Below are 57,671 nucleotides of genomic sequence, written 5' to 3'. Positions count from 1 at the left end.
GGTGACGCCGGAGCACATCAAGCCGGTCTGGTACTACACCCCGTACTACGCGATGTTGCGGGTGGTGCCGAACAAGCTCGGCGGCGTGCTGGTGATGTTCTCGGCGATCGCGATCCTGTTCCTGGTGCCGTGGCTGGACCGCGCCAAGGTCAAGTCGATCCGCTACCGCGGCTGGATCTCGCGGGTGATGCTGGGGGTGCTGGCGGTGTGCTTCGTCTGGCTCGGCGTGATCGGCTCCGGCCCCGGCACCGAGATCATCGAGACCTACATCGGCCGCGCGCTGACCGTGCTGTATTTCGCCTTCTTCCTGACGATGCCCATATGGACCTCGCTGGATCGAACCAAACCGGTGCCGGAGCGGGTGAGCAGCCATGACTAAGCGCCTGATCGCTGTGCTCGCCGGCGTCGCCTCGGCGCTGCTGCTGTCCGCCTCGGCCATGGCGGCCGAGGGCGGCGCCACCCTGCAGGCCGGCAACGACCTGGGCGACCGCGCCTCGCTGCAACGCGGCGCCAAGCTGTTCATGAACTACTGTTCCGGCTGCCATTCGCTCAAGTACCTGCGCTACCAGCGCATGGCCGAGGATCTGGGCCTGAGCGAGGACGAGGTGATGCACAACCTCAACTTCACCGGCGCCAAGATCGGCGAACACATCGAGACGGCGATGCCGCACGATGCGGCGGCCAAGTGGTTCGGCAAGGCGCCGCCGGACCTGAGTCTGATCGCCCGCGTGCGCGGCACCGACTGGGTCTACACCTACCTCAAGTCGTTCTATCTCGACCAGTCGCGGCCGCTGGGCTGGAACAACAAGCTGTTCGCCAACGCCTCCATGCCCAATCCGCTGTGGGACCTGCAGGGCCTGCAGCAGCCGGTCTACGGCAAGGCCGAGCAGCCGGGCGTGGACAAGCCGGTGGAGCGGCTGCAGCTGGCCACACCGGGCAAGCAGAGCCCGGTCGAGTTCGACCAGACGGTGCGCGACATCAGCAATTTCCTCGAGTACGCCAGCGAGCCGGCGGCGCTCAAGCGGCAGAGCCTGGGCGTGTGGGTGGTGCTGTTCCTGGCGCTGCTGACCTTCCTGGCCTATCTGCTGAAGAAGGAATACTGGAAGGACGTGCATTGAGCGGCGGCCGTTTCGGCCGCGCCCCGGCTGCACCGTTGCTGAGCCGATCCCCTGTTCATCCTATTGGCTTTTGTGAGCGAGGGTTGCACACTCAGGGGCCGTGACGACCGTCCGCAATGTGCGGGCGGCGTCGATGCGGCCGGCGGATTCCGGCCGTCGGAGAGCCTTGAATGGCGGCGAGTTTGCGCATGCGAAATACCTTGACGTTGTTTTCCTCCACGGATGATGTCCTGTGCCACCGCGTCCGCCTGGTGCTCGCGGCCAAGGGCGTGACCTACGATTTCGTGGCGGTGGATCCGCAGAATCCGCCGGAAGACCTGATCGACCTGAATCCCTACCACTCGGTGCCGACGCTGGTGGAGCGCGAGCTGGTGCTGTACGCCGCCTCGGTGGTCAGCGAGTACCTGGACGAGCGCTACCCGCATCCGCCGCTGATGCCGGTGGACCCGCTCTCGCGCGCGCGCCTGCGCCTGGCGATGCTGCGCATCGAGCACGACTGGGTGCCGCAGGTGCAGGCGATCCAGCTCGGCAACAAGGCCCAGGCCGAAGCCGGACGCAAGCGCCTGAAGGAACTGCTGACCGCCTCGGTGCCGCTGTTCAAGGCCAGCAAGTTCTTCCTCAATCCAGAGATGAGCCTGGCCGATTGCGCGATGGCGCCGATCATCTGGCGCCTGCAGGCACTGGACATCCCGCTGCCGAAGGACGGCAAGGCGATCGAGGATTACGGCAACCGCATCTTCCGCAATCCGGGGTTCATCCGCAGCCTGACCGACCAGGAAAAGAAACTGCGCGACCTGCCGGCATGATGCTATCCGCCGCACGGTCCCCGCTGTCTTTGGAACTGTACCGGCGTTGCGCGCCGGCACGTAGAATGGGCGCATGAGCGACGACACTTCCCGCATGACCAGCCATCGCCCGTACCTGCTGCGGGCGCTGGTGGAATGGATCAACGACAACGGCATGACCCCGCACATCCTGGTGGATGCGGGCCTGCCCGGCGTGCAGGTGCCGCCGAGCGCGGTCAAGGACGGGCGGGTGGTGCTGAACATCGCCGAGCGCGCGGTGGTGCGTCTGCAGATCGACAACGACGGGGTCAGCTTCACCGCCCGCTTCGGCGGCGTCAGCTACCCGGTGCAGGTGCCGATGGCCGCGGTGCTGGCGGTCTATGCACGCGAGACCGGGCAGGGCATGGCGCTGCCGGACGACATCCACGGCGCCAGCGAGCCGCCGGGCGACGACACCCCGCCACCGCCGCGGCCGGGCGGTTCCGACGACGCCGGCAAGCGTCCGCGCCTGCGCGTGGTCAAGTAAGCAGGCAATGCGCGGCCTCGGTGGCCGCGCGCAGTACCCGCGTGTTGGTGTTTCCACTGTGCGCGCATCGCGCACGGCGTTCTGGCGTAGGAGCGGCTTCAGCCGCGACAGCCGTGACCGGTAACGCCCGCCGCGGCTGAAGCCGCTGCTACGAAAGGCGGATAGATCCCAGCAGTCGCCGTCCATTTCGAGGTGGCATGGCGAAACGGTCGCGCGCCGCCTTTGCCGCTGCATGAGAGGCCGCACGTCATCGCTGCGCAGCCGTGGTGCATGGCTCTCAGTCGCGCTGCGCGCGGACGTCCTGCAGGCTGCTCACGCTGGCCACCGACGGCCCGGTGAACGCGATCAGCTGATCGCCGAGCAGCACCAGGCGCCCGCTGTGGCGGTCGGTGCCGTCGTAGGAATAGTCGAAGCGGAAGCTGCGCTCGAAGCCGAGCCAGCCGCTGGGCAGGCGCCGCAGGCGCAGGCCGGTGCCATGCACGCTCTGGTCCAGCCATTGCACGTCGGCGGCCTTGCAGGCATTGCGGCCAAGGATTTCGGCGCGTTCGGCGGCGGCACGCGAGGCGTTCCAGAACGCGAACACCGCCGCGCCGGCGATCATCAACAGGATCAGGCTGGGCATGGCGCCACTGTAGCGAGGCGCCGGTAGGTGGGCAATCTGGTGTGGGGCTGGGATTGGGGATTCGGGATTGGGGATTGGCAGGTGGGTCGGCGGCTGCCGGGGCGATGCACTGCCGGACGGTGCCGCGTGGTTGCGCACCTGCAGGGGCTTCGGGGCACCGAGCCGAAGGGCTTTGGCAACCACCATCCTGCCGAGCAACGCTTGCACAGCGCGTCGAGCGCGCAGGTGCGCATCCGCGCGACTCCTGTTCTGGAGGCGGCGACGTCGCGGTTGGACGCTGCGTCGCAGCTCTAGGACTGCGGCTCGGTCTTGGGCGCGTCTTTGCTGGCGGGCGCGGCGGGTTGTGGCGGAGCAGGCACTGCGGCGGGCAACGGTGGCGGGGGCGGCGTGTTCGGGGCGGTGGGCGGTGCTGCAGGCGTGCCGGGTGCCGCGCTTGCTGGAGTCGCGGTCGGCGGCGTGATCGGCGCTGCAGCAGGAGTGGTGGGCAGGGTCGGCGGCAGTAGCTGCGCCTGCGGTTGCAGCTTCAGCAGGGCCGACCAGTCCTGGCGGTTGAAGTCGCACAGTTCCTCATGGCCAGGCGTGCATTCGAGCGCGGCGCCTTCGTCGTTCTGGTCCTGCGCCAGCGGCGCATCCAGTTGCAGGCGCCCGCTGCGGTCCAGCTTGAGCTTGCGCATGGTCACCGCGTTGAACACGTTGCCGCCGATCAGGTACAGGGTCTGGTCGCCGCCGACGTTGGCCGCAACCACGATGTCGCAATGCGATTCCCAGGGCAGCGGGCGGCCGCGCGCCAGCGCCTCGCGCAGGCCGGTGGTGCCGACCGGCTGCCGGCGTCCGCGCAGGAAGCACAGCAGGTCGCCGGGGGCAGGCTTTTCCTGTTGCGGGTCGGCGAAGCGATAGGGCAGGCCGTCGGCGCCGGCCTGATAGGCGGCGCGGATGTAGTCGATATGGCGGATCGAGGTGTGGAAGCCGGCCACGCCGGCGCGCACCATCACGTAGGACACGAAGGCCGCCGACCACGGGTTGTCGACGAGGAAGGCGCGGCAGTCGTTCTCGCGGTAGCGCGAACCGTCCAGCTGCTGGCAGCTTTCGGCGCCGTCGAACCGTCCCATCGCGCCCAACGTGCCGCTGTCGCGCCAGTACGCGGCCACGCGCTGCCAGGCTTCGATGCCGTCATCGGCGAGGTCGGCACGTTCGGCCTCGGTGACGCGCAGGCCGGCAAGGCGGCCGTTGCGATCGATGAACGGGCGCCACCACAGCCGGTGTTCGTTGCAGGCGGTGCGCACGATCGCCACCGCCGCCGGGGTCAGGCCGAAGCGCGGCGGCAGATCGCAGACTTCCGCGGCCGCGGCGCGGCCGGCAGGAAACAGGGCGGCGACACACAGCAGCGCGAACCAGGGGCGGAACATCGGCGAACTCGGCGGGCAGGAGGAGCGCGCAGCGTCGCAGAGCGGCGTTGGCGAGGCCGTGAAGTGTAGGGCGCGGCGTGCGGCGGAGGCGGGTGGTGTCCCGGTGGTTGTCGGCGTAGGGGGCTAAGCGTCCAGCACCTGTGTCTTGGCCTGCGCTCAGCGATGGGCCCCATCCGGGCAGGCTGGAAGCATCGATCAGCGACGGGCCTCATCCAGCCAGGCTGGAAGCATCGACGTCGGCGCCGTGGGTACGCCTGGATGCGTCCACCTCCGCTACCAGCATGGGATGCGCCACAGCGGCCGCTGCGGCGCGGCGCTGTCGCTATTGCGGCGGCGGTGGCGGCGGCGGCGGGCCGAGTTTCAGCGACAGATCCACGGCCTGCACGTGCTTGGTCAGCGCGCCGATGGAGATGCAGTCGACGCCATCGGCAGCGATCGCGCGCACCGCGTCCAGTTCGACGCCGCCGGAGACTTCCAGCGGGATCGCGCGGTGGAACGGGGCGCTCGCGGCGATCGCCACCGCGGCGCGGCGCTGTTCCGCGGTGAAGTCGTCGATCAGGATGCGGTCGCAGCCGGCCTGCAGCGCCTCGCGCAGTTGCTCCAGGGTTTCCACCTCGACCACCAGCGGCAGCGCCGGCCACTGCGCGCGCGCGGCGGCCACCGCCGCGGACAGCGAGCCGGCGGCGTGGATGTGGTTTTCCTTCAGCATCACCGTGTCGTACAGGCCGATGCGGTGGTTGCTGCCGCCGCCGCAGCGCACTGCGTACTTCTGCGCCAGGCGCAGGCCGGGCAGGGTCTTGCGCGTATCCAGGATGCGCGCGCCGGTGCCGGCGACCGCGGCCACGTAGGCGGCGGTGGCGGTGGCGGTGGCCGACAGGGTCTGCAGGAAGTTCAGCGAGGCGCGCTCGGCGCTGACCAGGGCGCGGCTGCGCCCGTGCAGCAGGGCCAGCACCGTGCCGGCGGCCACGCGCTGGCCTTCGGCCACCTGCCAGTCGATCCGCACCTGCGGGTCCAGCGCGCGGTGGCAGGCATCGAACCAGGGCCGGCCGGCGATCACCGCGTCCTGCTTGCACAGCAGGTAGGCGCTGTCGGCGCGGTCGGGCAACAGCGCGGCGGTGACGTCGCCGCTGCCGAGGTCTTCGGCCAGCGCGCGCGCGACGTCGGCGGCGATCAGGTCCGCGGCGGGCGCCTGCGGCGGCGCCGTGTCGCGGCTCATTTGGCCGGGAAGTCGGCGAGCTGGGCGGTGCCGATGGCTTCTTCGGCCAGCAGCACCGGAATGCCGTCGTCGACGCGGAACACCTGCTTGCGGTCGCGGGTGATCAGGGCTTCGCGCAGCGGTTGCGCCTGCGCGCTGCCATCGGCGCGCTGCACGCCGCCGGCGGCGATGGCGCGGTTCAACGCCTCCAGGCCGCGCGCCTCCAGCAGCGCCAGCGGTTGGCGGGTGTCGGGCGAGCACAGCAGGTCGAGCAGTTTGCGGTCCATCCGGTCTTCGTCTTGCGTGGAAGACGGCTAGAATACGTCTTTAAGGCAGGGGACGGCCATGACCTCCAAGCAAACCGCGCCGCTCGTCGGCATCGTGATGGGTTCCCGCTCCGACTGGGAGACCATGCAGCATGCGGCGCAGAAACTCGATGCGCTGGGCGTGCCCTATGAAGTGAAGGTGGTGTCGGCGCACCGCACCCCCGACGTGTTGTTCTCCTATGCCGAGCAAGCGGCCGGGCGCGGTCTGCGCGCGATCGTGGCCGGCGCCGGCGGCGCCGCGCACCTGCCGGGCATGCTGGCGGCCAAGACCGCGGTGCCGGTGCTGGGCGTGCCCGTGCAGTCCAAGGCGCTCAACGGCATGGACTCGCTGTTGTCGATCGTGCAGATGCCGGCCGGCATCCCCGTGGCCACCTTCGCGATCGGCAACGCCGGCGCGGCCAATGCCGCGCTGTTCGCCGCGGCCATGCTGGCGCACGACCATGCCGAGATCGGCACCGCGCTGGGCGAGTTCCGCCAGCGCCAGACCGACGAGGTGATGGCCAAGGACGATCCGCGCCAATGACCACCGTCGGCATTCTGGGCGCGGGGCAGTTGGCGCGCATGATGGCGGTGGCCGGTGTGCCGCTGGGCCTGCGCTTCGCGCTGCTGGATCCGGCGGCCGATGCCTGTGCCGGGCAGGTCGCGCCGCTGCGGGTCGGCGACTATGCCGACCAGGCGGCGCTGGCCGCGTTCGCCGACGCGGTCGACGTGGCGACCTTCGATTTCGAGAACGTGCCGGCGGACAGCGCCGCCGCCCTGGCCGGGCAGGTGCCGGTGTTCCCGAGCCCGGACGCGCTGGCCGTGGCGCAGGACCGCCTGGCCGAGAAGACCCTGTTCCGCGAGCTCGGCATCCCGGTGCCGGCGTTCGCCGCGATCGATACCCGCGCCGATCTGGACGCGGCGCTGGCGCTGGTCGGCACGCCGTGCATCCTCAAGACCCGCCGGCTCGGCTACGACGGCAAGGGCCAGTTCCGCATCGCCTCCGCCGCCGATGCCGATGCGGCCTGGGAGGCGCTGGGCGCGCTGGCGGCCAGCGTGGGCCTGATCGCCGAGGCGTTCGTGCCGTTCCAGCGCGAGGTCAGCGTGGTGGCGGTGCGTGGCCGCGACGGCGAATTCCGCACCTGGCCGCTGACCGAGAACTGGCACGTGCATGGCGTGCTCTCGGCCAGCCTGGCGCCGGCGCAGGCCGATGCCGCGCTGGAGCGGGCGGCGGTGGCGCACGCGCGTGCCCTGGCCGAGCGCCTGCAGTACGTGGGCGTGTTCGCGCTGGAACTGTTTTGCCGCGACGGCGAACTGCTGGCCAACGAGATGGCACCGCGCGTGCACAACTCCGGCCACTGGACCATCGAAGGCGCGGAGACCTCGCAGTTCGAGAACCACCTGCGCGCGGTGCTGGGGCTGCCGCTCGGGTCCACCCGGATGCGCGGCCATGCCTGCATGCTCAACTGGATCGGCGCGATGCCCGATGCCGCGCCGGTGCTGACGCAGCCCGGCGGGCATTGGCACGACTACGGCAAGGAGCCGCGCGAAGGCCGCAAGGTCGGCCACGCCACCCTGCGCGAGGACACGCCCGAGGCGCTGGCCCAGGCCCTGCAGGCGGTGGGCGCGCAGTTGCAGCGCGACGCCCAGGTGGCCCCGGTGATCGCCGCCCTGCGCGGCCAGCGCTGAACCAGCAGCAGGTGGCCCAGCTCACGCTGGGCCAGGAACCGGCGGCCACGGCCGCCGCTCCTGCGACTCCCCAATCCCGACTCAGCGCAGATTGGACGCCGCGAACTCCCAGTTCACCAGCTTCCAGAACGCCTGCAGATAGCGCGTGCGGTCGCCGGGATAGTCGGTGTAGTAGGCATGTTCCCAGACGTCGCAGGCCAGCAGCGGCGTGTCGTCGCCGGTCAGCGGCGTGCCGGCGTTGGCGGTGCTGACCACCGCAAGGCTGCCGTCCGGACGCTGCACCAGCCACACCCAGCCGGAGCCGAACACCGCCAGCGCCATGCGCTCGAACTCTGCCTTGAACCGGGCCACGTCGCCGAAGCTCTTGGCCAGGCGCTCGCCGAGCGCGCCGCCGGGTTCGCCGCCGCCGCGCGGGCGCAGGCCGCGCCAGTAGAACGCGTGGTTCCAGACCTCGGCCGCCTCCTGGAACAGCCGGCCCTGGGCGCGCCGCAGCAGGTCGGGCAGCGCCAGCTCGGCCAGGTCGCTGCCGGCCAGCCGCGCATTGAGCCGTTCCACCAGGGCGCGCTCATGGGCGTGGTGCTGTTCCACCGCGGCGGCGGACAGGTGCGGGGCCAGCGACGCGGCGGCGTAGGGCAGGGGAGCGAGTTCGATGGGCATGGATCCTCGGGCGGTTTCGGGTGCGTGTCGCGGTACTGCCGCGCGCAGGGCTTACACTATGCGGCTACGCGAGAGTCTAGCCGACCGCCAAGGTCGTTCTTTCGCCCCAGCAGGAGAGAACCCGCATGCAGGTGATGGAGCGCATCCAGGCCGACGTCGAACGCCATCCCATCGTGTTGTTCATGAAGGGCACGCCGCAGTACCCGATGTGCGGCTTTTCCAGCCGCGCGTTGCAGGCGCTGCTGGCCGCCGGCGCCGACCGCCTGCACACCGTCAACGTGCTCGACGAGCCGGAGATCCGTGCCAACCTGCCGCGCTACTCGAACTGGCCGACGTTTCCGCAGTTGTTCATCCATGGCGAGCTGATCGGCGGCTGCGACATCACCATGGAGCTGTTCGAGTCCGGCGAGCTGCAGCGCATCGTGACCGAGGCCTACCAGTCGTGAGCGCGCCTGCGTCGCCGCAGGCCGGCGCGCTGGCGCAGCGGGTGATCCTGGTCAGCGGCGCCGCCGGCGGGCTCGGCAGCGCCGCGTCGCTGGCCTGCGCGCAGGCCGGGGCCACGGTGGTCCTGCTCGGGCACAAGCCGGCGCGCCTGAACCGGGTCTACGACGCGATCGCCGCGGTCGGTGCCGCGCCGCTGCTGTACCCGCTGGACCTGCTCGGCGCCACCCCGCCGGACTATGCGACCCTGGCCGAGCGCCTGCAGGGCGAGCTCGGCCGCCTGGACGGGCTGCTGCACTGTGCCGCCGACTTCGCCGGGCTGACCCCGTTCGAGCATGCCGATCCGGCCCAGTTCGCGCGCGCCCTCCACGTCAACCTGACCGCCGCGGCCTGGCTGACCCAGGCCTGCCTGCCGTTGCTGCGGCAGGCCGAGGATGCCGCGATCGTGTTCGCCGTGGACGATCCGGCGCGGGTCGGCCAGGCCTACTGGGGCGGCTACGGCGCGGCCCAGCATGGCCGCCGCGGCCTGCTGGCGAGCCTGCACGGCGAACTGGCCGCCTCGCACGTGCGCGTGGCCGGGCTGCAGCCGGGGCCGATGCGCACCGCCCTGCGCGCCCGCGCCTACACCCATCAAGAAGACCTCGACGCGGTCGACCCGGCGCGTTATGCCGGCGCCTGCGTCGAACTGTTGTCGCCCGCCGGCGCCGCGCACCGCGGCGCGATCTGGAATCCCCTGGCATGACCATCCTCTCGGCAGCGCTGCTGCTGTTCCTGATCCTCGACCCGCTGGGCAACATCCCGGTCTTCCTCAGCGTGCTCAAGCCGCTGCCGGCGCGGCGCCAGCGCATCGTGCTGGCGCGCGAACTGCTGATCGCGCTGGGCGTACTGATGGGCTTCCTGTGGGGCGGCAAGTACGCCCTGGAAGTGATGCACCTGCGCCAGGAGTCGGTGGCGATCGCCGGCGGCATCGTGCTGTTCCTGATCGGCATCCGCATGATCTTCCCGCGCCCGGAAGGGCTGATGGGCGAGATCCCCGACGGCGAGCCCTTCATCGTGCCGCTGGCCATCCCGCTGGTGGCCGGCCCCTCCGGCATGGCCGCGGTGATGCTGATGGGCAGCAACGAGCCGACGCGGCTGGGCGAATGGAGCCTGGCGCTGATCCTGGCCTGGCTGGCGACCTCGGCCCTGCTGTTCTCCGGCACCCTGCTGTACAAGCTGCTCGGCATGCGCGTGCTGACCGCGGTCGAGCGGCTGATGGGCATGCTGCTGGTGGCGATCTCGGTGCAGATGTTCCTGGACGGCCTCAGCGCCTACCTGAAGCTGCCGGTCGCCGGCTGAGCCAGCGCCTGACCGCCCGGGTCCGTGCCGCCGGGGAGGGCGGTATCGAGCGCAGGGAAGTGGATTTTGCAGGGGAGGCCTCTGCCGCCCGTTGCCTGCGCGGGCAGCCGCCTGTCGACCCGGTCTCGCGCCGTCCCCGGCCCACGTCACGACGTCGTCGCGGATGGCTGCCGATGCCCTCCAAAACTGGGATTCGGGTCTTGTGATGTCCGGTGGTGTCTGGTTGTCACGGTTTGGCAACAAATGCGCTCTATGGTGTTAAACTCACGTTAACCCTTGCGGGGAATCGGCAAGGGTGACCAGCCCACCATTTCGCGGTCGTGCGTCCGTACCCGCACGGCTTGCCACGCGCATTTCGTCAAACTCCATCGAGGCTATTGCAATGATTCAACCCCGTCTGCGGATGTCCAAGCTCACCCTGGGCCTCGTCGCGGCGCTGGCCGCTGCGCCGGTGTTCGCCCAGAGCACCTCCGCCGGTGTCGGCGGTGTGGTGACCCATGGCGGCCAGCCGGTCGCTGGCGCCGAGGTGACCATCACCCACGTCGAGTCGGGCACGGTCAGCCGCGCCACCACCGATGCCGCCGGTCGCTACAACGCGCGCGGCCTGCGCGTCGGCGGTCCGTACAGCATCACCATCACCAAGCCGGGCGACGGCACCAAGACCGAAGACGGCGTGTACCTGAGCGTCAACCAGAACGCCACCATCAACGCCGACCTGACCGGCGACATGGCCGCGCCGACCACGCTGGAAACGGTCAACGCCGTCGCCATCGCCACCGGCTCGGAAGTGTTCAGCGCCACCAAGATGGGCTCGGGCACCAACGTCGGCCGCGAGCAGATCGAAGCGCTGCCGTCGATCAACGGCAACATCCAGGACTACATGCGCCTGGATCCGCGCGTGGCCTTCGTCGATCGCGCCTCGGGCACGATCAGCGCCGGCGGCCTGAACCCGCGCTACAACTCGATCAACATCGACGGCGTCTCGGCCAGCGACACCTTCGGCCTGGAAGGCAACAACATGACCACCCGGCGCCAGCCGGTGTCGATGGAGGCCATCGAAGCCATCGACGTCAACCTGTCCAACTACGACGTCAGCATCGCCAGCGCCGCCGGCGCCACCGTCAACGCGGTGACCAAGTCCGGTACCAACGAGTTCCACGGCTCGGTGTACGGCAGCTATCGCGATGGCGACTGGTTCGGCGACAACCCGGACGGCAGCAAGTTCAACGGCTTCACCAAGGAGAAGACCTACGGCGCGACCTTCGGCGGCCCGATCGTCAAGGACAAGCTGTTCTTCTTCGCCAACTACGAGAAGTTCCAGCAGGACGCGCCGGGCCTGGACCTGGGCAGCACCGCGCTGGGCAAGGCCAACGCCAAGTACGGCATGGCCGACGTGACCCGCGCCCAGCAGATCGCCAAGAACTATGGCTTTGACGCCGGCACCCTGGACAGCGACGGCAACACCGACCTGAAGGAATACGCGCTCAAGCTCGACTGGAACATCAGCGACAACCACCGCGCCAGCTTCCGCTACAGCAAGCTCGACCAGAGCAAGCTGCGCATCAACGGCGCCGGCAGCTCCAGCCAGGCTTCGCTGAGCTCGTACTGGTACCAGCACGAGAAGTCGGTCGAGAGCTACGTCGGCCAGCTGTTCAGCGACTGGTCCGAGAACTTCTCCACCGAGTTCAAGGTGTCCTACCGCGACTACTCCGCGATCCGCGTGGTGCCGACCAACGCGCCGAGCATCGCCGTGTACTTCGACGGCACGGTCGCCAACCCGACCGGCGACGTGCTGTACCTGGGCACCGAGACCAACTCGCAGGGCAACATCCTCACCACCAAGACCTGGAACTACTACGGTGCGGGCACCCTGACCCTGGACAACCACAACCTGAAGTTCGGCGTCGACTACAGCACCAACGACATCTACAACCTGTACGGCCGCAACACCTGGGGCGTGTACACCTTCTTCGGCCTGGACAACTTCGCCAGCGGCCGCTGGAGCTCGTACCAGCTCAACCAGGAGCGTAGCCCGGGTTCGATCGCGGCCGACTACAAGAACAGCAACCTCGGCCTGTTCGTGCAGGACACCTGGTACGTCAACAACAACCTGACCCTGACCCTGGGTCTGCGTGGCGATCGTGCGAGCGTGAGCCCGGATCCGACCTACAACGCTGCGGCGCAGGCCTACTTCGGCTACGACAACAGCAAGGTCTTCAACGGCGATTTCCTGATCCAGCCGCGCTTCGGCTTCAACTACACCTTCGACACCGACCGTCCGACCCAGCTGCGCGGTGGCGTGGGCCTGTTCCAGGGCGATGCGCCGCAGGTGTGGATCGGCAACAGCTACTCCAACACCGGCTTCAACTACAACGCCTACAGCTACACCGCCTACAACCCGGCCCTGCCGTTCAGCCCCAACAAGGACACCCAGCCGGTGCCCAACACCCCGGGGTCGGCGACCCAGGGCGTGAGCTTCGTCGGCAACGACTTCAAGCTGCCGTCGCTGTACAAGGCCAACCTGGCGCTGGATCACGAACTGCCGTGGTACGGCATCGTGGCCTCGGCCGAGCTGCTGGTGACCAAGGTCAAGGACGGCCTGTACTACAAGAGCCTGAACATCGGTCGCGTCAACGGCCCGGGCCAGGATCCGAGCCCGGCCTACTACGGTCCGGACGGCCGCGCGCTGTACTGGAACCCGTCGCAGACCGGCCGTCCGTGGGCCACCAGCAACAACCGCTACAACCGCAACCAGGCGTATAGCGACGTCTACCTGATCGACAACACCGACAAGGGCAAGACCCAGCAGTTCACCGTGTCGCTGTCCAAGCCGTTCAGCGAAGGCGGCGACTGGTCCTGGAGCCTGGGCTACACCTATACCCACGCCACCGAAGTCGGTTCGCTGACCAGCTCCACCGCCAGCTCGGGCTGGGGCTACCAGTACGCCTTCAACGCCAACTCGGAAACCGAGAACACCTCGCGCTACGAGATCAAGGACCGCATCTCCGGCTCGCTGGACTGGAAGCACATGTTCTTCGGCGACTACGAGACCCGCGTGGGCCTGGTCTACGAAGGCCGCAGCGGCCGCCCGTACAGCTACGTGTTCAACGGCGACGCCAACGGCGACGGCCGTTCGACCAACGACCTGTTCTACGTGCCGAAGGGCCCGGGCGACGTGCTGTTCGGCACGCTGAGCAGCACCGGTGCGTTCACCGCCAACCCGGCGCTGCAGCAGCAGTTCTTCGACTGGCTGGCCAAGAACCCGCAGCTGGCCAAGTACGCCGGCAGCTACGCCCCGGCCAACGGCTTCCGTTCCGGCTGGATCAACACCTTCGACGTGCGCATCACCCAGCAGCTGCCCGGCTTCTTCAAGGGCCACAAGTCCGAGGTCTGGCTGGACATCCAGAACGTGGGCAACCTGCTGAACAAGAAGTGGGGCCGGATCTACGACTACGGCTTCTACGCCGACGCCCGCGTCGCCAACCTGCAGGGCATCTACCAGGGCAAGTACGTGTACAACACCCTGTACACCGACCAGCCGACGGCCGCCAATGCCGACGCCGACGGCTTCAACACCGGCGTGTCGCAGTGGTCGCTGCAGTTGGGCTTCCGCTATCAGTTCTGATCGCGGCGCACGCTAGCTGAAGCGTGGGAAACGGCCGGGGCGACCCGGCCGTTTTCCTTTTGTGGGGGCTGACGTTAAAGTCAGCCGGCTGACCACAACGACAAGAACTCCGATATGACGACCAGCAATACGGCGGCGCGCGCGCTGCCGGTAGTGGATGCGCGGATCTACCCGCGCGGCGGCCTGGACATCCTCTCCCGCGTGGAAGTGGCGCGGCTGCGCGATGCCTCCAGCGGCGGTCTGCACGAACTGCTGCGGCGCTGCGCGCTGGCGGTGCTGACCAGCGGCAGCGCGTCCGACGACCCGCGCGCTGCGCGCGATCTGTATCCGGATTTTGACATCCAGGTGGTGCAGCGCGATCGCGGCGTGCGCATCGACCTGCTCAACGCGCCGGCGATGGCCTTCGTCGACGGCGAGATCATCAACGGCGTGGCCGAGCTGCTGTTCGCCGTGGTTCGCGACCTGGCCTACATGGCCATCGAACTCGGTCCCGAGTCGACCACCGACCTGCAGTCCAGCGAAGGCATCACCAACGCGGTGTTCGGGCAGTTGCGCAACGCGCGCATCCTGCAGCCGACCGATCCCAAGCTGGTGGTGTGCTGGGGCGGCCATTCGATCTCGCGCGACGAGTACCTGTACACCAAGCAGGTCGGCTACGAGCTGGGCCTGCGTGGCCTGGACATCTGCACCGGCTGCGGCCCCGGCGCGATGAAGGGGCCGATGAAGGGCGCCACCATCGCCCATGCCAAGCAGCGCAAGCACGACAACCGCTACATCGGCGTGACCGAGCCGGGCATCATCGCGGCCGAGTCGCCGAACCCGATCGTCAACCACCTGGTGATCATGCCGGACATCGAGAAGCGCCTGGAGGCCTTCGTCCGCATCGGCCACGGCATCATCGTGTTCCCCGGCGGCGTCGGCACCGCCGAAGAGATCCTGTACCTGCTCGGCATCCTGCTGCGCGAGGAGAACCGCGACTTGCCGTTCCCGCTGATCCTCACCGGCCCGACCATCGCCGCGCCGTACTTCGAGCAGATCGACCGCTTCCTGCGCCTGACCCTGGGCGAAGCGGCGACCTCGCGCTACGAGATCGTGGTCGGCGATCCGGTGGCGGTGGCGCGCAAGATGGCCGCCGGCATCCAGCAGGTGCGCGCGCATCGTAAGGAGCAGAAGGACGCGTTCTACTTCAACTGGTCGGTGGATATCCCGCTGGAGTACCAGCGTCCGTTCGAGCCGACCCACGAGGCGATGGCCGCGCTGGATCTGCACCATGGGCGGCCGCCGCATGCGCTGGCCGCCGACCTGCGCCGTGCCTTCTCCGGCATCGTCGCCGGCAACGTCAAGGAAGACGGCATGCGCCGCATCGAGCAGCATGGCCCGTTCGAGATCCATGGCGATGCGGACATGATGCAGGCCCTGGACGAACTGCTGCGCGCCTTCGTCGAGCAGCGCCGCATGAAGATCTCCGGCGAGTACCGGCCCTGCTACCGGGTCATGGCCTGAGCCCGATCCGGATCGTCGCGACGAACCAGGTGCCGTCGCTGCCGGTGTGCAGCGAGGCGCCCTCCAGGCTGTCCAGGCGCGTGCGCAGGGCCGACAGGCCCACACGGTGGCCGCGGCCGATGTGCGGCGCCAGGCCGCCCACCGGCACCGCGTTGCGCACGCGGATTTCCAGGGCGCCGTCGCGTGCGTCGATGGCGACGCCGATCTCGCCGCCCTCGGCGCTGCATTCGATGCCGTGGTGCACGGCGTTTTCCAGCAACGGTTGCAGCGACAGCCGCGGAATCCGCACCGGTGCCGGTGCCTCGGGCACGTCCCAGTGCACGCGCAGGCGCGGGCCGAAGCGGATCGCCTCGATGTCCAGGTAGCGCTTGGCCAGGTCGATCTCGTCCTGCAGGTCGACCAGGTCGGGCGCGGCCAGCGCGGCGCGGAACAGGTCGGACAGGTCCATCAGCAACTGTTCCACCTGCTGCGGCTGCCGGTGCACCAGCATCACCGCGGTGTTGAGCGTGTTGAACAGGAAGTGCGGCTGCACGCGCGCGGTCAGCGCGTCGATCTCGGCCTGCTTGGCGCGCTCGACCAGTTGCTTGATGCGCACATGGTTGTGCAGTGCGGCCATGCCGAGCAGGCCGATCAGCAGGGCGATCCCGGACAATTGCAGTGACAGTGCCAGCCATGCGCCGCTGGAGAGCTGCCAGTAGTCGCCGAAGGCATACAGGATCACCCCGCTGATCAGCCAGGTCAGCGCCTGCATCAGACCCAGCGTGGCCACGGTGATGGACAGGAAGCCGCATCCGACCAGCGCCCGGCGCAACAGCAGCAGGCTGGCCAGGGTCAGCAGCGCGACCCACTGGATGCCCAGCGACGCCAGCCCGAAGTAGACCCAACGGCTCCCGGCCATGCCCGCGCCCGGGACCGGGGTCAGGGCCAGGATGGCGGCGATGCATTCGCCGGCCATCACGATCCAGATCAGGGTCGAGGGTTGCTTGAGGACCTGCAACTGGTCGTTGGAGTAGGCGGAGGCGGGCATCGGGGGCGGAAGGCGGTGGGGCAGGGCCGAGGTGCATCATGCCGGCTGGCGCGGTGCCGCGCACGGCCCGTCCACTCCCCCATATCCGCCATCCGTCGGCAACGGCTGGCGCGGGGGCGCTCCGGCCGCTAGCGTGGCCGACGGGAGAATCTGGGGAAGGAGATGGCGGTGCCTTGCGAGCGTGGTCTTGCCGAGCGGACGCAGCGTGGCTTCACGCTGGTGGAGCTGATGGTCACCGTGGCGGTGCTGGCCATCATCATGGCGCTGGCGGTGCCCAGCTTCACAGGCCTAATCCGCAGCAACCGGCTGACCGGCGCCGCCAACGAACTGATTGCCGCAGTGCAGTTGACGCGCTCGGAGGCAGTACGCCTGAACGGCGGCGTCAGCCTGTGCCGCAGCGACGACGGCGCCACCTGCGCCAGCGGCGGCAACTGGACCCGCTACCTGACCGTCGCCCGCGACGGCACCGTGCTGCGCAGCACGACCCTGCGCACCGGTCTAGTCGTCACCAGCGCCACACTGGACGCACTGGGCGACAAGCTGACCTTCGGCGCCGACGGCATCGCGCGCAACAGCAGCGGCACGCCGCTCTCGGGGGGCATCGTGGTCTGCATGGCGGTCACCAACCCCTCCAACAACGTCCGGACCGTCAACCTGATGGGCGGCAGCCGCGCCCAGGTCACCTCGACATCCGACGGCGGCAGATGCACCACCCCCGGCTAAGCCGGTTCCGGCAAGCGGAGACACCATGAAGCGGTTCCAGAGCGGCAGACACATGGCGGGCGTCACCCTCATCGAGGTGATGATCTCGGTGTTGATCCTGGGAGTGGGGATGCTGGGCGTGGCGGCGATGCAGACCACGGCGCTGCGCAACAACCAGAGCGCGCTGCAGCGCAGCCAGATCGTCATGCAGACCTACACGATCCTCGATGCGATGCGGGCCAACCGCAGCGCGGCGATGCTGGGGGCCTACAACACCGGCAGCATGCTGTGCACGGCACCGGCGGCGGGCGATCTGGTGGCGAGCGACAAGGCCGTCTGGCTCAGCGGGTTGAAGACGGCGATCGGTGGCGACCCGACGACGACCTGCGGCTCCATCGCCTGCAATGACGGCAATTGCACGATCACCGTGCAATGGGACGACAGCCGCGGAGTGAACTCCAGTGCTAACGGCAACACGAGTGGCAGCGCGACCCAGACCCTGATCACGACGGCCCAACTGTGAAACTACGTATCGCGCTTACGCCGCCACGGCGCCAATCCGGCTTCAACCTGATCGAACTGATGATCTCGATGCTGCTCGGCCTGCTGGTAGTGGGTGCCGCGATCGGCATCTTCCTCTCCAACCGGCAGACCTATGCGGCCACCGAGGGCTTGAGCCGGCTTCAGGAATCGGCCCGGACCGGATTCGAGATGATGGCGCAGGACATCCGCGAGGCCGGCGGCAATCCTTGCGACTCGGGATTGCCGGTCGCGAACGTGCTGAACAATCCCACGGCGAGCTGGTGGATGAACTGGGCGCTGCCGCTGACCGGCTACGAGAACAGCAACCCGTCCGGCCTCACCGTCACGGCAGGCACCGACGCGATCCAGATCCTCTCCGCGGGTACCGGCGGCGCCACCGTGACTGCGCACAACCCCGCCAACCAGACGCTGACGCTCAACGCGGCAGCGCCGGACCTGCACAGCAATGCGGTCATGCTGCTGTGCGATCGCCAGCAACTGGCGGTGCTGCAGGTGAACAGCGTTTCCGGTACCACGGCCAGCTACGCGAGCGGCGGCCTCAATACCTGCACGCGGCTTGGACGCCTGCCGGGCGTGTGCGTTGCCGGCTCGAACAATTACACCTACGAGATCAACTCCATCCTGACCGAAGTGCGCGCGGTGCGGTGGTATGTCGCGGCCAGCAGCGGAGGAGCGGGGGGCACCTCCCTGTATCAGGAAGTGGTCTTGCCGGGCGGCACGAGTCAGAAGAACGAAATCGCCGATGGCGTCACCGGCCTGCAGTTCAAGTATCTGTCCACCGGCGGCACCGCCTATGCCGATGCCAGCGCCGTGGGCAACTGGGCCAACGTGATCGCGGTGCAGATCAACATGACCGTCAGCGCCAATACGGCGGCGGGTGCAAACAAGCAGCCGGTGACGCGGACCTTCAGCACGATCGTGAGCATCAGGAACCGGAACCCGTGAACACGTCGCCATCGCCCCGCCGGCAGGCCGGCATTTCGCTCATCGTCGTCCTGCTGCTGTTGCTGGTGATGACCCTGCTGGGGCTTGCTGTCTTGCGCGGCACGCTGCTGCAGGAGCGCATGTCCTCCAACATGTACGACCGCAGCCTGGGCTTCCAGGCCGCCGAAAGCGCCTTGCGCGATGCGGAGAAGGCCATTCAGAACGCGGCCAAGTCCGGCAACACCATCGGTTTCAATTGTTCGTCGGGAACGACGGTATGCCCGGCCGTTCCCAGCAACACGTATACCGGCAATGCCTCCAGCGGCTGTGCACTGGGCACCCAGGAGTGCTGGGTGGACGGCACGGTGAAGCCGACCGGCCAGGCGGTCCCGGCGCAGTACTACATCCAGTATCTGGGCCAGCGCACCAGCGAGGATCAGTTGGGTCTGGGGTCGAGCATCAATCAGAACCAGTACGGCGGCACCGGCGGCACCTCGCTGGAGCACTACTACCGCGTCATCGCGCGCAGCGGCAACCCGGCCGCTTCCAACGGTCGGGCCATCGTCGTGCTGCAGACCAACGTCACCGTCAAGTAAGGATCCCTCTATGACCAGTCGAGCGAAGAAGACGACGTACCGGGACTGGCTCCTTGCCGTGGTGGCCGGTGTATTCATCGGTACCGTTGGTGGTGCTGGCGCCGATGTGGACGTTTCGCAGTCGCCGCTGTATGTAGGCAGTGACGTACCGGGCAACCTGACCTTCGTGCCGTCGGTGGAATTCCCCACGGTGATCAGCAAGGCAAACCTCTCTGATACCTATTCGGTGACGAGCAGGTTCGTCGGCTACTTCGATTCCGAGAAGTGCTACAGATACCACTACAGTGACACGGAGAGCGATCGTTATTTCTATCCGGTCAGCATGCTGGGCAACAATCCGAGCAGCTATGCCTGCACCGGCGCGGGCGTGTGGGCGGGCAACTTCCTCAACTGGGCCGCAACCCAGACCATCGACCCGTTCCGCTCGGCGCTGACCGGCGGCTATCGTTCGCGCGACACGGCGAGCGAGACGCTGCTGGAAAAAGCGGTTGCCGATCGCGTCGCGACCAGCAACTTCCCGCGTCGTTCGATCAGCAACAACGCGACGTTGATCGCGGGAGGGACCGGTGCGCAGTGGCAGAATTTCAACATGCGCATCGACGGGCTGGGCAACCAGATGTTCTTTGCCAACGGCAACCTGGTCGACCCTTCCTCCAATCAGCAGATTGCCTACGATCCAAGCAAGCATGCCTTGAACGGTAGCTTTCTCAGGTCGGATGGTTCTCCGTGCAACACCCCTTTGAATCTGGGGTGCGTGCGCGATACGACGTTGACGTTCCAGGTCTCGGTGCGAGTCAAGGTGTGCGATGCCAGCCTCGGAACCGCCTACCTGGAAGATAACTGTGTCGCTTATCCCAGCGGGTACTACAAGCCGGAAGGCCTGATCCAGCAGTACTCCAAGCGAATCCGCTACAGCATTTTCGGCTACAAGAACGTCGACATCCAGCAGGGTGCCGGTGCCGACAGCGGCATTCTGCGTGCCAAGCAGAAGTTCGTCGGCCCGTTCACCTACAATCCCGACGAGGGGCGGCTGGCCAATGCGGCGAGCGAATGGGATCCGCAGACCGGCGTCATCTATCAGAATCCGGATACTGCCGATGCGGCCGCGACGTCGGCGTTGATCGGAACCGATCCGAACTATCAGATCGTCAACAGCGGCGTCATCAATTACCTCAACAAGTTCGGTCAGCTCAAGACCGGCAAGAACGTCAAGTCGTACGACGACGTCAGCGAGCTGTACTACGCCGCGATCCGCTACTTCAAGCACCAGGGCAATATCGCCGCCTACTCGGCGCTGAGCGGAAGCGCGCAGACCAGGTACCAGCAGGCCGACGGTTTCCCGGTCATCACCAACTGGAACGATCCGATCTCCTATCGGTGCCAGGTCAACGTGATCCTCGGGATCGGCGATACCAACACGCATTACGACAAGAATCTGCCGGGCAACAGCAGCAATCTCAGTGGAGAGCCGAGCAAGCCGCAGGAAGTGACGAACGACACCTCGGTCGACGTACTTGCGCGCATGCGCCAGATCTGGCGCAAGGAAGGCTTCAACGCGACCGATGCGGCGAATCGGGCGACCGCCAGTTCGTTCAACGGCAACGGCAATTCCGCGTACATCGCGGCGCTCGCCTACGACGCACATACCAAGGATCTGCGCCCCGACAATGCCAGCGACGGCTTGCCTGGTAAGCAGACGTTGTCCACGCATTGGGTCGACGTGGTGGAGTATGGCGATTACAAGTCGCCGAACACCAATCAGTACTGGTTGACCACGAAGTACGGCGGTTTCCGGGTGCCGGAAGGCTACGATCCGGAGACCAACATCAACGCCCTGGCGGACTCCACCTGGTGGGACGGCAGTTCCTACGTCAACGGCAATGCCGGCTACAAGAAGCCGGACAATTACTACCTCGCCGCCGACGCGGAAAAGATGGTGGCCAGCCTGCGCCAGGCGTTCGAGCGCATTCTGGAGGAAATGAAGGGGTCCGCAGCGTCTCTGGCGAGCAACACGACCAAGCTCGAGGCTGGCGCGCGGACGTACCAGTCGGTGTTCTATAGCGGTACCTGGCGTGGCGATGTGGTGGCGTACGACGTCAACCAGACCACCGGCGCGCTGACGCAGGCGTGGAGCGCCAGCGCGCAGTTCCCGGCCTGGGATACCCGGACGATCAAGTTCGTCAACTCGAGTGGGAATCTGGACAATTTTGCCTACGGCAGACTCTCCGGAACGCCGTTGTCGTCCGCGACGCAGAACCAGATCAACTATCTGCGTGGCGATCGCTCGCAGGAGAAGGCCAACGGTGGCGTCCTGCGTACCCGTACCGGCATCCTGGGCGACATCGTCAACTCGCAGCCGGTCTATGTCGGAGCACCCAACCCGCGGCTGTACACGACGGCGACGTTCAACGGCGCCAGCACTTACGCCTCCTTCGCCGCAGCCAAGTCCACGCGTACGCCGATGATCTATGTCGGCGCCAATGACGGCATGCTGCATGGGTTCGATGCCGGCACCGGTGCGGAGAAGTTCGCCTTCGTGCCGAGAGCGGCGATGACCGGACTGCTCAACTACACCGATCCGAATTACGAGCACCGCTATTACGTGGACGGCGAACTCACCGTGTCGGACGTCTACTCCGGGGGCAGCTGGCGCTCGGTACTGATCGGCACCATGGGGCGGGGCGGCAAGGGCATGTTCGCGCTGGATGTCACCGATCCCAACAACATCACGTTGCTGTGGGACAAGACCTCCACGACCACCGACCTCGTCGGACTGGGCAACAATCTCGGCAAGCCGATCATCGGGCAACTCGCCAACGGCCAGTGGTACGCCATGCTCGGCAACGGCCCCAACAGCAGCGGCGATTCGGCCGATCTCATCCTGGTGAACGCCATCACCGGTGCGTCCAGCCGTATCCAGACGGGGTCTAGCGGCAACAATGGCCTGTCCGGTGTGCTGGCCTGGTCGTCCAACAACGATTTCATCGTCGATCGCCTGTATGCCGGCGATCTCAACGGGAATGTCTGGCGATTCAACATGACCGGCGCGAGCGGTACCGCGAGCAGGCTGTTCTCCGCCAGCTATGGAGCCAAGGCGCAGCCGATCACCGCCGCGCCCACGGCGGCGAAGGACCCGGCGACGGGCCTGACCTGGGTGTTCTTCGGGACCGGCAAGTATCTGTCCAGCGGTGATCTGGGCAACAAGGACGTGCAGAGCTGGTACGGACTGATCGACCGCGGCAGCACCATTCCCTCCAGTCGCGCCACCCTGAACAAGGTCAACATCCTGCAGGAAGGCACCGTCAACGGCTTTGCCGTGCGGGTGATCGAGGACAAGCCCAGCGCCGGGCAGGATGGCTGGTACATGGACCTGCTATCGCCTCCCGGCACGCCGCAGGGCGAGCGCATGGTGGTATCCAACTTCTTCCAGGGCACCGCGCTGATCGGCACCACGCGTATTCCGGATTCTGGGGACGTGTGCAGCCCCAGTGGCAAGGGCTTCGTGATGGCGATCAACCCGTTCACCGGTGGCCGGCTGTCCCAATCCTTCTTCGACCTGGACGGCAGCGGCGGATCCAGCACCGGCGATACCCTCAATGGCACCCCTGTCTCCGGCATCGGCCTGGACAGCAGCCCCAACAGCCCGATCTTCATTGGCAACCAGATGCAGATCGCATTGGACAATGCGAGTACGACCACGCTCGGCACCAACAGCAGCGCGCTCAGCATGAAGCGCGTGTCCTGGCGCGAACTTCTGAGGAACAACTGATGCGACTTTCGTCCTTTTCGCCCAGCCGGCAGCGCGGCTTCACCCTGATCGAACTGATGATCGTGGTCGCGATCGTGGGTGTTCTGGCGGCGATCGCGTTCGCCAGCTACCAATCGCACATCGTCAAGTCACGCCGCTCCGCGGCGTCCGTCTGCCTGCAGCAAGGTGCGCAGCTGATCGAGCGTTATTACACGACCAACATGACGTACGTGGGTGTCCCCAAGCCGCAATGCGGAACCGATGCCGTGCAGTTCTACAGCGTCGATTTCACCGGCACGCCGACCGCCAACACGTTCAAGCTGACCGCAACGCCGACCGGTCCGCAGTTGGCCAAGGACACGCAGTGCGGTTCGCTGAGCATCGACCAGAAGGGCGCGCGCACCACGTCCACCGGCGCGGGCGAGGGCACCTGCTGGTGAGACTCGGCGGATAGGGCGCAGCTGCGGTCGCAACGTGCGCGCTCCCACCCCTTGCGATTGTCATGGGGCCTCTATACAATGCGCCTCCCCGCCCGAATAGCTCAGCCGGTTAGAGCACTTGACTGTTAATCAGGGGGTCGTTGGTTCGAGTCCAACTTCGGGCGCCAAATCCGCAAAGGCCGCGAGCAATCGCGGCCTTTGCTTTTGCGCGTCAGTCAGGGATCCGGCAGGGCATGGGTTCGGTCGCCTTTCGTGCGCGGATGCGCCCGGTGTTGTTCACCACCACCGCCGCGCGCAGCTGGCCCCGCGCGCAGATGCTGACGGTCAGGTTGCTGCCGGCGCTGCGTCCATCGGGCAGGAAGCGAATCGAGGGCCGGCCGCGATTGGAGCGCAGCACCAGGGTACCGGCTCCCGGTGCGCTGCCTTCGCTGAGGATGCTGTCCGGCGTGGCGGGCTGGCCTAGCCGCTCCGGGTCGCGGAACACCAGCCAGCCGTGGCTCCAGTCGCTGTCGCTGCGGCAATTGCCGTCGCCGTTGGACGGACAGGCGCTGACCGGGACGCCGGAACTGATGGCGCTGCTGCGCGCCAGCGCGAAGTGCGCGCTGAGCTGGTGGGTCGCCGCCGTCAGGCGCTGGTTCGCCAGCAGCTCCCGGAATGCCGGCAGGCCCAAGCCGGCGACCAGGCAGATCACCACCATCACGATCATTGCCTCGAGCAGTGTGTAGCCTTTCAGCGCAGCGTTCCGCATGTCCGTCGTCTCCCGGTGCGAGGTCGCCAGTCTCGCGGCGGGGCGGCAGGGCTTGAATGAGGGGGTTGTGCGTTCCCATGTAGGAAATCTCCCCGGCGCGGGGTCGGCCGACACGGTCGGTCTCGCCCTTCACCTTGAGGCTTGTGCATGTCCGACCGTTTCCAACTCGTATCGCCGTATTCGCCGGCCGGCGACCAGCCGCAGGCGATCGAGAAGCTGGTGGCCGGTTTCGAGGCCGGACTGGCCAAGCAGACCCTGCTCGGCGTGACCGGGTCGGGCAAGACCTACACCATCGCCAACGTGGTCCAGGCGATCCAGAAGCCCACCCTGGTGATGGCGCCGAACAAGACCCTGGCGGCGCAGCTGTACGGCGAGTTCAAGGCGTTCTTCCCCAACAACGCGGTGGAGTACTTCGTCAGCTACTACGACTACTACCAGCCCGAGGCCTATGTGCCGTCCTCGGACACCTTCATCGAGAAGGACAGTTCGATCAACGAGCACATCGAACAGATGCGCCTGGCCGCGACCAAGACCCTGCTGTCGCGGCGCGACGCGCTGGTGGTGGCCACGGTCTCGGCCATCTATGGCCTCGGTGCCCCGGAGGACTACCTGTCGCTGCGGCTGATCCTGTCGATCGGCGAGCACGTGGAGCAGCGCCAGCTGATCCGCCACCTGACCGATCTGCAGTACACCCGCAACGAGTATGAGCTGCACCGCGGCAGCTTCCGCGTGCGCGGCGAGGTCATCGATGTGTTCCCGGCCGAATCCGACAGCGAAGCCCTGCGCATCGAACTGTTCGACGGCGATGTGGAGCAGCTGACCCTGTTCGATCCGCTGACCGGCGAGACCCTGCGCAAGCTGCAGCGCTACACCATCTACCCCAAGACCCACTACGCCACCACCCGCGAGCGCACCCTCAGCGCAGTGGACACGATCAAGCTGGAACTGAAGGACCGGCTCGAGCAGCTGTATGCGCAGAACAAGCTGGTCGAGGCGCAGCGGCTGGCGCAGCGCACCCAGTTCGACCTGGAAATGATGGCCGAGGTCGGCTTCTGCAACGGCATCGAGAACTACTCGCGGCATCTCACCGGCAAGGCGCCGGGCGAGCCGCCGCCGACCCTGTTCGACTACCTGCCGCCGGACGCGTTGCTGGTGGTGGACGAGTCGCACGTCACCGTGCCGCAGATCGGCGCGATGTACAAAGGCGACCGTTCGCGCAAGGAGACCCTGGTGGAGTTCGGCTTCCGCCTGCCGTCGGCGCTGGACAACCGGCCGCTGCGCTTCGAGGAATGGGAGGCGCGCTCGCCGCGCAGCATCTACGTGTCGGCCACGCCGGGTCCCTACGAGTTGCGCGAGTCGGCCGGAGAGATCACCGAACTGGTGGTGCGCCCGACCGGCCTGATCGACCCAGAGGTGGAGATCCGCCCGGTGGCCACCCAGGTCGACGACCTGCTGTCGGAGATCAACCTGCGCGTGGCCGATGGCGACCGCGTCCTGGTCACCACGCTGACCAAGCGCATGGCCGAGAACCTCACCGAGTACCTGGGCGAGCACGGGGTGAAGGTGCGCTACCTGCACTCGGACATCGACACGGTTGAGCGCGTGGAGATCATCCGCGACCTGCGCCTGGGCAAGTTCGACGTGCTGGTCGGCATCAACCTGCTGCGCGAGGGCCTGGACATGCCCGAGGTCTCGCTGGTCGCGATCCTGGACGCCGACAAGGAGGGCTTCCTGCGCTCCACCGGCTCGCTGATCCAGACCATCGGCCGCGCCGCACGCAACCTGCGCGGCAAGGCCATCCTGTATGCGGACAAGATGACGCGTTCGATGCAGGCCGCGATCGACGAGACCGGGCGCCGCCGCGAGAAGCAGGTGGAATACAACCTGGCGCACGGAATCACCCCGAAGTCGGTGGCGCGCCCGATCGTGGATATCCTGGAAGGCGCACGCGACGACGTGACCGAGGCCAAGTCCGGCAAGGGCAAAGGCAAGGGCAAGGCGCGCCGGGTGGCGGAGGAGCCGGCCGATTACCGGACGCTGGCGCCGGCGGAGATCGCCGCGCGGCTCAAGGCCCTGGAGCAGGAGATGTACCAGCACGCGCGCGACCTGGAGTTCGAGGACGCGGCACGGGTGCGCGACCAGATCAAGAAGCTGCGCGATGCCAGCCTGGTCGGCTAGGCAGGCCGCCGCGGTGGCCGACAACGCGGTGGGTATTGTTCTTGTCCGTCAGGTGGGCTAAGATTCGCGCCCCTGCAGCGGTGTGCCGCGGCAGAGAGGGGCGGTTAGCTCAGCGGTAGAGCACTACCTTGACATGGTAGGGGTCACAGGTTCGAACCCTGTACCGCCCACCACGACGCGAAAAGGCGTGCGTGGAAACGACGAAGCCGGCGGAAGCCGGCTTTTTTGTGTCCGCGCTGCGGCTGCCGACGACGCCCCGCAGGACGTCGCTGGCCGCGCAGCCACGCTTGCTTTAGCATCCGAGCGGACGATCAGGCGAGGAGGCCAGGCGCATGGTGGAATACCATCATACGGTGCAAGTCAAAGGACGCTACCAGCTCGTGGCGTTGACCCGGGAGCCGGAATACAGCCCGGCCAACGTGGTGGGCTATACGGTCACCACCGACGGCGGTGCGCGCGTGGATCCGCACGACATGTCCTGGGACGAGGCACGGGTCTTCCTGGATACCCTGGTCGAGCGCGATCGGGATGCGGTCAGCGCGGAAAGGAAGCCGTCGCGGCACAAGCCGAGCACGCGGCAGCGTCGCTAGAACGCGCCATACGGGTCGAGGCAGGTGCGGGCCCGCCTGGACGACCGGGCGAGGCGGGACGGTGCCATGGGCTTGGCCATCGGGTCATCGTGCTGGGGGTGGGTCGCGTGCCTGCCTTGCGCCGTCTTCGGCCGCCGCGCTTGCAGGCGCTCCCATCTCGTCGCACGGGCCGCCGACGTGGCCCGTCGCAAAGCGCGGAACTCGCTCTAGAATATTCGCCAGATGGATCAGGGAGGATAGGGCTTGTCGAATCGTAAACTCGTTGCGGCGGCGTTCGTCGTCGTGCTCACGGCCGTCTGCGGCTACTTCCTGTCCGGCTACCTGGTCCTGCTGCTGCTGAAGCTGGACACGCGGATGTTCGGGCTTGGCACCTACTACCAGTACGTGCACGCCATCGGCTTGCCGGAAGTGGTCCCCTACGTCGGCAAGATCAAGTGGGCCGGCTACCTCGGCTTCGGCTTGCCCGGCCTCGTGGCGCTGCTGATCCTGGTGCTGGTGTTCAAGCCGGCCAAGCGCAGCCTGCACGGCGACGCGCGTTTCGCTGGCGCGGCCGACCTGTCCAAGCACGGGCTGTTCAAGACCAGCGGCGACGGCATCGTGGTCGGCAAGTTCCGCGGCAAGCTGGTGCGCCTCAGCGGCCAGCAATTCGTGATCCTGGCGGCCCCGACCCGGTCGGGCAAGGGCGTCGGCGTGGTCATTCCGAACCTGCTCGAGTACCAGGAATCGGTGGTGGTCCTGGACATCAAGCAGGAGAACTTCGATCTGACCAGCGGCTGGCGCGCCAGCCAGGGCCAGGAGGTGTTCCTTTTCAATCCCTTCGCCGAGGACCGCCGCACACATCGCTGGAATCCGCTCAGCTACGTCTCCGACGACCCGGCGTTCCGCGTCTCGGACCTGATGAGCATCGCCGCCATGCTGTATCCGGACGGCTCCGACGACCAGAAGTTCTGGGTCAGCCAGGCGCGCAACGCGTTCATGGCGTTCTCGCTGTACCTGTTCGAGAACTGGGACGACGAGCGCAACATCGGCTTCCCCGGCGGTCTCGGCACGCCGACGCTGGGCGCGATCTACCGCCTGTCTTCCGGCGACGGCACCGATCTGAAGAAGTACCTGAAGTCGCTGTCGGAGCGGCGCTTCCTCAGCGGCAACGCCAAGTCGGCGTTCTCCAACCTGCTGTCGCAGGCGGACGAGACCTTCGCCTCGATCATGGGCACGCTCAAGGAGCCGCTCAACGCCTGGATCAACCCGGTGCTGGACGCGGCCACCAGCGACAACGATTTCCTGCTGACCGACCTGCGCAAGAAGAAGATGACCATCTACATCGGCATCCAGCCCAACAAGCTGGCCGAGAGCCGCCTGATCATCAACCTGTTCTTCAGCCAGATCATCAACCTCAACACCAAGGAGCTGCCCAAGAGCAATCCGGCCTTGAAGTACCAGTGCCTGCTGCTGATGGACGAATTCACCGCGATCGGCAAGGTCGACATCATCGCCTCGGCAGTGTCATATATGGCCGGCTACAATGTTCGCCTTCTGCCGATCATCCAGAGCATGGCGCAGCTCGATGCCACCTATGGCAAGGACATCTCGCGGACCATCATCACGAATCATGCACTGCAGATTCTCTACGCTCCGCGCGAGCAGCAGGATGCCAATGACTACTCTGAGATGCTCGGCTACACCACTTTCCGTAAGAAGAACGTCACGCGTGGCAAGGATGTGACCCGGAGCGTGTCGGAGGAGAAGCGGGCGCTGATGCTGCCGCAAGAGTTGAAGGCGATGGGGAACGACCAGGAAGTGTTCTTGTACGAGGGCATTCCGCATCCGGTGAAGTGCGACAAGATCAAGTACTACAAGGATCGCCACTTCACTGCGCGGCTGCGTCCGAAAGTCGACATTCCGACGCTGTCGGTCTAAAAATGTGACGAAAAACACCTATTTTTTGGGCTTAGTCATCAATTGAACGTTTTTTTGCCAAATGCTTGACGTGGACTGGCCCCTGCGGCACATTCTCGCGAGCATGGCGGTGCGTTGGTAACAAAACAGGAACAGGGGCGTGGGTCGAACAGGCGCACGTAAGGGGTGACATGGAAGGTTTGCTGTCAAATTCCGTTTTCATCGGCGCTGATCGCGCGGCTTCGGACGTCTTCCGTCGCCTGCCGTGGATCTGCGCCTGCGCCGTTTCCGGTGCCTTCCTCCTCGCGACGCGCGTGTCGCGTCGTCGCGTCGAACTTCGCCATCCAGCAGTGGGCCGCCTGCGCGCCGCCCGCTCTCAATACGTTTCCGCAATTCAGAGGCTCGCGTGAAAAGAACGCATATGTTTCGGCTGATCGCTACGTTGAGTGCCGTCGCGCTGTTGAGCGCCTGTGCAACCAGGCCCGCGCCCGACTTCCGTGGCAAGTGGAAGCCGGTCAATCGTTTCTCCGAGTCGACCATGGAGATCCCGCTGTACTCGTCTTACGTGTACCAGGCGATCCCGATGGACGGCACGCTGAAGACGATGCTCGAGCGCTGGGCCAAGGACTCGAACATGCAGCTGTCCTACGGCATCCAGTCCGACTACACGCTGTATGCGCCGGTCGCCAAGATCAACACCACCAGCATCCAGCAGGCGGTCGCCGAACTGAGCGTGGTCTATGCGCAGGAAGGGCTGAGCGTGACTGCCGCGGGCAATCGCATCCTGGTGCAGCCGTCGTCGTCGGTGAGCGGTGCGCCGGCGGCCAGCGGCAGCGCGAAGTGACGTCACCGTCGGCGTGCATGCTGCACGCCGGCAGCCACATTACGAAACCTGGTGAAGTCTGATGTTCGGTAAAAAGCCGGTCGAAAGCGAAAACGTCAACAAAGCGGTAGCGAAGGCGGTCAATTACGAAATCAGCATCGCTGATCTGGCGCGCCGCAGCGAGCGCCGTGCGTGGTGGATCGCGTTCGCCGCCATCATCATGTGCCTGCTGCTCGGCGGCGGGTATTACTACATGCTGCCGTTGAAGGAGAAAGTGCCGTATCTGGTGATGGCGGACGCGTACACCGGCAATTCCACGGTGTCGGTGCTGCGTAACAGCGGCGATGTGCAGAGTGTCACCAATAGCGAAGCGCTGGCCAAGAGCAACGTGGCGCGCTTCATCACCGCGCGTGAGTCCTACGATTCGGAGATGATGGGGCTCAACGACTGGAATACGGTGTTCTCGATGGCGCCGCGCAATACCTCGGTAGGGGCCGAGTATTTCAATCTGCACGCGCCCAACAATCCCTCGGCTCCGTACTACACCTACGGCAAGGCGCGTTCGATTCGGGTCAAAATTCTGAGCATGAACCTGCTCGGCGGAAGCGGCAAACCGTATACCGGCGCGAACGTGCGTTTCCAGCGCAGCATCTACGACAAGAAGACGGGGCAATCCACGTTCCTCGACAACAAGTTCGCCATTATCGGCTTCAAGTACAACAGTAATCTGGCCATGGAAGACGATCTGCGGGTGCAGAATCCGCTTGGGTTCCAGGTGACCGATTACCGGGTTGACAACGACTACTCGGCGATGCCGGTTCCGCCGTCGCCCGCTGTGCAGGCCCCTGCAACCGGCGCGGTACAGCAGCCTGCCGCCGCACAGATGCCGGGAGCTGCAGGACAAGTGCCGATGCAGCAGATGCCTGCCCAGCCGATGGCTCCTGGCGCTGACGGCACGATGCCGGTCCCGCAGCAGGCGCCGATGGCCAGCCCGGGCGGCGCGCCGGTCTATCCAGGGACGCAGCCCGCTACTGCGCCCCCTGCACCCAACGTTGCACCTCAGCACAATGGTAATGGAGCGAACGTTCGATGAGTTTCCTGACGAAAACCGGTGCGGCGCATAGTGCGTTGCTGGCTCTGGGCCTGTTCGCGCCGATCGCGTCGGCCCAGGTGGTCCAGCAGTACGAGTACGAGCCTGACAAGATCTATCAGGTGCGTACCGGCCTGGGCATCACCACCCAGATCGAACTGAGTCCGAACGAGAAGATCCTCGATTACAGCACCGGTTTCACCAGTGGCTGGGAACTCAGCCGTCGCGAGAACGTCTTCTATCTGAAGCCGAAGAACGTCGACGTCGACACCAACATGATGATCCGCACCGCCACCCACTCCTACATCCTGGAGCTGAAGGTGGTGGCGACGGATTGGCAGCGGCTGGAGCAGGCCAAGCAGGCCGGCGTGCAGTACAAGGTGACCTTCACCTATCCGAAGGACACCAGCTTCGCCGCCGCGAGCGATGAGGTGAAGGATCAGTCGCAGCTCGACACGCGCCTGACCAAGGATCGTCATTACTACTTCGACTACGACTATTCCACGCGCTCCAAGCAAATGTGGATCGTGCCGAGCAGCGTCTACGACGATGGCAAGTTCACCTATATCAAAATGGATCTGACGCGTTTCCCGACAGGCAATTTCCCGGCCGTGTTCGGCCGCGAGAAGGAAAGCGATGAGGATTTCCTGGTCAACACCACAGTCGAGGGCAATACCCTGATTGTCCACGGGACCTATCCCTTCCTGGTCATCCGCCACGGCAAGAATGTTGTCGGCTTGCGTAGGAACAAGCAAAAGTGAACTCGAATCTACCTCCGTCTGACGAAAACTACGGCCGCGATCACGGTCAGCCGCGCAATCCGAATGCGGACGATGCGCCGCGCGAGAATCCCTATTTCGCGCGCCAGCAGCAGACTGCCGATCCGGATCTGGACGCCAATGAGCCGGTGCTGCGCTCCAGCGACCTGAAGAAGCTCAATCGCAAGGCGCTGGTGTTCCTGGCCGGTATCGCGGCGCTGCTGATCTTGGCGATCTTCTGGCTGGTGAGCGGCAGCAGCACACCCGAGCCGGCGCCGAAGCCGCGTCAGGAAGCGGTGGTCGCGCCTGCGTTGCCGCAGACCGCGGCGCCGCCGCCGGTGCAGCCGGCCGAGCCGGTGCCGCTGGCCGAGCAGCCGAGTCTGCCGCCGTTGCCGCCGATGCCGACCGATACCGATGCGCAGATGCAGTCCGCGCCGCGGCAGGAGCGTGGGCCGTCCTTGCTGGAGCGGCGCATGGCCGGCCTGCAACAGGATGCCGGTGGCCAGGGACTTGGTGGCATGCTGCCAGGGCAGGAGCAGGGCGGCGGTGCGCCGCAGCAGCAGGATCAGGAGACCTCCGCCAAGCCGATCGCCAACCCGGACGGTCTGCTGGTGCGCGGTACTTACATCCGCTGCGTGCTGGAGACCCGGATCATCACCGATTTCCCGGGCTTCACCTCCTGCATCATCACCGAGCCGGTCTACTCCATCAACGGCCGCCGCCTGTTGCTGCCGAAGGGATCGAAGATCCTCGGCCAGTACGGTTCCGCGGAGCCGACCGGCCCGCGCATGCAGGTCGTCTGGGATCGCATCACCACCCCGACCGGCATCGATGTCACCCTGATCGGTCCTGGTGTCGACAATCTCGGCAGCGCCGGCCATCCGGGCCAGTACAACGCGCACTGGGCGAGCCGCATTTCGTCCGCGCTGATGATCAGCATGCTCAGCGACGCCTTCAAGTGGGCGGCGGCCGAGCACGGTCCGAAGACCACCACCACCGGCCTCAATTCCGGCATCGTCACCGAGCAGCCGTTCGAGAGCAACACGGCGCAGTCCATCCAGCGTCTGGCCGACCAGGCACTGGATCGTCGCCGTCCCGCCACCGTGACCATCAACCAGGGCACCATCGTGAACGTCTACGTGGCCAAGGACGTCGACTTCACGGCCGTGTTGCCGCGTTGACCGAGAACGAGACAGCGACGTGACGTTCGACGACTCCCCGACCGCGCAGATCTCCACGGATTTCCTGGATTACCAGTACTCGGTGCTGGGCATCCTGGAATACCTGAACTCGCCGGAAGTGACGGAAATCTGCATCAACCGTCCCGGCGAGTTGTACCTGGAGACCCTGCGTGGCTGGCAGCGGATGGACATTCCGTCGCTGACCTTCGACCGCGCGCGGCAGTTCTGCACGGCGGTGGTCAACGAGAGCAATACCGGCCAGCGCATCACCGATGCCGATCCGGTGGTGTCGCTGACCTTTCCCACCGGGCAGCGCGCGCAGTTCGTGATCCCGCCGGCGTGCGACGCCGGCAAGGTGTCCATCACCATCCGACTGCCGTCCAAGCACACCAAGACGCTGGAGCAGTACAAGGAAGACGGTTTCTTCCAGGAGATCCTGGAAGTGCAGTCGGGACTCAGCGAGCAGGACCGCGAACTGCTCGAGTTGCGGCGGCAGCGCGATTACGCTGAATTCTTCAAGAAGGCGGTGCTGTTCAAGAAGAACATCGTCGTCGCCGGTGCCACCGGTAGCGGCAAGACCACCTTCATGAAATCGTTGGTGAATCACATTCCGCACGAAGAGCGGCTGGTGACGATCGAGGACGCACGCGAACTCTTCATCAGTCAGCCCAATTCCGTGCATTTGCTCTATTCGAAAGGTGGACAAAGCACGAGCAACGTCACCGCGAAGAGCTGCATGGAAGCCTGCCTGCGCATGAAGCCCGACCGCATCATCCTGGCCGAGCTGCGCGGCGACGAGTCGTTCTACTTCATTCGCAACTGCGCCTCCGGTCATCCGGGTTCCATCACCAGTTGCCATGCTGGCAGCATCGGGCAGACCTGGGACCAGTTGGCGCTGATGGTCAAGGCTTCGGCCGAAGGGTCGGGTCTGGAGTTCGCCGTCATCAAGCGCTTGCTGATGATGACCATCGACATCGTTGTCCATATCAAATCGCACGCGGGCCGGCGCTATATCACCGGTATCGATTTCGATCCGGAGCGCACGCATTCGGGTGGAGGGTGAATATGTTCATTGAAGTGACAAGGCCGAAATCTGCCGATTGACTTTGAATTTTTCTTCCAACACGATTGATTTGCGACATCTGCGGCGTTCTGGGCGACTGACCACGACGCCGATGCATAAGGAGTAACCACGGCATGTTGCCAGGCATGGAACTACTGAGCTGTCCCGAAATGGCGGTTCCGGCTGAAGTCATGCAGCACGTTGTGCGCGTCGAGTCGTCGCACAATCCGTTCGCGATCGGGGTGGTCGGTGGGCGCCTGGTGCGCCAGCCGCAGAACCTGTCCGAGGCCGTCGCCACGGCGCGGATGCTGGAGGAGAAGGGCTACAATTTTTCCCTTGGCCTGGGCCAGGTCAACCGCTACAACCTGATCAAGTACGGTCTGGATACCTACGAAAAGGCGTTCAAGACCTGTCCGAATCTGCAGGCAGCGTCCAGGATCCTGGCCGAGTGCTACAGCCGTTCCGGTGGCAACTGGGGCAAGTCGTTCAGTTGCTACTACTCCGGCAACTTCGAGACCGGGTATCGGCACGGCTACGTGCAGAAGGTCTATGCGTCGATCAATCAGGGCAGGGCGCTTGCCGTGTCCACCGCGGGCGCGATCCCGGTGATCCCGGCGGGCGGTGTACGACGCATGGTCACCGATTCGGCGAAGGCCGCAGCGGTGCGCGAAGTCGATTCGATCGTGTCGCGGCGCATCGACTCGGCGGCCGATCGACTTGCCAACGGGCTCGCTGCGCAAGGCCAGCCATCGATGCGTCCCCAGGCTGCCGTTGCGGCGCCAGCGCCGCAGACCGCTGGCGCAATGGCGGCCGCGACGGCACAGCCGACAGCGACAGATGCCGATCTCTATGTGATACGACCTACAGGCGCCGGCAAAGGAGTGGCGGTTCCTGCAGGTGGCGGGGCGCCCCCAGCTCCGCACGTTGCCGCACACGCGCCCCAGGCCGTGGCGGGAGCGGCCGTTCCTGGCTCAAGTACGCCGCCGCCGACGTCTGGCGACGGGGCCTTCGTATTCTAGCCAGATGCAGTAGCGCGGCCATGCAAGTGGCTTTTTGATCACCCCCCTGTTTTCCAGTCAAGGAGATACTCACGATGTTCAAGAACAATCAGTTGAAGTCGAACGCCAAGGTCGTCGGTAAGGCGGCGCTGCAGGCGGCGTTGTTCACCGTGGCGCTGCTCGCGTCGAGCTTTGCGATGGCGCAGGACTATGCCGGCGCCGACCAGAAGGTGTGCGGCTTCCTCGGCAAGACCAACAACATCCTGAACATGGCCTCGGTCGTCGTGGTGACCATCGCGGTCGTCTTCGCCGGCTACCAGATCGCGTTCGCGCACAAGCGCGTTGCCGAAGTGGCGCCGGTGCTGCTGGGTGGCGTGCTGATCGGCGCGGCGGGTCAGCTGGCCAAGATGCTGATCGGCGATACCGGCCAGACGGAGTGCAAGGCCACCGCCGCGATTCAGATGATCCAGCACGTCCTGCACTATGCATAAGAACGTACTTTTCCGGGGCTGCACCCGGCCGGCGATGTTCTTCGGGGTGCCGTACATCCCGTTCTTCATCGGTGCGGGCGGCGGCTTCCTGATGGGTATCTATTTTGATATGTGGCTGCTGCTGCTCATTCCCGTCATCGTCTTCGTCATGCAGCAGATGACCAAGCGGGACGAGATGATCTTCCGCATGTTGGGGTTGCGCTGGATGATGAGGATGCGCGTGCGCAACCTGCAGCGTTATTCCGGCATGTGGGTGTTCTCGCCGAATGAGTACAGGAAAGACGTGCCGGGCGCCAAGCGCTAGCTTGGAACCGGGCACCGGGTCTCGGCCCCATGCACGACGCTGAAGTCGTGCATGGGGTTGTTCGGTTTTTCGTGTCGGCGCGTTGCAGCTACGAGCGCGGTCGGCGGTTCCCGGTGCATGCGCACCGGGCCTTGGCAAGACGAAACGGATTCTGAGTTATTCCCCTATGTTCATCCCGGATACTTCGATCAGCGAGTTCATCTCCATCTCCACGCATGTGGCGCCGTCCGTGCTAAAAACGACGGGAGGAGATTTCATGCTGGTCTGGCACCTGGGCGGGCTTCCGTTCGTGGGCCGCGAAGAGTGGGAGATCGAACACCGGCACAACACCTTCAATCGCATGCTGCAGACGCTGCGTGCCCCCGATTTCGCCAATGTGGCGTTCTGGGTGCACGACGTGCGCCGCCGCCGCCGCATCAAGACCTCCGGCAAGTTCAAGCAGGCGTTCAACCAGGACCTGTCGGACCAGTACTACGGCACCTTGTCCTCGCAGAAGATCATGCAGAACGAGCTGTACATGACCATGATCTATCGCCCCGTGGTGACGGGTAAGCGTCTCATGGACAAGTCGTCGAGCATTCCGCAGTTGCAGTCCGAGCAGGACCAGGCGATCGCCAAGGTGCTCGAGCTCGCCGGCAACGTCGAAGCCGTGCTGAAGGACTATTCGCCCTACCGGTTGAGCATGTACGAGGCCAGCAATGGCGTGGTGTTCTCCGAGGCGCTGGAGTTCTTCGGCTATCTGATCAACCGCATCGACGAGCCGGTGCCCGTGTTGCAGGCCCCGGTGCCCGCCTATCTGCCGGTCAGCAAGCACATGTTCGCCAACAAGACCGGCGACTTCGTGATTAAGACGCCCGAGGGCATCAATCACTTCGGTGCCATTCTGAACATCAAGGAATACACCGACGGAACCTATCCCGGCATTCTCAATGGCTTGAAGTATCTCGACTTCGAGTACGTGGTGACCCACTCCTTCAGCCCGATGGGCCGGCACGATGCGCTGAAGGTGCTCGACCGCACCAAGGGCATGATGGTGTCCTCCGGCGACAAGGCGGTGAGCCAGATCCACGAGCTGGACCTGGCGATGGACCAGCTATCGTCGGGCAATTTCGTGCTGGGCGAGTACCACTTCACCATCGCGGTCTACGCCGATACCCAGGAAAAGCTTGCGCAGCAGGTGGCCACCACGCGCGCGGAGTTGTCCAACGCCGGTTTCGTCTCGACCAAGGAGGATCTGGCGGTCGCGTCCTCCTTCTATGCCCAGTTGCCAGGCAACTGGCGCTACCGCACGCGGATCGCCAGTGTCAGCTCGCTGAACTTCCTTGGCCTGTCGCCGCTGCACAACTTCGCCCAGGGCAAGCGCGAAAACAATCCGTGGGGCGAGTGCGTCACCACCCTGCAGACCACCAACGGCCAGCCGTACTACTTCAATTTCCACGCCACGCATCCGGCGGAGAACTCGCTGGGCGAAAAGGCGATTGCCAACACCATGGTGATCGGTAAGTCGGGTACCGGTAAGACTGCGTTGATCAACTTCCTGCTCAGCCAGGTGCAGAAGTTCGATCCGATCCCGACCATCTTCTTCTTCGACAAGGATCGCGGTGCCGAGATCTTCGTGCGCGCCTGCGGCGGCAATTACCTGGCGCTGGAGAACGGCAAGCCCACCGGCTTCAACCCGTTCCAGTGCGAGCGCACCGAGGCGAACGTGCAGTTCCTGGCCGACCTCATCAAGGTGCTGGCCGGCAAAGTCGAGTACACCTCGCGCGAAGAGGAGGACATCTTCCGCGGCGTGGAAGGCATGCTGGATACGCCGATGCATCTGCGCAGCATGACCAATTTCCGCAAGAGCCTGCCTAACATGGGCGACGACGGCCTGTACGCACGCATGCGCAAGTGGACCGCCGGCAACTCGCATGGCTGGGTGTTCGACAATCCGGTCGATACGATCGACCTGGAAAAGGCCAGCATCATCGGCTTCGACTACACCGACGTCATCGACAATCCGGAAGTGCGCGTTCCGGTCATCAACTACCTGCTGCACCGGCTGGAGGCCCTGATCGACGGCCGGCCGCTGATCTACGTGATGGACGAGTTCTGGAAGATCCTTGACGGCAAGGGTGGCCTGAAGGAGTTCGCCAAGAACAAGCAGAAGACCATCCGAAAGCAGAACGGCCTGGGCATCTTCGCCACCCAGAGCCCGGAAGATGCGCTCGCCAGCGACATCTCCGCGGCGCTGGTCGAACAGACCGCGACCATGATCCTGCTGCCCAATCCCAACGCCAGCAAGGAAGACTACATGGACGGCCTCAAGCTCACCGAGGCCGAGTACCAGGTGGTGGTCAGCCTGGACGAGCGCTCGCGTTGCTTCCTGGTCAAGCAGGGCCACGGGTCGTCGGTGTGCCAGCTCAATCTGCGCGGCATGGACGATGCGCTGTCGGTCATCTCGGCGTCGACCGACAATATTGAGATCATGCACCAGGTGTTGGAGCGCAAGGCCAAGGAGTACGGCGTCGCGCCGGACGATCTGACGCCCGAACAGTGGTTGAGCGAGTTCTATGCACGGCGCAAGGGTTCCGGAAAAGCGGGCCCGGCGAGGTCGGTGTCTTCGGATAATCGGGGGGCGGCGGCGGTCAGCTGACTGCCTCGCCCAAGTCACGCATGGCGATGTTTCTACAAGATCTGTGTTGAGGTGTTTATGAACAAGACGATGAAATCCTCCAGCCGCGTTCATGTCGTTGGTGCAATTGCGCTGCTCACGCTGTTGCCCGCCACTGCTTTTGCGCAGTGGAAAGTGGTCGACAATAAGCAAATCGAAGAAAATAAAACCAATACCAATACGCTGGATCAAAAGCTCGACAAGATCCGCGAAGACCACCAGGTCGGCAAGGCCGAGAAGGAAAGGTCCAGCGGCGAGGAGGTCGAAAAGCCGAAGGAGAAGCTGGTCAAGGTTGATGACAACTACGGCGTTTCCGATTGCGCGGCCAAGACCTCGGGGACGCCTGTGTCGCAGGAACAGCAGCAGACCTGCGAATTGATCCAGCGTACGCGCAACTCGCAGTTCAATTACATGGTGGCGATGTACGACATCACCGAGAAGCGATTGCAGCGCCTGCGCGATCTGGAACAGCAGCGTGCGAGCATCAGCAAGGAGCAGATCGGTTTGCTGGAAGACAATACCAACAAGCTGATTGCCCTGCGGGCGTTGATGGACATCGATCGCCAGCAGACCGAAGCGGCAATGTTCGCCTACGAGAAGCGCCTGTCCTATCTGACCCAGGTTCAGTCGGCCGGTGCCTGGGCGGCAATGAACGGCAAAAAGGCGCCGTCGGCCACGACGACGGGCGGTGGCGGTTTGTTCGAAGGGTTTTCGGGGTTGAGCGATTTCGCAAGCAAGCTGGTCGGTGGCGCTGTGATGGGCGGAGCCCTGCAACTGGCCAAGTCAAATCGGCCTGATGGCTTCAAGCAATTGAGCATCGAAGATTAACCACGCTGCCCGATTCATTGAAAGGAATCGATCAGCAAAAAGCAGCTCAGCGATGAGCGTCTGCGTTACGGAGCGGTCATGGGATTTCTCGATAGTTTCAGCAACTACGCGTTTTTTACGCTCATCAACAACTTTCTGCGCGATGAGATCGACTATTTCCAATGGTCGCTGCTGATCCGCATGTCATGGTGGGTCACCGTGACCGCGATGAGCGCGTTGACGCTGTGGATCCTGTTGAAGGGCTATCGAGTCGCAACCGGGCAGTCGCGCGAATCGGCCATGGAACTGGTGGTGACCTCGCTACGCGCCGCGTTGATCATCGGCGTGGCGATGAGCATGGTGTCCGCTGCCAGGCCTGGAGCGACAACCGGTGATGCGGCGATGGACGGGCTCTACTGGAGGCTGACCGACGGGCTCAGCAGTGCGATCGTGAAGACCGTGACCGGCAGCTCCGAGAGCCCCTACGCCGCGATCGATAAGAATCTCGCGCTGATGCAGGTGGCCATGACCAGCATCGATCAAATCAATACCGCTGGCGACGCCGAGCGTGAAAAGGAGAAGGATCGCGCGCGACTCTTTACCGGTCTAGGCATGGCCGGGCCTGGCGTCGTGGGTGGTTCGCTGTTGCTGCTGAACAAGCTGGCCATGGCGCTGTTCATTGGCTTTGGGCCCTTGTTCATCCTTTGCCTGTTATTTGATGTCACCAAGTCCCTGTTCCAGAAGTGGCTGATGTACGGAATCGGGACGGTCTTCTCGCTGGCGGTCCTGAGCTTCACTGTTGGTCTTGCAACGAAAGTCATCGCGGCAGTGGGAGCGGGTTTTCTCGCCACATGGGCTGCGTCCAACGGGACAGGCGAAGGCGTCAGCAGCATGGCGTTGCAACAAGGAGGAATCGGCTTGGTGTTGAGCACGCTGATCATCACGGCACCGCCGATGGCGGCTGCGTTCTTCCAGGGGACGCTGGGCCAGTTCTCGCCTTACTCGGGATTGGGTCAGGTAGGTAGGGATCCAGCATCTGGAAGACCGTATTCGCCACAGTCGCCTGGCAATGATTCCCCCTATCGAGGCAGCGATTTCAGTCCGTCCAACTCTGTTACGCAAAATCATGCGCTGAGGCAGCCTGCCTTCTCCTCTGATGCGAGTGGCCAGACGGGCACTGGCAGATACAGGCCTCAGGATATCGGGTAATCAAGTTTGGAGGTTGCTGTGAAAGCCATCGTATTTCTATCTTGCCTGTTACTCAGCCCGATGGCGTTTGCGCAAACGGCATGTCCATCCGGAGTAGCGCCTGGTAGTCCTCAATGTGGTCCAAGTCCTGGCGGTGATGACGCTCCTGCGCGTCCGACAGGAGAGTGGATTAAAACGTGGGGTGCTATCGCGACTGCGTCCAGTGGAGATATCGGAAGCAGTACCGGTAGATTTTCCGAAAAGGATGCTGAGGTTGGCGCGCTGAAAAGATGTGCTGATCTCGGTAATTCGGATTGCAAGGTTGCGTTCACCTATAAGAACCAATGCGTAGCCGTCGTCCAGGGTCCCGACGGCTCCGGGGTAGGAAAGATAGTAAGTGGTGTAAGTGTCGAGGCGGCTACCAAAGAGGCGCTGCGTCGGTGTAAGCAGGCTTCCGGTTCTGAGTGTGTTGTCAGAGGTACGGATTGCTCAGAGGCTCAATTTAAGAAGTATTGATGCGAAAGACATTAACTTGATGCTGAGCGGTTTGTTGTTTTTATCGACTTCCAAGTCAGTGCTTGTGCATGCCTGATTAAGGTTTCAGTGATGCCCTATGGGTGCCGGCTTCTAGTGGCTTTTATGTGTCTCTTGGCGTGAATACGTATGCATCCACGTCTGAACTTGAGGCATCAACGCTACTCTAACGCAGCGTTTCGCGTGCCTGCCGCACGCGTGATCTCTGCCCGAAGGGGGGCGTTGCATGTCTCAGGCTCCATGGTGGCGCGGTGCCGTCATCTATCAGATCTATCCGCGTAGCTTCCTCGACGCCAACGGCGACGGTATCGGCGACCTGCCGGGCATCGTGCGCAAGCTGGACTACATCGCGGCATTGGGCGTGGATGCGATCTGGATCTCGCCGTTCTTCAAGTCGCCGATGGCCGATTTCGGCTACGACATCGCCGATTACCGCGAGGTCGATCCGCTGTTCGGCACCATGGCCGACTTGGATGCCTTGCTGGCCAAGGCGCATGCGCTGGGCTTGAAGGTGATGATCGACCAGGTGCTCAGCCATACCTCGGTGGAGCACGACTGGTTCAAGGAGAGCCGGCAGAGCCGCGACAATCCCAAGGCCGATTGGTACGTGTGGGCCGATGCGCGCGAGGATGGGACGCCGCCGAACAACTGGCTGTCGATCTTCGGCGGTGTGGCGTGGCAGTGGGAGCCGCGCCGCGGGCAGTATTACCTGCATAACTTCCTGGCCTCGCAGCCGGATCTGAACTTCCACAATCCGCAGGTGCAGCAGGCGACGCTGGACAACGTGGAGTTCTGGCTGGCGCGCGGCGTGGACGGCTTCCGGCTGGATGCGATCAATTTCTGCTTCCACGATCCGCAACTGCGCGACAACCCGCCCAAGCCGCCGGAAAAGCGCGTCGGCCGCGGCTTCAGCCCGGATAACCCGTACGCGTTCCAGTATCACTACTACAACAATACGCAGGCGGAGAATCTGCCGTTCCTGCAGAAGCTGCGCAGCTTGCTCGACCGCTATCCGGGGACGGTGAGCCTCGGCGAGATCTCGTCGGAAGATTCGCTGGCGACCACGGCCGAATACACGCGCGCCGGTCACCTGCACATGGGCTACAGCTTCGAACTGCTGACCGACGATTTCAGCGCCGCCTACATCCGCGAGACGGTCTCGCGCCTGGAAGCGGCGATGACCGAAGGCTGGCCGTGCTGGGCGATTTCCAACCACGACGTGCAACGCGCGGTGACGCGCTGGGGGCAGGGTGCCGAGACACCGGCCTTCGCGCGCATGCTGATCGCGATGCTGTGTTCGCTCCGTGGCTCGGTCTGCCTCTACCAGGGCGAGGAACTGGGCCTGGGCGAGGCCGAGGTGCCGTTCGAGGCGTTGCAGGATCCCTACGGCATCGCGTTCTGGCCGAATTTCAAGGGCCGCGATGGATGCCGGACGCCGCTGCCGTGGGACGCCGGCGAGCAGGCCGGCTTCAGCAGCGGTACGCCCTGGCTGCCGATTGCACCGGCGCACCGCGCGCAATCGGTGGCGGCGCAGGAGGCCGACCCGCAGTCGGTCCTGCATGCGATCCGTCGGTTCCTGGCCTGGCGCAAGCACCATCTGGCGCTGCGCGAGGGCGACATCGTATTCCACGAGACCGCCGAGCCCGTGCTGATGTTCGAACGTCGCCACGCCGCGCAAACCTTGCTGCTGGCGTTCAATTTATCTGCCGAGGCCGTTGACGTGGCGGTGCCGGATGGCGCTTGGCAAGCGCTGGAGGTACCGGGTGTGGAGCCTGGGGCCATCGGCGAGCGCTTGCGTCTGCCTGGCTACGCAATGGTGTGCCTGCAGGGCGCGTGAGCGCAGGCCGAGCGCTGTCGAGGGACATGCCGCATCGCGGACGATGCGGTTGCGACATCGCAAAGAGTGCCGGGCGATCAACCGATGGCCCGGCGTGCCTCGCGCCGGATGAGGCCGTATGTGCGCGGCGACGATGCTGGCGTCCGAGCAAGCAGCGCTGGTCGATCAGCAGAGCCAGCACCTGGGAGTGGCACATCGCGCTGGCCGCGATCCTGGCAATTGCAGCGCCGGGGCACTAGTGCACGCGTCGTCGCCGATAGCAGCGATTTCCGGGAAACTGAAAACCGGTCGGGAGACTGGCCTTGCTGGTCTCCACGACAGGCAGTTCCACTCCGCCGCGTTGCCAGGCGCCGGTCATTCAACGCGAATCCGTCATGATCGCTACGCCGGCGAGCCGCGCAGCGCCGTCACGACGTTCGCGCACCGCTCCGATCCGAGATGCCACCTTTCCTCACCGCGCGAACGGTTGCGCGCTCCCGTGGCCTTCTGGCTGCAAGCCTGCGTTGACAGTGGCGTGGTCGACTTCGATCCGCCGCCCTGCACCGCCTCGTCACGGTCCCGCTCCTCGGAGTGAGATCAGGCTGGTCGGTCCGGAGTGCCGACTCGAATGTGTTGGCATGGTGCTTCCCGGCACACGAGAGGGTCGATAGGTGCCCTACAGGCCGCTCAGCTTTATCTCATTCGGCAAAAAAGACCCCACGCGGCTGCGCGATCCTCCTTTCAACCGTGCGCATCTTTGCGTCGCGCCAGTCGACACCACCGCATCCGGCACCCGTCCAACGAAAAACGCCCGCCGGGTGCGCCTGCGGGCGTCGGTTGCAGCCGCTACGCGGGCCTCAGAACTTGTAGTTCACGCCCAGCATGTAGGTGCGCCCCCATTCGACGTATTCCAGCGGGCGGTCCTTGGTGCCGGCGTACGTGCGGTAGGGCGAGTTGCTCAGGTTGCTCGCCTGCAGCAGCAGGCTCAGCCCGGCCAGGGTGCTGCCGTCGGCGAAGGTGTAGCTGACCTGTGCGTCGGTGACGTTTTCGCCGACCACGTAGCGCAGCGTGCGGTTGCCGTTGAAGTTGCCGATCTCGCCGATGAAGTCCGAACGCCGGCGCTGGCTGACCCGGGCCTCGAAGCCGTTGCGCTCGTAGTAGGCCGTGAAGTTGTACACGTGCTTGGACAGGCCGGGCAGGCTGATCGGATCCGAGCCGACGCTGGAGGCGCTTTCGGGATCGAGGATCTTGATGTCGCTGTCGTTGAAGGTCGCGCTGGCCTGCACGCCGAAGCCGCGCAGGCTGTCGGTGAACATGTCCAGCGGCAGCGAGGCGGTCAGCTCCAGGCCGCGCAGGGTGCCGCCCTTGCCGTTCTGTGGCGAGGAGAAGGTGCCGGTGGTCTGCACCGGTACGGTCATGCCCGGCGGGCGCACATAGCTGGCGAGCAGGGCGGAAAAGTCGTAGTCGTCGCGCGACTGCGTATAGATGTAGCTCTTCAGGTCCTTGTAGAACACCGCGGCCGCCACGTAGGCCTTCTCGCCGAAGTATTTTTCGTACGACAGGTCCAGCGCGTTGGCGCGCCACGGGTCGAGCAGGGGATTGCCGCCGCTGCCACCGGGCTTGCCGGTGGAGGTGTCGACGCCGAAGTCCAGGCCGGCGCGCATCTGGTCCACGCGCGGCCGCGCCACCTGCTTGGCCGCGGCGAAGCGCAGGGTCTGCTGGTGCGGGAACAGGAAGGCCAGGTTGAGGCTCGGCAGCCAGTCGTTGTAGGTCTTGCCGGCATCGATCGGCAGCACGTTCTGGCCTGCCGGGCGGGACTGGTCGAAGTAGCTGGATTGCGAGCTCTGGTCGGCATGCTGCAACTGCACGCCGACGTTGCCGCGCACCCCGACCTCGCCGATGTCGGTGTTGATGTTGGCGCGGAGCCAGGCCGTGGTGATCTTCTCCTGCACGGTCCACGATTTCGGGATCAGGTAGTCCAGGTTGGTGACCGGATTGAAGGTCATGTAGCGCGCGACCGCCGCCGGCACGTTCCAGGCGGGGATCGTGCCGATGCCGGCGAAGCCGAGGTTGACCGGGTCGTACTGCAGGTCGCTGGCGATGCTGGTGTCGCCCTGCGCGCCGAGCAGGATGTTGCCTTCGGCCTGGGTCTTCTGCTTGCGCCGGTCGGCGTAGTTCACGCCCACGTCGATGTCCGAGAACCAGGTCAGCGCCTGCGGCGCCGGCAGGGTCGCCGCCAAGCGGCCGCCCTTCAGGCGGTCCTCGACCTCCGGCACCTTGCCGTAGCCGGAACCGTAGATGGTGTTGGTCAGGAACAGGTCGTTCGGATTGGAGTAGTCGCGGCCCGGCGTGATCTGCGAGAAGCCGTTTGGATGGACGGTGATACCGATCGAATCGAACTGCGGTCGTGGGATCAGCTGCAGGTTATTTTCGAGGTTTAGTTCGTCCCGGGTGGCCTTGGAATAGTTCAGGTCCGCCACCAGCCTGACGCTCCCCAGATTCAACTCGTTGTTCCAGCCGAACGCGTCGATCTTGTCCTTGCGCTTGTTGTACATGCCGCGGACAAGTGGATAGGCATTGTTGATGGTGCCACCGGTGAATGTACCGTCCGCGTTACGGCTGACATTCGTGAATATTGGGAGAATGGCAGCAGGATTGTTTGGATCCTCGCCATTGCCGCTCAGACTGAGTTCGAACTGATTGGCGGTGTCGATCTGCTCGGCTTCGGTATGGAACGCGTCGAAGGTGCTGGTCCAACTGCTGGATGGGCGGAACTGCACGGTCGCCATCACGCCGTCGCGTTTGTTATTGCCCGTCCGGCGCAATGCTTTGATGCCGTCTGAGAAGAAGGTGCCTTGCGGAACACCTCGGCGCGCGCCCTTGTCTGTATTTTCGGTGCTCCACGGCTCGTACAGGCCGACCTGGTTCTCCTGGATCGGCATATCGCTGTGGGCATAGCCGATCGAGAAGCCCAGGGTGTTGTCCAGGAACTGGTCGATGTAGCTGGCGCTGAAGCGGTTGCCGAAGGCGTCGACATCGGCGGCCTTGCCGAGCGAGCTCTTCTGCAGGCGGCCACTGATCGCGATCACCCGGTCCGGGAAGCTCAGCGGGCGCACGGTCTGCATGTCGATGGTGCCGGACAGGCCCTGGCCGACCAGGCCGGCATCGGGCGTCTTGTACACGGTCACGCCGTTGACCAGCTCCGAGGGGTACTGGTCGAACTCGACGCTGCGGTTGTCGCCGGTGCTGACCACTTCGCGGCCGTTGAGCAGGGTGGTGGCGAAATCGGGCGACAGGCCGCGCACGCTGATCACCTGGGCGCGGCCGGCGACGCGCTGCGCGGCCAGGCCGGGCAGGCGGCCGAGCGATTCGGCGATGCTCACGTCCGGCAGCTTGCCGATGTCCTCGGCCGAGATCGCCTCGACGATGGACGTGGCGTCCTGCTTGACCGCGATGGCGTTCTCGATGCCGCGGCGAATGCCGGTCACCTGGACCTTGTCCAACTCGGTGACCGGATTGGCGGACGTGGCGGCGGTGGTATCGGATTGTGCGGCGGCCAGCATCGGCGTCATCGCGACGGCCAGCGCCAGCGTCAGCGCGTTGCGCTTGTGGTTCAACATTTTCCCCTCCCAGGCAATGTTGTCTTGCGAATGTCTGAACCGGCGAGGCGGCCGGATGTGCGTGTCGCGCAGCCGCAGGGCGGTGTCGCGATTGCGCTGTATGGTAGACACGCGGCCTGGTTGCGAACGCCCGCTGCATACGTATTCACTGGCGTGCATCGCATTGGAAGCGCTTTCAGGATCGCACTGTCGTGCGCCGGGCGCTATGCCGGTGCCGACAGGAACGTGCGTGCGTTGCGCAGCCGATGTCGCCATCGCGCACGCGCGAATGCCGTGCGGCAGGCGATGCCGCGGTGCGTGCAGGCGTAAGCCTGGCCCGGTGTGACCGAGCGGGGCGATAACGCCTGGCCGACGCCAATGCCGATGTCACGCGCGCTGACGCTTTCTGTTCGTGCGCGGCAGTGCGGCGCCGGGTACAGCAGGAGGTGACCAGGCACCGAGCGCCGCCGCCGCCGGTGTGTCGCTGGCGGCGGCCTGCGCACAGGGAGTGCGCTAGCGCGATGCGGCCGTGCCGGCGGAGTTCGGAGCGGGATCCAGCGGGACGAAACGGATCGCCTGGCCGCCGCCGGGCGCCAGTTTCACCTGCAGTTGATCGGCGCTGGTGACGACGCGCTGCTCGCGCACGAAGTCGAACGGGTTGTGCTGGTAGTCGGCGGCATCGCCGTCGCGGTAGATCTCGGCACGGTAGCGCACGCCCGGCTCGAGGAAGCCCAGCGCGATCGGCAGCACGCGGCCATGCGCGTCGGTGATGCTGCCGAGGAACCAGTCGCGGCTGTGGCGATCCTTGCGCACGATGGTGACGTAATCGCCGATCTCGCCGTCGAGCACGCGGCTGTCGTCCCAGTCCACCGCCACGTCCTCGATGAAGCGGAAGGCGTCGCGGTGCTGTAGATAGTGCTCGGGCAGGTCGGCCGCCATCTGGATCGGGCTGTACAGGGTCACGTACAGCGCCAGTTGCCGCGCCAGCGTGCTCGGAATCGCGCGCCCGCCGCGGCCCTTCAGGCTGAGGATGCCGGGCGTGTAGTCCATCGGACCGGCCAGCATCCGCGTGAACACCAGATCGACTTCGTGCTCCGGCGGGTTCGGCGGTTCGCCCCAGGCGTTGTACTCCATCCCGCGCGCGCCTTCACGCGAAAGCCAGTTTGGATAGGTGCGGCGCAGGCCGGTGTCCTTGATCGGCTCGTGGGCATTGACCGAGAGGTGGCGCTTGGCCGCCTCCTGCACCACCTTCAGATGATGCCGGGCCATGAACTGGCCGTCGTGCCATTCGCGCCACAACGGGCCGCCAGCCGGATTGCGCCGGTCCACCTGGCCGTCCTCGCAGACATAGCCGGTCTTGAAGGTCCACGCCCAGCCGCGCGTACAGGTCCAGCGCCGCATCGAGCTGGTCTTCATAGTGCTCCACCGCGCAGCCGGTCTCGTGGTGGCCGATCAGGTGCACGCCCTTCTTCGCCGCATAGGCGCTGAGCGCGGCGATGTCGAAGTCCGCGGTGGGGCGGGTGAAGTCGAAGTCGTATCCGTTGCCGCCCCAGTTGCCGTCCCAGCCTGGGTTCCAGCCTTCCACCAGCACGCCACGGAAGCCGTGCGCCGCGGCAAAATCGATGTAGCGGCGGGTATTGGCGGTGGTGGCGGCATGCCTGGGGCCGCGCGCCCAGGTTTCCTGGTTCAGATGCATCGACCACCACACGCCCACGTACTTGGCCGGGTGCACCCAGCTCACGTCGCCCAGCGCGTTGGGTTCGTTGAGGTTGAGGATCAGGTTGGAGTCGACCAGGCCGCCGGCGGTGTCGCTGATCTGCAGCGTCCGCCACGGCGTGTCGAAGGGCAGGGCGCGACGGACCTTCCAGCCTTCTGTCGACGGCGACAATTGCGCGTGCAGGCGCTGTCCTTCGCCGCGGCGCAGCCACATGCCGGCGTAGTCGACCAGGGCGGCTTCGTGGATGGCCAGGTGCAGGCCGTCCTGGCTGCGCAGGGTGAACGGCGTGTGCGCCAGCGGCACCTCGCGCAGCGGCGTGTGCCGGTACAGATACTCGTAGTGGATGGTGCCGCCGGCGGGGGAATCCACCAGGCAGTCGCTTCGGGGACGATGTCGAACTCGGTCAGTTCCTCGTCGATGATCGCTTCCTGCATGCCAGCCTGTCGCGGGAAGCTGTAGCGGAAGCCGAGCCCGTCGTCGTAGACGCGGAACACCACCGCGAAGCGGCGCTGGCGGCCGCCGCGCTCGCCCAGCTCCACGCGCAACTCGTTGTAGTGATTGCGCACGTAGCGACGCTCGCCCCAGGGCTGTTCCCAGGTCTCGTCGACGCTGCGGCTGCGTTGATCCAGCACGGCCAGGTCGCGGTCCAGGCTGCCGTCGCGCAACTGGAAGCCGAGCCGCGAGTCGCCGACCACGGGTTCGCCCAGGCGCAGCACGCGGTAGCTGGGCGGCCGTCGTCCAGTTGCAGCGAGACCTGCAGGACCTTGCCGGGCGAATCGACGCTGGCCACGGTCTGCGGCGCGGCGTGCAGCTGTGCTGCGGCGCACAACAATACGCCCGCCAGCAGCGACGCCAGGCGCAGCGTCGGACGCAGTTGCGACAAAACATGAAGCGGCAGCGGCATCTCCCCTCCCAAGGCGACCGTGGCACCACAACGACTATAGCCAGGCGTTCCCTTGCAGCCCGCGGCCTGCGCGATGAATACGTATGCAACTGCACGCGCCACGGTGCCGCCCGTCTACCATGTCCGCAGCGCCCCGCGATGCGGAGGCGGCGACCGTAGCGCCGGCATGCCGGCCTGCGCTTCCACCATGCAGGCAAAGAGGGAGGGAGGTCGATCGGTGCGAGCCGGTCTGCCGCTTCGATGCTGAAGATGATCTGCTTGGCCGCCACCTTGGGTGCTGCGGCGTCGGCGTCTGCTGGACAGACGTCATTGCAACGGCGTGGCCAGACCGCGCGGGCCCAGGCCACGGCCGACGGCGGCTTCGTGCTGCACGCGGTGCAGGGCACGCGCACGGTGCCGGCACAGCCACTGCGCAGCGAGACCGACAGTCCGCTGTTCGATGCGCTGTTCGCGCTGGCGCAGCAGGAGTTGCGCGACGACCAAGTGCAGGCGATCCGCGACCCGGCGTTCGATCACGGCAAGCCCTTGCCGTGCGATTGCTACCAGACCGGCGAGCGCTGGCCCTATGTGTGGACCCGCGACGTCAGCTATGCCGCGGACCTGGCCCTGGCGCGGCTGGATCCGGAGCGCACGCGGCGCTCGCTGCGCTTCAAGCTGTCGCCGATGCGTGGCGCCGACGCGCTGCCGGGGCTGTTCGTGGCGCAGGACACCGGCTCCGGCGGCAGTTGGCCCGTGAGCAGCGATCGCGTGGTGTGGTTCCTGGCCGCACGACACCTGCTGGACGAACCGGGCTTCGCCGCCGACACCCGCGCCGCGCTTGCCGCCACGCTGGCGCAGGACCGCGCGTTTGCGTTCGACCCGCGCATCGGCCTGTACCGTGGCGAGACCTCGTTCCTGGACTGGCGCGAGCAGACCTATCCGGCCTGGACCCGCGAGGACGTCGGCTTCATCGCCAGTTCCTTCGCGTTGTCGACCAACGTGCTGCACTATCAGGCGCTGCGCCTGGGCGAGCGCCTGGCGCGGGAGCAGGGCGACACGCGGGCGGCCATGCGCTACGCCGGCTGGGCCGATGCGCTGCGCCAGGCGATCGCGCAGCGCTTCTGGCGTGAGGACCGCGGCAGCTACGTCAGCTACATCGGCACGGCCGAGCACCCGGTGCGCTACGAACGCTACGATCTGCTGGGCCTGTCGCTGGCGGTGCTGGCCGACGTGCTGCCGCCCGAGCGCGCGCGCCAGGCGCTGGCGCGCTATCCCGCGGTGGAGGCGGGCAGCCCGGTGGTGTGGCCGCAGCAGCGCGAGGTGCCGATCTACCACAACCGGGCGATCTGGCCGTTCGTCAGCGCCTATGCGCTACGCGCGGCGCGGCACACCGACGACAGTGCGCGCATCGACCTGGAAGTGCGCTCGCTGTTGCGCGGTGCCGCGCTGGCCGGCTCGAACATGGAGAACTACGAGTTCCTGAGCCAGGCCGCGCATGTCGACGACGGTCCGCTCAGCGGCCCGGTGGTCAATTCGCCCCGGCAACTCTGGTCGGTGGCCGGCTACCTGGCGATGGTGATCGAGGGCGTGTTCGGCGTGGAGGACGACGGCCGCGTGCTGCCCAAGCTGCCGACCAGCCTGGTGCCGCTGCTGTTCGGCGAGCGCCAGGAAATCGCGTTGCAGCTGCAGGACCGGCGCATCGTGCTGCGGCGGCCGGCGCAGTTGCAGGGCGATCTGCTGATTGCCGGCAAGACCCGGCGTCAGGACGGCGTGACCACCGTCGACCTGGTGCCGCACCAAAGCGGCAGCGCACCCCTGCAGATGCTGACGGCCGAAGACGCCTTCGCGCCGCTGGCACCGTCGGCACCGCAGGTGCGGCGCGAAGCGCAAGGCTGGCGCGTGCAGGCGGCCGCGGACACAGTGCTGTATGTCGATGGGCAGGCGCACACCGGGAATGCCGACGGCGCGCTGCTGCCGCTGTCCGAGCGCGTGCAGTGCCTGAGCCTGACCCGGCGCGGGACGCGTTGGGAATCGCTGCACAGTCCCACCGTCTGCGTCGGCGACGTTGCGCGCGTGGACGGTGCCGACGCCTGGACGTGGACGGCGCCGCGCGATGGCGCGTACCGGCTGAGCCTGCGCTACGTCAATGCGCATGGCCCGATCAACACCGGTGTCACCGCGGCGGTCAAGCGCCTGCAGGTGCAGTGCGGCGCGGCGCCACCGCAGACGCAGCCGCTGGTGATGCCGCACAGCGTGGGCGAGCAGACCTCCACCGCCGCCGTGTTCACGCTGCAGACCCGGCAGCGCTGTCGCGCACGGCTGGTGCCGGCGGCGAACATGAGTGCGCTGCAGCACTTCGCGCGCTACACCGGAGGGCAGGGCGGCGCCGATGGCGTGGTCAATGCCGCCGACGTCGTCGCACTGTTGATCGCGCCGATCGGCGCTGCCGGAGGTCGCCCATGAGGGACGTGGCCCGCGCCAAGCCGGCGCTGTCGTTCTGGCAGATCTGGAACATGTGTTTCGGCTTCCTGGGCATCCAGTTCGGCTTCGCCCTGCAGAACGCCAATGCCAGCCGCATCTTCCAGACCCTGGGCGCGGACATGGAGCAGGTGCCGGGACTGTGGATCGCCGCACCGCTGACCGGCCTGATCGTGCAGCCGATCGTCGGTTACCTGTCCGACCGCACCTGGAACCGCTTCGGCCGGCGTCGGCCGTACTTCATGGTCGGCGCGCTGTTCACCACGCTCGCCTTGCTGGTGATGCCGAACTCGCCGGCGCTGTGGGTGGCGGCCGGGATGCTGTGGGTGCTCGACGCCTCGATCAACATCTCGATGGAGCCGTTCCGCGCGTTCGTCGGCGACCAGCTGCCGCCGCGCCAGCGCGCCAGCGGCTATGCGATGCAGAGCTTCTTCATCGGCGTCGGCGCGGTGGTGGCGAGCATGCTGCCGTGGCTGCTGGCGCATTGGGGCGTGAGCAACACCGCCGCTCCCGGCGAGGTGCCGGCAACGGTACGCTACGCGTTCTATTTCGGCGGCGCAGTGCTGTTCCTGTCCATCGGCTGGACCGTGCTGCGCACCCGCGAGTATCCACCCGAGGACCTGCACGGCTGCGACGTCGCCACGTCGGCCGCCACGGCGGCGCAACCGCGCCGTGTCGATGGCGCCGCTGCGCTGTGGTGCGCGGTGGGCATTGCTGGGGCGGTGGCCATCGCCTTCAGCGATGGCGATCGCATGCTCTACGTGCTGGCCGGGCTGTGCCTCGGCTACGGCGTGCTGCAGGGCATGGCGCCGCGCCTGCGCCGTGGGCACATGCTGGCGTCCATCGTCTGCGATCTGCAGACCATGCCGCAGGCGATGCGGCGCCTGGCCTGGGTGCAGTTTTTCTCCTGGTTCGCCCTGTTCGCGATGTGGATCTATACCACCGCCGCGGTCACCCAGACCCACTACGGCACCCACGATGCGACCTCGGCCGCCTACAACGACGGGGCAAACTGGGTCGGCGTGCTGTTCGCCGCCTACAACGGCTTCGCCGCACTGGCCGCGATCGCCATTCCGCTGCTAGTGCGCGCCTGTGGGCTGCGCATGAGCCATCTGCTCAACCTGTGCCTGGGTGCGGCCGGCCTGCTGTCGTTCCTGTGGATCCGCGATCCGCAGTGGCTGCTGCTGTCGATGGTCGGCGTGGGCTTCGCCTGGGCCTCGATCCTGTCGCTGCCCTACGCCTTGCTGTCGGACAGCGTGCCGGCGGCGAAGATGGGCGTGTACATGGGCATCTTCAATTTCTTCATCGTGATCCCGCAGTTGGTCGCGGTCAGCGTGCTGGGCTTCGTGCTCACGCACTGGCTCGGCGGCCGGCCGCTGTACGCGCTGGCGATCGGCGGCGGCAGCCTGCTGGTGGCGGCGCTGTGCATGCTGTGGGTGCCGTCGGATTCGGGAGCAAATGCATGATTGATCGGATGTCGCTGTTGGCGCTGGCCCTGCTGGGTGCCTGCGCTGCATCGGCGCAGGCCCAGGCGCCGGCGCAGGAGGAGTTCTATGGCACGCTGGAACCGTTCGCCAGCGAGGCGGTGTACTTCGTGGTCACCGATCGCTTCGTCAACGGCGACCCGGGCAACGATCATCGCGACCAGGGCGGCGCGCATCGCACCTTCGACATCCCGATCCCGGCGCCGCCGGGCGAGAGCGACAACATCGGCTACCTCGGCGGCGACTTCAAGGGCGTGGTCGACAACGCCGGCTACATCCGCGACCTGGGCTTCGGCGCGGTGTGGATCACCCCGATCGTCGACAACCCGGACGAGGCCTTCACCGGCGGCAGGCCGATCACCTGGGGCAGCTCGCTGAGCGACCGCGGCAAGACCGGCTACCACGGCTACTGGGGCGTCAACTTCTACAAGCTCGACGAGCATCTGCCGAGCCCGGGCCTGGATTTCGCCGGCTTCACCCAGGCCATGCACGCGCAGCAGCTGAAGGTGGTGCTGGACATCGTCGGCAACCACGGCTCGCCGGCCTGGACCATGCCCAAGCGCCAGCCGATGTTCGGCCAGGTGTTCGACCGCGACGGCAAGCTCATCGCCGATCACCAGAACCTGCCGCCGTCCAGGCTCGACCCGGCGCACAACCCGCTGCACGCGTTCTACAACACCAGCGGCAACCTGGCGCAGTTGTCCGATTTCAACGAGCGCAACCCGGCGGTGATGGAGTATCTGGTCGGCGCCTACTCGCAATGGCTGGGGCAGGGCGCCGACGCGTTCCGCATCGACACCATCGGCTGGATGCCGGACAGCTTCTGGCACGAGTTCGTGCGCCGCATCCGCGCGCAGCGCCCGGGCATGTTCATGTTCGGCGAGGACTTCGACTACAGCGCGCACAAGATCGCCGGCCACACCTGGGCCGGCAACGCCGGCGTCAGCGTGCTGGATTTCCCGCTCAAGCAGGCGCTGGCGGCGACGTTCGGCCACGCCCGGCGCGGCTACGAGACGCTGCAGCCGGCGCTGTACCTGGAGCGCGGCCCGTACGCCAATCCGTACGAGCTGATGACCTTCTACGACAACCACGACATGGCGCGACTGGACGCCAGCGACGCCGGTTTCATCGACGCGCACAACTGGCTGTTCACCGCGCGCGGCATCCCGGTGATCTACTACGGCTCGGAGACCGGCTTCATGCGTGGCCGCGCCGAGCATGCCGGCAACCGCAACTACTTCGGCCAGGAGCGGGTGGATGCCGCCCCGTCCAGCCCGATCTTCGCGCCGCTGCGGCGCATCGCCACGCTGCGCCAGCGCAGCCCGGCACTGCAGCGCGGCCTGCAGCTCAACCTGCAGTTGTCCGGCGACGAGGCGGTGTTCTACCGGGTGTTCCAGCACGCGGGCAGCACCCAGACCGCGCTGGTGCTGCTGAACAAGAGCGACGCGCCACGCACGCTGGAGGTGCGCCGCTACCTGCAGCCCGGCACCTGGCACGACGGCTTCGACGGCAGCGCCACCGAGGTGTCCGATGCGTTGCGCGCCGAGGTGCCGGCACACGGCGTGCGCGTGTTCCTGTCCGATGCGCCGATCGTGCGCCCGGACCTGCGCGCGCGGCTGCGCTGGCTGATGGCGGCCAAGGACGGCGTCGCGCCGGCGCCCTGAGCGCGGCGGGGGCTGGCGCTACGTCGCCGCGCCTGCGTCACGGTCTTGATGCCCCGGCCCGCTGAGCGCCGGGGGCGCTGTCGGGACCCAAATGGACCGCGTCAGCTGCGCAGCGAGGAGCCGCGCAGCGCCAGCGTGACCGGCAGGGTGCGGCTGCTCACCGGCTGCCCGGCGATCTGCGCCAGCAAGGTGTCCACCAGCACCGCACCGGCCAGCTTGGTGTCCTGCTGCACCGTCGACAGCGCCGGATCGACGCTGGCGGCGACCGGGATATCGTCGAAGCCGGCCAGGGCCACGTCCTCGGGTACGCGCAGGCCGTGCTCGCGCAAGGCCTTCAACGCGCCGATCGCGATCAGGTCGCTGGCGGCGAACAGCGCATCGAAGCGCTCGCCGCGGCCGAGCAGGGCCAGGGCCGCCTCGTAGCCGGACTGCTCGGTGGTGATCGCATCGACCTGCAGTGCCGGCGTGGCGTCGGCGCCGGCCGCGCGCAGCGCCTGCAGATGGCCGCGGTAGCGTTCCAGGAATTCGGGGTAATGGTTGGAGGCGTCGCCGAGGAAGGCGATACGACGGCGGCCCTGCGCCAGCAGGTGCGCGGTGATGTCGTGGCCCCCCTGGAAGTTGTCGCTGCCGATCGACACTCCCGGCTGCCCGGGCAGCACCGCGCCCCAGCGCACGAAATGGGTGCCCTGGTCGACCAGGTGCTGCAGCCGCTGCTGCGCCTGCAGGTAGTCGCCGTAGCCGAGCAGGATCAGCCCATCGGCCTTCTGGCTGTCGCCGTAGTCCGCGCGCCAGTTGTCCGACAGTTGCTGGAACGACACCAGCAGGTCGTAGCAGTGACGGGCGCAGGCGCGGGTGATCGACCCCAGCATCGAGTGGAAGAACGGGTTGATCAGCGAGTCGTCGGTGGTCGGGTCTTCGAAGAACAGCAGCGCCAGGGTGCCGGCATTGCGCAGGCGCAGGCTGGAGGCGTGCTTGTCGACCTTGTAGTTCAGCTCGCGCGCGATCGCCAGGATCTTGCGCCGGGTCTGCTCGTTGACCGCCGGGCTGCCGCGCAGTGCGCGCGAGACCGTGGGTTGCGAAACGCCTGCCAGGTAGGCGATGTCCAGCGATGTGGCCTTGCCTTTGATGACGGCGCGTCCGTTGCGGAGAAAGCGAACGCCCAGCATGCCACGGCGGCCGCTGCAGCTCTTGCTGCGGCGCAGCGAGATTGGAGGCGCGCCAACGACGCCGGCGGTGTCCGGGAACGGCCCGTCCCGGGCCGCGCGCCAGCCTTGCCCGTGACCAATCGGTCGCTTTTGGTTTACTATCTGCCCACCATCTGATCCGGACATGGGTGGCCCGCGGCGACGCCGGCCGAGCGTGCGACATGAGCACTACCACCGCCCTCGCGTGAGTTCCCGCCCAAGGCTGTCCGAGCAGGCGCCCTTGTGGCGCCTTCTTTCTGTCCCGCGCCCAGTCGCGACTGCCACCACAGTGGCGTGGACGCCGTCCCACCGTTTCACTTTCCGCCGACACCCATGATCACGATCACGCTCCCCGACGGCAGCCGCCGCGAATTCGAACATCCCGTCAGCCCCATGGACGTGGCCCAGTCCATCGGTCCCGGCCTGGCCAAGGCCACCATTGCCGGCCAGGTCGACGGCCGCCTGGTCGACGCCTGCGACGTCATCGACCACGATGCCAGCCTGCGCCTGATCACCGCCAAGGACGCCGAGGGCGTGGAGATCATCCGCCACTCCTGCGCGCACCTGGTCGGCCACGCGGTCAAGCAGCTGTATCCCGAGGTCAAGATGGTGATCGGCCCGGTCATCGCCGAGGGCTTCTACTACGACATCTACAGCGAGCGCCCGTTCACCCCCGAGGACCTGGCGGCGATCGAGAAGCGCATGCAGGAACTGATCGCGCAGGACTACGACGTGATCAAGAAGGTCACTCCGCGCGCCGAGGTGATCGAGCTGTTCAAGCAGCGCGGCGAGGACTACAAGCTGCGCCTGATCGAGGACATGCCCGACGACGTCACCGCGATGGGCCTGTACTACCACCAGGAATACGTGGACATGTGCCGCGGCCCGCACGTGCCCAACACGCGCTTCCTCAAGGCGTTCAAGCTGACCCGCATCTCCGGCGCCTACTGGCGCGGCGACGCCAAGAACGAGCAGCTGCAGCGCATCTACGGCACCGCCTGGGCCGACAAGAAGCAGCTCGAGGCCTACATCCTGCGCATGGAAGAGGCCGACAAGCGCGACCACCGCAAGATCGGCAAGCAGCAGGACCTGTTCCACCTGCAGGAAGAGGGTCCGGGTCTGGTGTTCTGGCACCCCAAGGGCTGGTCGATCTGGCAGGTGGTCGAGCAGTACATGCGCAAGGTCTACCGCGACAGCGGCTACGGCGAGGTGCGCTGCCCGCAGATCCTGGACGTGTCGTTGTGGCAGAAGTCCGGCCACTGGGACAACTACCAGGACAACATGTTCTTCACCGAGTCGGAGAAGCGCACCTACGCGGTCAAGCCGATGAACTGCCCGGGTCACGTGCAGGTGTTCAACCAGGGCCTGCACAGCTACCGCGACCTGCCGATCCGCTACGGCGAGTTCGGCGCCTGCCACCGCAACGAGCCGTCCGGCGCGCTGCACGGCATCCTGCGCGTGCGCGGCTTCACCCAGGACGACGGCCACATCTTCTGCACCGAGCAGCAGATCGAGGCCGAGGTCACCGCCTTCCACCAGCAGGCGCTGAAGGTGTACGGCGACTTCGGCTTCGACGACATCCAGATCAAGATCGCCTTGCGCCCGGAAAAGCGCCTCGGCGACGACGCGACCTGGGACAAGGCCGAGGCTGCACTGCGCGCCGCGCTCGGCGCCTGCGGGGTGGAGTGGCAGGAACTGCCGGGCGAGGGCGCCTTCTACGGCCCGAAGATCGAGTACCACCTGAAGGACGCGATCGGCCGCACCTGGCAGCTCGGCACCATGCAGGTGGATTTCATGATGCCCGGCCGCCTCGGCGCCGAGTACGTGGACGAGCACAGCCAGAAGAAGCATCCGGTGATGCTGCACCGGGCCATCGTCGGCTCGATGGAGCGGTTCATCGGCATCCTGATCGAGCACCATGCCGGCATGTTCCCGGCCTGGCTGGCGCCGGTGCAGGCCGTGGTCATGAACATCACTGATGCTCAGGCAGACTATGTAGACAACGTGCGGAAACTCCTTGCAAATCAAGGCTTCCGCATCGAGGCCGATTTGCGGAACGAAAAAATCGGCTATAAGATTCGCGAACACACGCTGCAGCGGGTGCCGTACCTGTTGGTGGCGGGCGACCGCGAGACGGAAAACGGCGCGATTGCGGTCCGCACGCGATCGGGGGAGGATCTGGGCACCATGTCGGTCGCCGCCTTCGCCGAACGGCTGCGCGCCGAGCAGTTGGCGTGACACCACCCTGGCGCGGCCGGGCCCGCCGTCCGCGCCCGGGCGCTTGCCCTGGGCGGGTGGCGCCGCCGTACCCCCGGCCACCAACCCTCCCCCCCGCGCCCACAGGTCCCCGG

47 protein-coding genes, 2 tRNA genes and 1 pseudogene (1 of these 50 running past the window's edge) are annotated in these 57,671 nt (G+C 66.0%); 40 read left to right on the top strand and 10 right to left on the bottom strand.

The window, feature by feature from the left end; genetic code table 11:
• The 4 genes from M3U25_RS17860 to M3U25_RS17845 all read left to right on the top strand — a co-directional run.
• Positions 1-379: the final stretch of a cytochrome bc complex cytochrome b subunit gene (locus M3U25_RS17860; RefSeq protein ID WP_355496459.1), read on the top strand. 884 nt of this gene lie to the left of the window's left edge; 379 of the gene's 1,263 nt are visible here — the last part of the coding sequence; its start codon lies beyond the left edge, outside the window; the stop codon is at positions 377-379.
• Positions 372-1,118, top strand: coding sequence for a cytochrome c1 (locus M3U25_RS17855; protein WP_355496461.1), 747 nt, complete (start codon positions 372-374; stop codon positions 1,116-1,118). The genes M3U25_RS17860 and M3U25_RS17855 overlap by 8 nt, the downstream gene beginning before the upstream one ends.
• Positions 1,119-1,288: 170 nt before the next feature.
• Complete coding sequence (locus M3U25_RS17850) at positions 1,289-1,924, top strand: glutathione S-transferase N-terminal domain-containing protein (protein WP_010342124.1); 636 nt, start codon at positions 1,289-1,291, stop codon at positions 1,922-1,924.
• 73 nt (positions 1,925-1,997) lie between these two features.
• Positions 1,998-2,429: a ClpXP protease specificity-enhancing factor gene (locus M3U25_RS17845; protein WP_160945906.1), complete on the top strand. Its 432-nt coding sequence runs from the start codon at positions 1,998-2,000 to the stop codon at positions 2,427-2,429.
• A gap of 277 nt (positions 2,430-2,706) precedes the next feature.
• Here M3U25_RS17845 and M3U25_RS17840 read toward each other — a convergent pair whose 3' ends face one another.
• From M3U25_RS17840 to M3U25_RS17825, 4 genes are all read right to left on the bottom strand, one after another.
• Positions 2,707-3,051 (bottom strand): DUF3301 domain-containing protein, encoded by a 345-nt coding sequence (locus M3U25_RS17840; protein WP_019797482.1) that lies wholly within the window; start codon positions 3,049-3,051, stop codon positions 2,707-2,709.
• Positions 3,052-3,341: 290 nt separating this feature from the next.
• Entirely contained in the window at positions 3,342-4,457 is a 1,116-nt protein-coding gene (locus M3U25_RS17835; protein ID WP_355496467.1) for a DUF2272 domain-containing protein, read from the bottom strand.
• A gap of 322 nt (positions 4,458-4,779) precedes the next feature.
• The gene (gene nadC, locus M3U25_RS17830; RefSeq protein ID WP_355496470.1) at positions 4,780-5,673 is read right to left on the bottom strand and encodes a carboxylating nicotinate-nucleotide diphosphorylase; all 894 of its coding nucleotides are present in this window, start codon (positions 5,671-5,673) and stop codon (positions 4,780-4,782) included.
• A complete protein-coding gene (locus tag M3U25_RS17825; protein ID WP_010342118.1) occupies positions 5,670-5,939 on the bottom strand; it encodes a Trm112 family protein in 270 nt (89 codons plus the stop codon). The genes nadC and M3U25_RS17825 overlap by 4 nt, the downstream gene beginning before the upstream one ends.
• Before the next feature lie 58 nt (positions 5,940-5,997).
• Here M3U25_RS17825 and purE point away from each other — a divergent pair, with 58 nt between their 5' ends.
• Complete coding sequence (gene purE / locus M3U25_RS17820) at positions 5,998-6,501, top strand: 5-(carboxyamino)imidazole ribonucleotide mutase (RefSeq protein ID WP_355496474.1); 504 nt, start codon at positions 5,998-6,000, stop codon at positions 6,499-6,501.
• Positions 6,498-7,646 carry a 5-(carboxyamino)imidazole ribonucleotide synthase gene (locus M3U25_RS17815; protein ID WP_355496477.1) on the top strand — a complete coding sequence of 383 codons (1,149 nt, stop codon included), beginning with the start codon at positions 6,498-6,500 and terminating at the stop codon, positions 7,644-7,646. Before purE ends, M3U25_RS17815 begins: the two co-directional genes overlap by 4 nt.
• An 81-nt stretch (positions 7,647-7,727) precedes the next feature.
• On the opposite strand, the gene M3U25_RS17810 is transcribed toward M3U25_RS17815, so the two are convergent.
• The gene (locus M3U25_RS17810) at positions 7,728-8,303 is read right to left on the bottom strand and encodes a Fe-Mn family superoxide dismutase (RefSeq protein ID WP_242160822.1); all 576 of its coding nucleotides are present in this window, start codon (positions 8,301-8,303) and stop codon (positions 7,728-7,730) included.
• A gap of 125 nt (positions 8,304-8,428) precedes the next feature.
• On the opposite strand from M3U25_RS17810, the gene grxD reads away from it, so the two are divergent.
• The 5 genes from grxD (at position 8,429) to ppnN (ending at position 15,210) form a co-directional block, all read left to right on the top strand.
• On the top strand, positions 8,429-8,749 hold the full coding sequence (grxD, locus tag M3U25_RS17805; RefSeq protein ID WP_010342114.1) for a Grx4 family monothiol glutaredoxin: 321 nt from the start codon (positions 8,429-8,431) through the stop codon (positions 8,747-8,749).
• On the top strand, positions 8,746-9,486 hold the full coding sequence (locus tag M3U25_RS17800) for an SDR family NAD(P)-dependent oxidoreductase (protein ID WP_355496483.1): 741 nt from the start codon (positions 8,746-8,748) through the stop codon (positions 9,484-9,486). The genes grxD and M3U25_RS17800 overlap by 4 nt, the downstream gene beginning before the upstream one ends.
• On the top strand, positions 9,483-10,082 hold the full coding sequence (locus tag M3U25_RS17795; RefSeq protein WP_048489899.1) for a MarC family protein: 600 nt from the start codon (positions 9,483-9,485) through the stop codon (positions 10,080-10,082). The genes M3U25_RS17800 and M3U25_RS17795 overlap by 4 nt, the downstream gene beginning before the upstream one ends.
• A gap of 403 nt (positions 10,083-10,485) precedes the next feature.
• Positions 10,486-13,707 (top strand): TonB-dependent receptor, encoded by a 3,222-nt coding sequence (locus M3U25_RS17790; RefSeq protein ID WP_355497708.1) that lies wholly within the window; start codon positions 10,486-10,488, stop codon positions 13,705-13,707.
• A gap of 114 nt (positions 13,708-13,821) precedes the next feature.
• Entirely contained in the window at positions 13,822-15,210 is a 1,389-nt protein-coding gene (gene ppnN, locus M3U25_RS17785; protein ID WP_242160820.1) for a nucleotide 5'-monophosphate nucleosidase PpnN, read from the top strand.
• Here the strand turns inward: ppnN and M3U25_RS17780 are convergent.
• Positions 15,200-16,237 carry a histidine kinase gene (locus tag M3U25_RS17780; RefSeq protein ID WP_242160819.1) on the bottom strand — a complete coding sequence of 346 codons (1,038 nt, stop codon included), beginning with the start codon at positions 16,235-16,237 and terminating at the stop codon, positions 15,200-15,202. The two genes, ppnN and M3U25_RS17780, sit on opposite strands and share 11 nt — an antisense overlap.
• 168 nt (positions 16,238-16,405) lie before the next feature.
• Between M3U25_RS17780 and M3U25_RS17775 the strand changes: the two genes are divergently transcribed.
• The 7 genes from M3U25_RS17775 (at position 16,406) to M3U25_RS17745 (ending at position 23,357) form a co-directional block, all read left to right on the top strand.
• Positions 16,406-16,960 carry a GspH/FimT family pseudopilin gene (locus M3U25_RS17775; protein ID WP_311195514.1) on the top strand — a complete coding sequence of 185 codons (555 nt, stop codon included), beginning with the start codon at positions 16,406-16,408 and terminating at the stop codon, positions 16,958-16,960.
• Between the two features lie 25 nt (positions 16,961-16,985).
• Complete coding sequence (gene pilV, locus M3U25_RS17770) at positions 16,986-17,462, top strand: type IV pilus modification protein PilV (RefSeq protein ID WP_242160818.1); 477 nt, start codon at positions 16,986-16,988, stop codon at positions 17,460-17,462.
• The gene (locus tag M3U25_RS17765; RefSeq protein WP_355496490.1) at positions 17,459-18,427 is read left to right on the top strand and encodes a PilW family protein; all 969 of its coding nucleotides are present in this window, start codon (positions 17,459-17,461) and stop codon (positions 18,425-18,427) included. The genes pilV and M3U25_RS17765 overlap by 4 nt, the downstream gene beginning before the upstream one ends.
• The gene (locus tag M3U25_RS17760) at positions 18,424-19,002 is read left to right on the top strand and encodes a PilX N-terminal domain-containing pilus assembly protein (protein ID WP_355496493.1); all 579 of its coding nucleotides are present in this window, start codon (positions 18,424-18,426) and stop codon (positions 19,000-19,002) included. Before M3U25_RS17765 ends, M3U25_RS17760 begins: the two co-directional genes overlap by 4 nt.
• A 10-nt stretch (positions 19,003-19,012) precedes the next feature.
• Positions 19,013-22,771 (top strand): pilus assembly protein, encoded by a 3,759-nt coding sequence (locus M3U25_RS17755; protein ID WP_355496496.1) that lies wholly within the window; start codon positions 19,013-19,015, stop codon positions 22,769-22,771.
• Positions 22,771-23,190, top strand: coding sequence for a type IV pilin protein (locus M3U25_RS17750; RefSeq protein WP_355496499.1), 420 nt, complete (start codon positions 22,771-22,773; stop codon positions 23,188-23,190). Before M3U25_RS17755 ends, M3U25_RS17750 begins: the two co-directional genes overlap by 1 nt.
• 90 nt (positions 23,191-23,280) lie before the next feature.
• A tRNA-Asn gene (locus M3U25_RS17745) sits at positions 23,281-23,357 on the top strand.
• A 44-nt stretch (positions 23,358-23,401) separates the two neighbouring features.
• Here M3U25_RS17745 and M3U25_RS17740 read toward each other — a convergent pair.
• Entirely contained in the window at positions 23,402-23,938 is a 537-nt protein-coding gene (locus M3U25_RS17740; protein ID WP_355496502.1) for a Tfp pilus assembly protein FimT/FimU, read from the bottom strand.
• A gap of 147 nt (positions 23,939-24,085) precedes the next feature.
• On the opposite strand from M3U25_RS17740, the gene uvrB reads away from it, so the two are divergent.
• From uvrB to M3U25_RS17650, 18 genes are all read left to right on the top strand, one after another.
• Positions 24,086-26,116: an excinuclease ABC subunit UvrB gene (gene uvrB / locus M3U25_RS17735; protein WP_160945920.1), complete on the top strand. Its 2,031-nt coding sequence runs from the start codon at positions 24,086-24,088 to the stop codon at positions 26,114-26,116.
• A gap of 98 nt (positions 26,117-26,214) precedes the next feature.
• Positions 26,215-26,289: transfer RNA gene (locus tag M3U25_RS17730), tRNA-Val, on the top strand.
• A 159-nt stretch (positions 26,290-26,448) separates the two neighbouring features.
• Positions 26,449-26,706 carry a hypothetical protein gene (locus tag M3U25_RS17725; RefSeq protein WP_260115048.1) on the top strand — a complete coding sequence of 86 codons (258 nt, stop codon included), beginning with the start codon at positions 26,449-26,451 and terminating at the stop codon, positions 26,704-26,706.
• Positions 26,707-26,949: 243 nt separating this feature from the next.
• Positions 26,950-28,623 (top strand): type IV secretory system conjugative DNA transfer family protein, encoded by a 1,674-nt coding sequence (locus tag M3U25_RS17720; protein ID WP_355496507.1) that lies wholly within the window; start codon positions 26,950-26,952, stop codon positions 28,621-28,623.
• Positions 28,624-28,793: 170 nt separating this feature from the next.
• Complete coding sequence (locus tag M3U25_RS17715) at positions 28,794-29,012, top strand: hypothetical protein (protein ID WP_242160810.1); 219 nt, start codon at positions 28,794-28,796, stop codon at positions 29,010-29,012.
• Positions 29,013-29,023: 11 nt separating this feature from the next.
• The gene (locus M3U25_RS17710; protein WP_355496512.1) at positions 29,024-29,446 is read left to right on the top strand and encodes a hypothetical protein; all 423 of its coding nucleotides are present in this window, start codon (positions 29,024-29,026) and stop codon (positions 29,444-29,446) included.
• A 61-nt stretch (positions 29,447-29,507) separates the two neighbouring features.
• Positions 29,508-30,518: a VirB8/TrbF family protein gene (locus tag M3U25_RS17705; RefSeq protein WP_355496515.1), complete on the top strand. Its 1,011-nt coding sequence runs from the start codon at positions 29,508-29,510 to the stop codon at positions 30,516-30,518.
• Positions 30,515-31,276, top strand: a complete 762-nt coding sequence (locus tag M3U25_RS17700; RefSeq protein ID WP_242160807.1) for a TrbG/VirB9 family P-type conjugative transfer protein — start codon at positions 30,515-30,517, stop codon at positions 31,274-31,276. The genes M3U25_RS17705 and M3U25_RS17700 overlap by 4 nt, the downstream gene beginning before the upstream one ends.
• On the top strand, positions 31,273-32,454 hold the full coding sequence (locus M3U25_RS17695) for a TrbI/VirB10 family protein (RefSeq protein ID WP_242160806.1): 1,182 nt from the start codon (positions 31,273-31,275) through the stop codon (positions 32,452-32,454). Before M3U25_RS17700 ends, M3U25_RS17695 begins: the two co-directional genes overlap by 4 nt.
• 19 nt (positions 32,455-32,473) lie before the next feature.
• On the top strand, positions 32,474-33,517 hold the full coding sequence (virB11, locus tag M3U25_RS17690; RefSeq protein WP_160945925.1) for a P-type DNA transfer ATPase VirB11: 1,044 nt from the start codon (positions 32,474-32,476) through the stop codon (positions 33,515-33,517).
• Between the two features lie 146 nt (positions 33,518-33,663).
• On the top strand, positions 33,664-34,536 hold the full coding sequence (locus M3U25_RS17685) for a lytic transglycosylase domain-containing protein (RefSeq protein WP_355496521.1): 873 nt from the start codon (positions 33,664-33,666) through the stop codon (positions 34,534-34,536).
• Between the two features lie 74 nt (positions 34,537-34,610).
• A complete protein-coding gene (locus M3U25_RS17680) occupies positions 34,611-35,006 on the top strand; it encodes a TrbC/VirB2 family protein (RefSeq protein ID WP_242160805.1) in 396 nt (131 codons plus the stop codon).
• Positions 34,999-35,310 (top strand): VirB3 family type IV secretion system protein, encoded by a 312-nt coding sequence (locus M3U25_RS17675; protein ID WP_242160804.1) that lies wholly within the window; start codon positions 34,999-35,001, stop codon positions 35,308-35,310. The genes M3U25_RS17680 and M3U25_RS17675 overlap by 8 nt, the downstream gene beginning before the upstream one ends.
• 166 nt (positions 35,311-35,476) lie before the next feature.
• Complete coding sequence (locus tag M3U25_RS17670) at positions 35,477-37,948, top strand: VirB4 family type IV secretion/conjugal transfer ATPase (RefSeq protein ID WP_242160803.1); 2,472 nt, start codon at positions 35,477-35,479, stop codon at positions 37,946-37,948.
• 57 nt (positions 37,949-38,005) lie between these two features.
• Positions 38,006-38,794: a hypothetical protein gene (locus M3U25_RS17665; RefSeq protein WP_355496524.1), complete on the top strand. Its 789-nt coding sequence runs from the start codon at positions 38,006-38,008 to the stop codon at positions 38,792-38,794.
• A gap of 78 nt (positions 38,795-38,872) precedes the next feature.
• Positions 38,873-39,982 carry a type IV secretion system protein gene (locus tag M3U25_RS17660; protein ID WP_355496527.1) on the top strand — a complete coding sequence of 370 codons (1,110 nt, stop codon included), beginning with the start codon at positions 38,873-38,875 and terminating at the stop codon, positions 39,980-39,982.
• Between the two features lie 60 nt (positions 39,983-40,042).
• Positions 40,043-40,477: a DUF4189 domain-containing protein gene (locus tag M3U25_RS17655; protein ID WP_355497711.1), complete on the top strand. Its 435-nt coding sequence runs from the start codon at positions 40,043-40,045 to the stop codon at positions 40,475-40,477.
• Positions 40,478-40,721: 244 nt separating this feature from the next.
• Positions 40,722-42,332 carry an alpha-glucosidase family protein gene (locus M3U25_RS17650; protein WP_355496530.1) on the top strand — a complete coding sequence of 537 codons (1,611 nt, stop codon included), beginning with the start codon at positions 40,722-40,724 and terminating at the stop codon, positions 42,330-42,332.
• Positions 42,333-43,168: 836 nt separating this feature from the next.
• Here the strand turns inward: M3U25_RS17650 and M3U25_RS17645 are convergent.
• A complete protein-coding gene (locus M3U25_RS17645; protein ID WP_355496533.1) occupies positions 43,169-45,931 on the bottom strand; it encodes a TonB-dependent receptor in 2,763 nt (920 codons plus the stop codon).
• Between the two features lie 492 nt (positions 45,932-46,423).
• Positions 46,424-48,447, bottom strand: a pseudogene (locus M3U25_RS17640) (glycoside hydrolase family 97 protein); the annotation flags it as partial.
• Positions 48,448-48,771: 324 nt separating this feature from the next.
• Between M3U25_RS17640 and M3U25_RS17635 the strand changes: the two are divergent.
• The 3 genes from M3U25_RS17635 to M3U25_RS17625 are packed head-to-tail and all read left to right on the top strand — an operon-like array spanning position 48,772 to position 54,136.
• Positions 48,772-50,973, top strand: coding sequence for a Six-hairpin glycosidase-like protein (locus tag M3U25_RS17635; RefSeq protein ID WP_355496536.1), 2,202 nt, complete (start codon positions 48,772-48,774; stop codon positions 50,971-50,973).
• Complete coding sequence (locus tag M3U25_RS17630) at positions 50,970-52,454, top strand: MFS transporter (protein WP_355496539.1); 1,485 nt, start codon at positions 50,970-50,972, stop codon at positions 52,452-52,454. Before M3U25_RS17635 ends, M3U25_RS17630 begins: the two co-directional genes overlap by 4 nt.
• Before the next feature lie 8 nt (positions 52,455-52,462).
• Complete coding sequence (locus M3U25_RS17625; RefSeq protein WP_355497714.1) at positions 52,463-54,136, top strand: alpha-amylase family glycosyl hydrolase; 1,674 nt, start codon at positions 52,463-52,465, stop codon at positions 54,134-54,136.
• 101 nt (positions 54,137-54,237) lie between these two features.
• On the opposite strand, the gene M3U25_RS17620 is transcribed toward M3U25_RS17625, so the two are convergent.
• Positions 54,238-55,302 (bottom strand): LacI family DNA-binding transcriptional regulator, encoded by a 1,065-nt coding sequence (locus tag M3U25_RS17620; protein WP_355496542.1) that lies wholly within the window; start codon positions 55,300-55,302, stop codon positions 54,238-54,240.
• A gap of 351 nt (positions 55,303-55,653) precedes the next feature.
• On the opposite strand from M3U25_RS17620, the gene thrS reads away from it, so the two are divergent.
• Complete coding sequence (gene thrS / locus M3U25_RS17615; protein WP_263392762.1) at positions 55,654-57,558, top strand: threonine--tRNA ligase; 1,905 nt, start codon at positions 55,654-55,656, stop codon at positions 57,556-57,558.
• The last annotated feature ends 113 nt before the right edge of the window (positions 57,559-57,671 follow it).

Source organism: Xanthomonas sp. PPL134 (assembly GCF_040595915.1).
In the GTDB taxonomy this organism is placed as follows: domain Bacteria; phylum Pseudomonadota; class Gammaproteobacteria; order Xanthomonadales; family Xanthomonadaceae; genus Xanthomonas_A; species Xanthomonas_A indica.
Note: the sequence above shows the minus strand (reverse complement) of the source record. Positions and strands in the feature narration are given on the sequence as shown.

Excerpts from the sequence above, each read along its gene's own strand:
- M3U25_RS17755 (WP_355496496.1), top strand. The coding sequence starts at position 19,013 with ATGACCAGTCGAGCGAAGAAGACGACGTACCGGGACTGGCTCCTTGCC.
- M3U25_RS17795 (WP_048489899.1), top strand. The coding sequence starts at position 9,483 with ATGACCATCCTCTCGGCAGCGCTGCTGCTGTTCCTGATCCTCGACCCG.
- M3U25_RS17680 (WP_242160805.1), top strand. The coding sequence starts at position 34,611 with ATGTTCAAGAACAATCAGTTGAAGTCGAACGCCAAGGTCGTCGGTAAG.
- M3U25_RS17815 (WP_355496477.1), top strand. The coding sequence starts at position 6,498 with ATGACCACCGTCGGCATTCTGGGCGCGGGGCAGTTGGCGCGCATGATG.
- M3U25_RS17750 (WP_355496499.1), top strand. The coding sequence starts at position 22,771 with ATGCGACTTTCGTCCTTTTCGCCCAGCCGGCAGCGCGGCTTCACCCTG.
- M3U25_RS17725 (WP_260115048.1), top strand. The coding sequence starts at position 26,449 with ATGGTGGAATACCATCATACGGTGCAAGTCAAAGGACGCTACCAGCTC.
- ppnN (WP_242160820.1), top strand. The coding sequence starts at position 13,822 with ATGACGACCAGCAATACGGCGGCGCGCGCGCTGCCGGTAGTGGATGCG.
- pilV (WP_242160818.1), top strand. The coding sequence starts at position 16,986 with ATGAAGCGGTTCCAGAGCGGCAGACACATGGCGGGCGTCACCCTCATC.
- M3U25_RS17705 (WP_355496515.1), top strand. The coding sequence starts at position 29,508 with ATGTTCGGTAAAAAGCCGGTCGAAAGCGAAAACGTCAACAAAGCGGTA.
- M3U25_RS17850 (WP_010342124.1), top strand. The coding sequence starts at position 1,289 with ATGGCGGCGAGTTTGCGCATGCGAAATACCTTGACGTTGTTTTCCTCC.
- M3U25_RS17625 (WP_355497714.1), top strand. The coding sequence starts at position 52,463 with ATGTCGCTGTTGGCGCTGGCCCTGCTGGGTGCCTGCGCTGCATCGGCG.
- M3U25_RS17715 (WP_242160810.1), top strand. The coding sequence starts at position 28,794 with ATGGAAGGTTTGCTGTCAAATTCCGTTTTCATCGGCGCTGATCGCGCG.
- M3U25_RS17645 (WP_355496533.1), bottom strand. The coding sequence starts at position 45,931 with ATGTTGAACCACAAGCGCAACGCGCTGACGCTGGCGCTGGCCGTCGCG.
- M3U25_RS17835 (WP_355496467.1), bottom strand. The coding sequence starts at position 4,457 with ATGTTCCGCCCCTGGTTCGCGCTGCTGTGTGTCGCCGCCCTGTTTCCT.
- nadC (WP_355496470.1), bottom strand. The coding sequence starts at position 5,673 with ATGAGCCGCGACACGGCGCCGCCGCAGGCGCCCGCCGCGGACCTGATC.
- M3U25_RS17790 (WP_355497708.1), top strand. The coding sequence starts at position 10,486 with ATGTCCAAGCTCACCCTGGGCCTCGTCGCGGCGCTGGCCGCTGCGCCG.
- M3U25_RS17660 (WP_355496527.1), top strand. The coding sequence starts at position 38,873 with ATGGGATTTCTCGATAGTTTCAGCAACTACGCGTTTTTTACGCTCATC.
- M3U25_RS17700 (WP_242160807.1), top strand. The coding sequence starts at position 30,515 with ATGAGTTTCCTGACGAAAACCGGTGCGGCGCATAGTGCGTTGCTGGCT.
- M3U25_RS17845 (WP_160945906.1), top strand. The coding sequence starts at position 1,998 with ATGAGCGACGACACTTCCCGCATGACCAGCCATCGCCCGTACCTGCTG.
- M3U25_RS17650 (WP_355496530.1), top strand. The coding sequence starts at position 40,722 with ATGTCTCAGGCTCCATGGTGGCGCGGTGCCGTCATCTATCAGATCTAT.
- uvrB (WP_160945920.1), top strand. The coding sequence starts at position 24,086 with ATGTCCGACCGTTTCCAACTCGTATCGCCGTATTCGCCGGCCGGCGAC.
- thrS (WP_263392762.1), top strand. The coding sequence starts at position 55,654 with ATGATCACGATCACGCTCCCCGACGGCAGCCGCCGCGAATTCGAACAT.
- grxD (WP_010342114.1), top strand. The coding sequence starts at position 8,429 with ATGCAGGTGATGGAGCGCATCCAGGCCGACGTCGAACGCCATCCCATC.
- M3U25_RS17675 (WP_242160804.1), top strand. The coding sequence starts at position 34,999 with ATGCATAAGAACGTACTTTTCCGGGGCTGCACCCGGCCGGCGATGTTC.
- M3U25_RS17635 (WP_355496536.1), top strand. The coding sequence starts at position 48,772 with ATGCTGAAGATGATCTGCTTGGCCGCCACCTTGGGTGCTGCGGCGTCG.
- purE (WP_355496474.1), top strand. The coding sequence starts at position 5,998 with ATGACCTCCAAGCAAACCGCGCCGCTCGTCGGCATCGTGATGGGTTCC.
- M3U25_RS17855 (WP_355496461.1), top strand. The coding sequence starts at position 372 with ATGACTAAGCGCCTGATCGCTGTGCTCGCCGGCGTCGCCTCGGCGCTG.
- M3U25_RS17740 (WP_355496502.1), bottom strand. The coding sequence starts at position 23,938 with ATGCGGAACGCTGCGCTGAAAGGCTACACACTGCTCGAGGCAATGATC.
- M3U25_RS17670 (WP_242160803.1), top strand. The coding sequence starts at position 35,477 with ATGTTCATCCCGGATACTTCGATCAGCGAGTTCATCTCCATCTCCACG.
- M3U25_RS17840 (WP_019797482.1), bottom strand. The coding sequence starts at position 3,051 with ATGCCCAGCCTGATCCTGTTGATGATCGCCGGCGCGGCGGTGTTCGCG.
- M3U25_RS17780 (WP_242160819.1), bottom strand. The coding sequence starts at position 16,237 with ATGCCCGCCTCCGCCTACTCCAACGACCAGTTGCAGGTCCTCAAGCAA.
- M3U25_RS17825 (WP_010342118.1), bottom strand. The coding sequence starts at position 5,939 with ATGGACCGCAAACTGCTCGACCTGCTGTGCTCGCCCGACACCCGCCAA.
- M3U25_RS17685 (WP_355496521.1), top strand. The coding sequence starts at position 33,664 with ATGGAACTACTGAGCTGTCCCGAAATGGCGGTTCCGGCTGAAGTCATG.
- M3U25_RS17810 (WP_242160822.1), bottom strand. The coding sequence starts at position 8,303 with ATGCCCATCGAACTCGCTCCCCTGCCCTACGCCGCCGCGTCGCTGGCC.
- M3U25_RS17630 (WP_355496539.1), top strand. The coding sequence starts at position 50,970 with ATGAGGGACGTGGCCCGCGCCAAGCCGGCGCTGTCGTTCTGGCAGATC.
- M3U25_RS17620 (WP_355496542.1), bottom strand. The coding sequence starts at position 55,302 with ATGCTGGGCGTTCGCTTTCTCCGCAACGGACGCGCCGTCATCAAAGGC.
- M3U25_RS17710 (WP_355496512.1), top strand. The coding sequence starts at position 29,024 with ATGTTTCGGCTGATCGCTACGTTGAGTGCCGTCGCGCTGTTGAGCGCC.
- M3U25_RS17655 (WP_355497711.1), top strand. The coding sequence starts at position 40,043 with ATGGCGTTTGCGCAAACGGCATGTCCATCCGGAGTAGCGCCTGGTAGT.
- M3U25_RS17665 (WP_355496524.1), top strand. The coding sequence starts at position 38,006 with ATGAACAAGACGATGAAATCCTCCAGCCGCGTTCATGTCGTTGGTGCA.